Source organism: Ruegeria sp. C10, from assembly GCF_056537805.1.
Map to the genome: position 1 here is coordinate 1 of NZ_JBQFSC010000005.1, position 56,010 is coordinate 56,010.

Below are 56,010 nucleotides of genomic sequence, written 5' to 3' on the forward strand. Positions count from 1 at the left end.
AAAAACCTCAGATGCCCCCAGTCTCTCCCGAGCGTCTCCGCAGCTTCCACCGCGTCCCAGCACCTCAGCAGCGCCGGTGAAGGGCGTTCTAAGTATATCGCCCAAAAGCCGCAAGTGGAAAAATCAAAAAACCGCAAAAAAACGCAAAAGCAGAATTTTATATTACTAAAACAAATGGTTACGAAGAGCATCCAGCCATTCAACCCGGAAGTCGCGGACACAGACCATCGCAAATCAGCGCCATGGATATGTTATTCACACTGTTACCCACAGACTCGCCTGCGAGTCAGGCTGAATCGGCTTGCCTAAACCGGATCAGGAATGATGTTACCGGCAGGCGCAAGACCAGAAGGCCCAGAATAATCGCCAGGTAGACCAATGGCTCGATCTGAAACCCCTTCGCCAGCATCACATAATGAAGCGCGCCCAGAATTGCTGCCGGGTAGACCAGACGATGCAATTTGCGCCAACGAGGCCCCAAACGGCGAACCGCCCAGTTGTTGGACGTGATTGCAAGCGGCAGTAACAGTACAAAGGCAGCCATGCCCACCGTGATATAGGGCCGCTTGATAATGTCCGCCCAGATTTGGCTGGGAATCTGAACATCCAGAACCAGCCAGATCAACAGGTGCAATGCGACATAGGAAAATGTCAGTACACCTATCGCGCGGCGGAACTTCATCAGATTTAGGCCAGCGAAGCGACGCAAGGGCGAAATCGCGAGACCCAAAATCAGAAACTGCAGCGCCAGTTCGCCAAACTCGTGCTCGAGCGCCTCGATCGGCTCGACCCCGAGACCCCCGGTCATGCCCTGATAAAACAACCAGGGCGCAGGCAGCGCGCCCAGCAGATAAACAGCCCAATTGGGAAGCCGTCGCAAGAGGTCGTTGAGCCGCCGCATCATCTCAGTAGTTCTTCGCCAGATCCATGCCTTCGTAAAGGCTGGCGACCTCATCTTCATATCCGTTGAACATCAGCGTCGGGATTCGCTTGGCAAACAGACCTCCGCCGATTTGACGTTCCGAGGCCTGCGACCATCGGGGGTGATCCACATTGGGGTTCACATTGCTGTAGAACCCATATTCCCTAGGACCTGCCATGTTCCAACTTGTCGGAGGCTGGGTATCCGTCAAGGTAATCCGCACGATCGATTTGATCGATTTGAAGCCGTATTTCCACGGTACCACCAATCGCAAAGGCGCGCCGTTCTGGTTCGGGATGTCGCTGCCGTAGATCCCAGTAGCCATAATGGTCAGCGGATGCATCGCCTCATCCAAACGCAGCCCTTCGCGATATGGCCAGTCTAGTACCGGATACGCCACACCCGGCATCTCATCGGGACGATAGGCGGTCTCAAACGCCACGTATTTCGCGCCGTCCTGAACACCAGCCATGCCGAGTAGATCTGCCAGTTCAAACCCGTTCCAAGGTATCACCATCGACCAGGCCTCTACACAGCGGAACCGATAGATTCGCTCCTCAACAGTCATTTCAGACATGATGTCTTTGAAATCATATTCACCAGGGCGGTCGACCAGACCGTCGATGGTTACACTCCAGGGCTCGGTCACCAGTGTGTGTGCATATTTCGCCGGATCATCCTTGCGTGTCCCGAACTCATAATAATTGTTGTAGGAAGTAATCTCTTCCCAGGTATTCGGTTCAAGCGCCTCGGCCGCCGCTGGCCGCGCCAGACTCGCCAGCCCGACACCCGCAAAACCGGCCATGACCTGTCGCCGGTTCAGAAACGCCGCCCTTGGGGTGACGTCCGCATGCGTCAGTTTGTTGGTCCAGCGATGCGCCATTTGGTTCTCCGTTATCCATTAACCTCGAAACTGAGGTAAGGTCTGATAGCACAGAGCCAAGGAAACAGGCGTCACGATTGAGCGAACAGATTGTAACGAAAATTAGGTACGCTTGGGCGCGAGGATAACGGTCACCCGATGTTCAAGCCGACAACACGGTTTATTTCGCACCCAAGATTGACCGCCTGATAGGTCGGAAAGGGCAGCCGGGCCGAAGTTTCGATATCGCGCCGAACCCAGTCCTGCTCCTCTAATTGCTTGAGCGAGGATGACAATGCGCGATCAGTGATCACCTGAAGATCCGACCTGAGCCTTGAAAAGCGCCGCGGTTGGCGCGTCAGCGCCAGAATAGGAACCGTCCAGCTGCGGCGCAGTAGCTTCAATTCAGTATCATCCGGCACCAAGGCCATGATTTCTGCCGCTACTGCCGCCGCCTGAACCCCAGCTTTGGTCAAACGGAACTCAGGTCTTAAAGGGTGGCCGTGGCCCGGATTCCGTTCAAGCAAGCCAAGGCTTGCCAGATGCTCCAGACTTGCCGCAAACGCCGTCCGACTTGCCCCCGTCGCGGCGAGCAACGGGGCCTGCCTGCCCGGAACCCCCTGGTGTAGCTGCGCAAGAATGTTCAGCGACCAGGCCCGAGAGGTGAGCTTGACAAGTGCCTTAATGTCCATAAAGTATAGTTACTTTATTTTAGGACAAAAGGAAAGTTCCATGGCCCTCGTTTCCTTAGAAAACACCATCACTCTTGCCATTTCGGTCAAAGATCGCCACGCCAGTGCGCGCTGGTATAATGACAAGCTCGGGTTTGAGTTGATCCATCATATTGATGAGGCGGGTTGGAGCGAGATGCTCACCAAAACCGAAGGCGTGACCCTTGGTTTGGGCGAGCAGTCAGAACCAGCGCCCGGAAACTCCGTTCCGGTCTTTGGTGTTGCTGATATCGCAAGCGCACGCGATGCTTTGGAAGGGGCTGGAGTTCGGTTTGACGGCGAAACCGAGACGATTGAGGGGATGGTCAGCACTGCCACATTTTACGACCCGGACGGCAACGCAATGATGCTGGCGCAGGATCTGACCGGGCAGGCCTGAACGCTCTTAGTCGCAATACAAGCCACCAAAAAAAGACCCGCCTGGATGGCGGGTCTCTTCATTACCTGAGATTTAATGCACGACTGCATCATCCGGGCGCGGACGCTCGGACGTTCCCAGCCGGTCGCCGATGATCAAACCATCGGTTCCGGCGGTCACCGGAACGGTCTCACCATCCTTTATCTCACCGGCCAGCAGTGCTTCGGCCAACGGGTTCTGCAGGGCGCGTTGGATCACGCGTTTCAATGGGCGGGCACCGAAGACCGGATCATAGCCTTCATTGGCCAGCCATTCCTTCGCGCCATCGTCCAGTGCCAGCTCGATCTTGCGGGCAGCCAGACGTTTCTGCAGACGTGCCATCTGGATATCGACGATGCCTTCCATATCGGCCCGCTTGAGCCGGTCAAAGATGATGGTCTCATCCAAACGGTTCAGGAATTCAGGCCGGAAATGCGCCCGGACCGCATCCATCACGTCGCGCCGCGCCTGCGCGCTGTCCGCTCCTTCGGGCAACTGGCTGAGTGCCTGAGACCCAAGGTTCGACGTCAGGATGATCAGCGTCTGCTTGAAGTCGACGGTACGACCCTGACCATCGGTCAGGACGCCATCGTCTAGGACCTGCAGCAGCACGTTGAACACATCCGGGTGTGCCTTTTCGACCTCGTCAAACAGCACGACCTGATAGGGTCTGCGCCGCACGGCTTCGGTCAGCACACCGCCTTCATCATAGCCGACATAGCCTGGAGGGGCACCGATCAGGCGGGCGACCGCGTGTTTCTCCATGAACTCGGACATGTCGATACGCACCATCGCGTTGTCGTCGTCGAACAGGAAGTTCGCCACGGCCTTGGTCAGCTCGGTCTTACCCACACCGGTCGGCCCGAGGAACAGGAACGAGCCCAGCGGGCGCCCTTCGTCGTTCAGACCGGCACGCGCACGGCGCACGGCGTTGGCAACGGCAGTGACCGCCGCATCCTGACCGATCACGCGGGAATGCAGATCGTCTTCCATCCGCAGCAGTTTCTCACGCTCGCCTTCCAGCATTTTCGAGGTCGGGATACCGGTCCAGCGTTCGACCACCGACGCAATCTGTTCTGGGCGCACCGTTTCCTCGGCCATCATGGCGTTGCTTTCGGCGTTTTCAGCCTCGGTCAGCTTTTTCTCAAGGTCAGGGATGACACCGTAGGACAGCTCACCCGCTTTGGCGAGGTTCCCTTCGCGCTTCGCGATTTCCAGATCAGCGCGAGCTTTGTCGAGCTGTTCCTTAAGATCACGGGCACCCGCGAGCTTGTCACGTTCTGCCTGCCACTGAGCAGTCATCTCGGCGGATTGCTCCTGCAGGTCGGCCAAATCCTTTTGCAAGGTTTCCAGACGATCCTTGGAGGCCGCGTCATCTTCCAGCTTCAGCGCCTCTTCCTCGATCTGCATTTGCAGGATCTGACGATCCAGCTGATCGAGTTCCTCGGGCTTGGAATCCACCTCCATCCGCAAACGCGAAGCCGCTTCATCGACAAGGTCGATGGCTTTGTCAGGCAGGAAGCGGTCGGTGATGTAGCGATGCGACAGGGTCGCCGCCGACACGAGCGCCGAGTCCGAGATGCGCACACCGTGGTGCAGCTCGTACTTTTCCTTGATACCGCGAAGGATGCTGATCGTGTCCTCAACTGTCGGCTCAGTGACCATCACCGGCTGGAACCGCCGCGCAAGCGCCGCGTCTTTTTCGACGTATTTGCGGTACTCATCCAGCGTCGTCGCGCCGATACAATGCAGCTCACCCCGGGCAAGCGCAGGCTTGATCAGGTTGGCGGCATCCATCGCACCGTCGGATTTACCTGCACCTACCAGCGTGTGCATCTCGTCGATGAACAGGATGATCTCCCCGGCGGCTTCGGTCACCTCGGTCAGAACGGCCTTCAGTCGTTCTTCGAACTCACCGCGATATTTAGCACCGGCGATCAGCGCACCCATGTCGAGCGCGAGAAGCTTCTTGTCCTTCAATGATTCCGGCACATCACCATTGACTATGCGCAGGGCCATGCCCTCGGCAATCGCGGTCTTACCGACGCCGGGTTCACCAATCAGTACCGGATTGTTCTTGGTGCGGCGCGACAGAACCTGCATCGAACGGCGGATTTCCTCATCCCGCCCGATGATCGGGTCGATCTTGCCTTCGGCTGCAGCCTCGGTCAGGTCGCGCGCATATTTCTTAAGCGCGTCGTAGCCTTCTTCCGCCGATGCGGTGTCAGCAGTGCGGCCCTTGCGGATATCGTTGATCGCTTCGTTCAGTTTCTGGGCCGATACAGCACCGGCCTCCAAAGCCTCTTTGGCTTTAGATTTCACCATACACAGCGCCATCAGAACGCGTTCGACCGGCACAAAGCTGTCGCCCGCCTTGGTGGCGAGCTTCTCTGCCTCGTCCAAAACCTTGGCGGTCTGGCCGTCCATATAGATCTGGCTCGCGTCGCCGCTGACCTTCGGAATTTTGCCCATGGCCGCGTCCAACGCCTCAACCACGCGGTTCGGTGCGCCGCCAGCGCGTGTGATCAGGTTGCTGGCCAGCCCCTGATCGTCGTCCATCAATGCTTTGAGTATGTGTGTGGGCTCCAGCCTTTGGTGCCCCTCGCGCAGCGCAATGGTCTGCGCGGCTTGCACGAAACCCCGTGCCCGCTCGGTGAACTTGTTCAAGTCCATAGCATTCTCCTTTTCTTAAGCGCCCCGTATTGATGCGCCCGCTTGGCGGCACGCGTCGGTCTGGGCCTCACATTCAATTTGGGAAATGTCTTTTCCCATTCAAGGGGCTAGAGCATATAAATCGGCGTCATCCGCGCGGAATCGAGTAGACGGAATAACCGCCAGTTTCTCCCATCAATTCAGCGTTATACATTTCGACCAAAGACTGCTCGGCACTGCTGCCTGTGGGGCATGAAACCAGATCTGCTGTATGATCGAGGAAGTTGCCGGTATAGGCTGTTTCCCCGGTCAATTGACACCAGTCGTCTTCCGATCGGTACCCACGCACTAACAGAAGATTGTCATTGGTTGGAGCCGGCGCGACACCGGTTTCGGGCGGATCGCTTTGAGGCGCGTCTTCGCATGCGGCCAACATCAGTGCCGCGCCAAGTACAATTACCTTTTTCATCGTTTCTATCCCTGTTCTGAACGTCGGCACTTTAGCACATTGCGCAAAATAGTGAGTGAACTGCGTCACCTCGGGCTTCACACATGGACAGATCGCCCTGAACCCGTTAGGACGCAAACGTTTGCCAAAAAGGAGCGCCCCATGTCCGATGACCGCCTTATCGTAGCCCTCGACGTCCCAAACGCCCTGCAGGGTCTAGCCATGGCCGAGCGGCTGGGCGACTCGGTTTCGTTCTATAAGATCGGGCTGGGTATGTTGACTGGCGGCGGTCTGGCATTGGCCAACGAGTTGAAACAGGATCACGGAAAGCGCATTTTCTTGGACATGAAGCTGTTCGATATCGGCAACACTGTAGAAAATGCAGTGCGTGGGTTGGCTCAGTTCGATCTGGACTTCTTGACGGTGCATGGTGATCCGCATGTCGTACGCGCCGCAAAGGAGGGCGCTGCAGGCAAGGACATGAAAATTCTGGCGGTAACCGTCCTAACATCACTGAACAGGGACGATCTGGATGCAAGCCTTCTGAAAGCGGGTGACGTGCAGGACCTCGTTGTAGAACGCGCGGCCAAGGCTTTCGAGGCCGGAGCTGATGGCGTAATCGCCAGCCCTCAGGAAGCCGCGCTAATCCGCGCCCTGCCCCAATCCGAAAGTCGTTTGATTGTAACCCCTGGGGTACGCCCTGCTGGTGCAGCTTTGGGCGACCAAAAGCGGGTCGCAACCCCGGCCAGTGCAATCGGCGATGGGGCCGATCATATCGTCGTGGGCCGCCCGATTTATCAGGCGGATGACCCCAAAGCCGCCGCACAAGCAGTTTTGAGCGAGTTAAATTCATTGACTCACCATTAGGCGAAAAGCCAAAAATTGCGGAAGGAACAGTGCTCAAGCAATTGACGTTAGGTCAATTTTTTGCGCCGCCGCGCCAAATCGTCCCTGTGCCCGAAAACACACATGAAAAACATGAGTTTTATGGCGTTCGGCTTGTGGCTATCGAAAAACGCCATTTTCGGCGATTCTACACACAAGACACTCCCCAACGGGCCATCTCTTCCTGAGGCTCGTTACCTCCCCCCGCAGGCGCGGGGGGTTTTCTTTCGAAGTCCCGATCAAAGCTGCGCCGTTAAGTCCCGTTCAAAGCTGCGCCGTTTCCGACAAATAATCCCGAAGGCGATCTGCAAAATTTGGAATGGCCAACGGATTCGACAGATAATCCCGCGGACAAATCAGCCTCCACCCCTGCCCTTCGTCTCCAAAACGGATCAGGCCAACATCTTCCGGCGGGCGCAGGGCGACGTAGAACCAGCTTTGACCATATTGCCGTGACCAGACAAGATCGGTTGCGCACAGGCGCAGTCCAACCTCTTCATCTGTTTCACGCAACGCGCATTCGATCGGTGTTTCGCCTGGCTCTTTCCCGCCGCCTGGAAAATCGAGATGCCCTGGAAACGGAATATCTGATCGATCATCTCTTAGAATGACCAGCAGCTTGTGCCCCAGAAACAACGCTATTTTTGCCCGGGCGAAGTCCATCGGTCCTCTTTTTATCCTAATCCATTCGCGATACCTTTTAACCTATCGAATGTCTTGACCAATCCGCCGCTGGCCGGAAAGAAACTACATCATGCCCGCCATCTGTCGCGACTGCCTGAAGGAAACTAAGCAAGGGCCGCGCTGCCCAACTTGCAGCAGCCCGAGGGTCAAATCGCACCCAGAGCTGTTTGACCTGACGATCGCGCATATGGATTGCGATGCTTTTTATGCTTCGGTCGAAAAGCGCGACAATCCCGAACTTGTCGACAAGCCTGTGATCATTGGCGGCGGCAAGCGCGGGGTGGTTTCGACTGCCTGTTACGTGGCCCGCGTTCGCGGGGTACGTTCAGCGATGCCAATGTTCAAGGCGCTTCAACTATGCCCCGAAGCGGTGGTGATCAAACCGCGTATGTCGGTCTATGCCAGCGTCTCGCGCGAGATACGCACCATGATGGACGAGTTGACACCTGATGTTGAACCGCTGTCGCTGGATGAGGCGTTCATGGACCTATCCGGCACCGAGCGGCTGCATGGTGCACCGCCAGCGGTCATGCTTGCGCGTCTGGTCAAGAGGATGAAAGATGAGCTGGGCCTGACGGGATCGATTGGCTTGAGCCATAACAAGTTTCTGGCCAAGGTGGCCTCGGATCTCGACAAGCCTCGGGGTTTTTCAGTGATCGGCAAGGCCGAGACGGCTGATTTCCTGCATGACCGGCCGGTGCGATTAATCTGGGGAATTGGTCCGGCGGCGCAGGAATCTCTGGATCGCGCGGGGATTCGCACATTTGCTGATCTTCTGCGCTGGGATCAGGAGGCGCTGACCGCGCGGTTCGGATCAATGGGCTACCGTCTGTGGCATCTGGCGCGAGGGCAGGACAAACGGCGCGTATCGGCCCATGAGCCGATGAAGTCGATCAGCAATGAGACCACTTTTTTCGAGGATACCGCCAGTCTTGAAATTCTGGACGGGCATCTGTGGCGTATGTCTGAAAAGGTAGCCGACCGGGCCAAAGCCAAGGGATTGGCTGGGCGAGTGGTGACGCTGAAGCTGAAACAGGCCAACCACAAGATCATCACCCGGCGGATATCGCTACGCGATGCGACTCAGATAGCGGATCGGATTTATCGCACCGCTCGTGGGCTATTTGATCAGGTTGGCGATCAGGGTCCCTATCGCCTTTTGGGATGCGGCCTGTCTGACCTGTGCTCAGAGGATCAGGCCGATATCTCGGGCGACCTTCTGGATCCCGGTGCAGAACGCCGATCACAGGCCGAACGTGCGACGGACGAAATCCGGCGCCGTTTCGGCAGTGATGCAATCGTAAAAGGTCGTGCGCTGCGCTAGGTCTATTCGGCGGCAAGTGACATTGGATCGGACCCGATACTGGTGATCTGCGCGGTGACCTGCCGCAACACATCACGCAACGCCTCAAAGTTGCCGTTCGGCTCGATCGTTTCCTCGTTCATATAAAGTGAACGATCGATCTCGATTTGAACCGCATGCTGATGGCGGGCAGGTCGACCATAGGTCTGGGTGACGTAGGCCCCTGCAAAAGGCGTGTTGCGCGCCACATTCAGACCCGCGTCGGCAAAAGCGGCCTCGATCTGATCAACGATCACACCGGAAGCGGCCGCACCGAACCGATCGCCCAAAACGATTTCCGGTCGGGCCCGGCGCGAGCCGCCGGCCAGCGCCACCGCCTCGTGCGGCATCGAGTGGCAATCAATCAGAATGGCCTGCCCAAACATCTGATGCGATTCCGCCAGCAGAGATTTCAGGCGAGTATGGTATGGACGCCAATAGGTATCGATCCGCAGGCGCGCCTCATCCATCGTCAGCTTGCCGCTGTAGATCGCCCTGCCGTTGGCGACCACGCGTGGAATCACCCCGAGGCCCGAAGTAACCCGCGGATTATGTCCGTGACGACGCGCACCCTGTATCAAAGCGGGGTCCAATTCATCCGAATTGCGATTCAGGTCCAGATAGGCGCGCGGCATGGCCGCGGCGAGCAGCGGTGCACCGAATTCAGCGACTGAAGAAAAAAGCTGATCGACATACGCATCCTCGGAGGACCGAATCATATTGCGGTTCAAAACAGACCGCTTCAATAAAGACTCGGGATAGGTCCGACCGCTATGGGGCGAGGCAAATACCACGCAGGACGTACGCGTTGCGGGCATATCCAGAATATAGGCTGCATTGGTGGCGGCGTCGGGCATGGGCTCTCCGTTGTTCGCACTCAACATAGACCGTAAAATAGTTCTGCCAAACCCCTTGATCCCCCCAACGACTCCTTTTATAGACCCCGCTACCGGCGCGGGGTTCCGCGCCCCATTTCGTTATGGGGCAGGTCACGCAACGGTTTCATGGGCGGTTAGCTCAGCGGTAGAGCACTTCGTTGACATCGAAGGGGTCACAAGTTCGATCCTTGTACCGCCCACCATGAATTCATTGCTCTGGTCTTTCCGGGGCACCCGATTAACCCAGGCGCTGGCCACGTCTTTGATGAAGGCGCCGCAGATTGGAGACAGACCCATGAAGGTCAAGAACTCGCTCCGCTCGCTCAAAAACCGGCACCGTGATTGCCGGGTTGTGCGTCGCAAAGGCCGCGTCTACGTGATCAACAAGACGCAGCGCAAGTTCAAAGCTCGCCAGGGCTAAGGGCTGCACGAACCTAATTAAAAAACCGCGCTTTCGGGCGCGGTTTTTTTTATGCCCTGCTTCTAGCGCCCTTTCGTGTCGGCGGAAGTGCCGGAAATCGCTCCAAAAGTCCCGCTCTGAGATTTAGTATTGTTATGAGACGGTCTCGTGCTCCGCTTTCTCTGTTTTTTATGACGGGAGGTTGGGTTGGCCAACGATGATCTGGATACGATATTAGGAACAACCCTGACCGAGATGGTGGCCGATATAGGCCGAAGCGTGGCCCAAGCCGCCGAACAGCTTAGCCTGGATCAGTTGAACGCGCTGAAGAACTATCCTCAGGAACTGCGCGAGATGGGCATTCCGCCAGTCTTTTACCACATGCAGGATGTCGATGTAGAATTGAAGGTCGTCATGGAGATGACCAGCACCACAGAAGAAGGCAAACGCGGGATCATTGGCGCGTTTCTGTGTGGGCCAAAACTGACGCAAACAGATACGCTCGATGCCAGCAGCGCGTCGACCATGCGGATGCGGTTCGCGCCGGGATCGGTGGATGAAGGTGGTCCTGGTGGAGGGGTCGATGGCGACAAAAAAGGACAAGACCCCCAAAAAACAGCCTATAGATGTGCGCGTCACCGAACTGCTCGAGGCCTTCACCACACTGCTTCAGTCATTGGAAAACCGCCTGACCGCGCTGGAGGCGCGCGAGGTCGTGTTGCTGGAGACGATCCAGGACCTGCAAGACCAGATCGACGATCTGGAAGAAGGAGGCAGTGGCATGCTGATGGGCTCGGGTTCTCCGGTGGTGAACCCAATGGCCGGAGGCCAGAGCGGAATGGAGGTTGAAGACAAAGATACGCAGATCGTGGATGCGCAGGTTTTTTCGCAGGCCATGGGCGAACAGATCCTTGCAGGATCCGACGGCAGCGACGATTTCGCCATCGACAATGTCCAGGTCGAAGCCTTTGTTGGGCTTGGTCGGGATGGCGACAAAGCCCAGTTCGCTACAAACGCGAAGAAACAGGCGGTCAGCCAGAACGCAGCGAAGGTGTCGTTCTCGGTCAAAAGACGGTCCGCAACGAAGATTATTGATAGAGACTGAATTCACAAAGGAGATTGGAAATGAGTATCGGGCAGGAACTGCTAAACGTCCCTTTCGCGGAAATGGTTCAGAAACTGGCGATTTCCGTGGCAGAGTCGCAAACTGAATTGGATAGACATTCGACTGATATCGCCAAATACATGGCGGATCAGAAGATCCAGCTTCCCGACCTATCCAACCCCGATGGTCCCCCAAAGGAATTCAGCCTCGTGTCGATGGGTTTCCTGCCCGCGTTCTATGCGGTGCAAGAGGCCGAGATCGAGGTAAAGATGGCGATCTCGATGACCAAACAGACCGAGAAATCAGGCAGCGCATCGGTCAAAGGTGGCTGGGGACCCGTGGCGGCGCAGGTCAACGCAAGTTATTCCTCGCGCTATGCCTATAATCAGGAAGGCGCAAGCAGGCTGTCAATCAAACTGGCCCCAGCCGATCCGCCGGTCATGCTGCAGAAATACATGGAAGCGGTAACTCAGGCGATGCTGACAAAGAATCGGTGCTCAGCGACGATCCGGATCCCGAGCCGGCACCGTCCCCCGTCCCACCGCAACCCGAAAGAAAACAAAGTAGGCGGCGTCAATCCTGAAGGGGCCGTCCGGCAAGGTAAGTTCAGCGACGTTTTGACCAACTAATTTTGTCGGATTTCCTTGCATCCCACCGAGAATCGTTTAATTGACCAAATCAGTCGGGTTAATTCCCGTCACGATTTTCAATGTTGGGACAAATGATGCTGAAATCCTCTACCTGCTTTGCCGCCACCCTGACGGCCCTGATCGCCACCTCTGCCGCAGCCGAGGGCGAGCTGAACCTGTATTCCTCGCGCCACTACGACACCGACGAACGCCTGTATTCCGACTTCGAAGAGGCCACCGGCATCACCATCAACCGCATCGAAGGCAAGGCCGACGAACTGATCGCACGGATGAAAGCAGAAGGCGCGAATTCGCCCGCTGATGTCCTGCTGACGGTCGACAGCTCGCGCCTGGCCCGTGCCAAGAGCGAAGGCATCCTGCAGCCGGTCGAGAGCGCAATATTAGAGGAGCGTATTCCGGCAAACCTTCAGGACGAAGACAATCAGTGGTACGGCTTTTCTCAGCGCGCACGGATCATCTTCTTTGACAAGGCTGATGTCGCCAACCCACCCGCAACCTATCTGGATCTGGCAAAACCGGAGTATAAAGGGCAGATCTGCATTCGCTCGTCCGGCAATATCTATAACCAGACACTTTTGTCATCGATCATTGCAAATCACGGCGCGGAAGAAGCCAGGAAATGGGCTGAAGGTGTCGCCGCCAACATGGCACGCGAACCTCAGGGCGGTGACACAGACCAGCTGCGCGGCATCGTGTCAGGCGAGTGCGAGATTGCGGTTGCCAACACATACTATATGGCCCGCGCTATGCGCAAAGACGTCAAGGGTCTAAGCGCGGATATCGAGATGATCGGCGTGCAGTTCCCGGCACAGGACGCCGAAGGTGCACATATGAACCTGTCGGGTGCGGGTGTTGCAGCAAACGCGCCGAACAAAGAAAACGCGATTAAGTTCCTTGAGTATCTCGCAAGCGATCAGGCGCAGGTCTACTTCTCGAACGGAAACGATGAATACCCCGCTGTCGAAGGCGTTGCGCTGGCTGAGAACGTGGCCGCTCTGGGGGAGTTCAAAGCAGATGAGGTGAACCTCTCAGAGGCCGCCAAAAACATCCCCGAGGCACAGAAAATCTATAACGAAGTTGGCTGGAAGTAATCCAGTCCGATACCCGAGCAGCAAAAGGGCGCAGGTTTCTGCGCCCTTTTTCTATTGTGTTTGAAGTAAAGTATGGCAATAATCCCATATTCGTAACTGATTCCCATATGTGAGCCATGCTCGACACACTATCAAACCGCCTCGCTAAGCGTCTGAACGAGCTGCGCCAGGGTCATGGCTGGTCGCTTGAGCAGCTGGCAGACCAAAGTGGGATCAGCCGGGCGACACTGTCGCGAATGGAAAACGGTGATGTCAGCCCTACCGCTGAAACGCTTGGCCGTTTATGCGCGGCATACGGCCTGCCCATGTCACGCCTGCTGATGATGGTCGAAGACAGTTTCGATCCCAAAGTACCTTTCGAGAAGCAGCCTGAATGGCATGACCCCGAAAGCGGGTTTACCCGCCGTTCGGTTTCACCACCGGCGACTGGCCTCAGTGGGGAAGTAATGGAAGGTCATTTGCCCCCAGGTACTGTCATCACCTACGATACTCCGCCCAAGCCGGGACAGGAGCACCACCTGATCCTACTTGATGGAGGGCTAACGTTGACAGTGGACGGGATTGCCCATGCGCTCAGCGGCGGCGACTGCCTTCGCTATCACCTGTCGGGGCCAACGCAGTTCGAAACCGGACCCAAACGCGGTGCGCGCTATCTGTTGGTGCTGATATGATTACGCGATTGCCACAGGAATATTTCGACGAAGCGCTTGAAGATCTGACCGATATCCTGCACCGCTGTGTCCATACCGGTGCCAGTATCGGGTTCATCCTTCCTTTTTCGCGAGACGATGCCCGCGCCTATTGGCGGGACAGGGTGCAGCCCGAACTCCGCGCGGAGACACTCGATCTGTTTGTCGCATATGGTGACGGACGCATTCTGGGCACAGTGCAACTGATCCCCGCCGCAATGCCAAACCAGCCGCATCGCGCGGATGTGGCAAAACTGCTGGTTCATCCGCAGGCTCGCCGTCGTGGTTTGGGTCGGTCGCTGATGGAGGCACTGCATGAACGTGCTCAGGAATTGAAACGCACGATGCTGGTGCTGGACACCCGTAGCAGCGATCCTTCACGCTTGCTGTATCAGTCGATGGGTTTTCAGATTGCCGGAGAGATCCCGAACTATTGCCGAAACCCGTTTGAGGATCGGCTGGAGCCGACCACTTACATGTTCAAGGACGTCACCTAGCTGCCCGTCGCGCGCACATTCGCGACAGAGCATTCGGCGATCCCCAAAGGTCCCGACATAGGTCGGCATCAAAGGCCTACAGCCGCGCGCAATCGACAGCAAAGGGCGCTCGTTGACCAAAGAATTTGATACCTCAAGCGCATCGGGATCCATCTAGAATCGAAGGAAATCCAGAGCTTCTCCGGCTGGCAGCTTCTCAGTTTCTGCCGGAATAATTGCCAGACCATCGGCCTGTGCAAGAAGGGCAACGCGCCCGCTGTAAGACTCGGCCATCAGGCGCAATCGCGGTGCGCCATTCGGTGTACATCCGTCGATGCTTACCGGGCGGTACTCACGCCGCCCCGCGCGGCGTTGAATAGGTTCTGCCAAAACCGCCTGCTCGGGGGTGCGTTCGTTCCGATGCAGACCGGCACGGCGTTCCATCATCCGCGCACCAATGATCTGCCACGTCACAAAAGCCGAAACCGGATTTCCCGGCAGGCCCACATAAAGCGTATCACCCCGACAACCGAACATGATCGGCTTGCCGGGTTTCATCGCCACTTTCATCACCTCGGTTTCGCCACCGATTTCACTGAACAGGCGCGGCATGTGGTCTTCGTCCCCGACCGAAACACCGCCCGTGGTGATGATCAGGTCCGAGCTATTACAGGCATCCCTCAAGACCTGCTTCAGCAGCACCGGATCATCTTCGACCGGGCCTCGGTCGGCTAGTTCGATCCAGGGTTTATCCAGCAAAGCCAAAAGCATGTACCGGTTCGAGTTGTAGATCTGTCCGGGGCCAAGCGCTTCACCCGGCTGGCGCAGCTCGCTACCGGTCGAGAAGATCGTGACCTTGAGCTTGCGATAAACCTTCACCTCGCCATAACCAGCCGAGGCCAACGCGGCGGCCTCACGCGCAGTAATTTCACACCCGCGCCGCAGGATCGGGGCACCAGCTTTCAAATCCTCGCCCGCGCGACGGATATGCTGACCGGATTTTGGACGGCGGTTGAACCGGATGCGATCGGACTGTAACTCACAGTCTTCCTGCATTAATACCGCATCGAACTCGGACGGCACCGGCGCTCCTGTGAATATACGCAAGGCACTGCCATCCGGCGCATCGTGTGCGCCGCTATCACCGGCGGCTATGCGCCCGCCAACTAGCAGTTCGAACACAGGCCCCTCGCCCAGATCGGCGCTGCGAACGGCATAGCCGTCCATGGCCGAGTTATCGAAGGCGGGCATGTCTACATTGCTAGCGCAATCCTCGGCCAATATCCGGCCAATGGCCTGCACCAGCGGCAGTGTTTCGATATCCGTGATGGGGTTGGCCACGGACAAACCGCGCCTCAGGGCGTCATCTACGGTCAGGTACATATGAGCATGGTGGTCGCAGGCACATCCATCAGCCATTTTGGGCCTCCATATACGCAAAGAGCTCTTCGAAACCGACCCGCTCGGCCTCTCCAAGTTTAAGTAGATAGGCCTTGGCTTCTTCGAGATTCGAGCTTGGATCACCAACTACCAGCAGCATGACCATTCCGTGACGCCCATGAACGCGGCAACGGATGCCGTAGACTCCCTCTTTCTCGAAAGTCAGATCCAGTTCGGGTTTGCCCCGAATCTCGAAGACGCGCGCGCCCACGGGTATCATTCGAGGAATGGCAGTGACCGTGTGCCGCCCGGTCGAGCCTTTGAAACGCACAGTCGCCCCAGCTGGAACCTGCAGGAATTTGGGTTCGAACCGAAATGCATGCGCCGGAGTGTCGGCGTTCAGGTCGATGATCTGATGAACTACGGCAACCTCGGGGATCTCCTCGGCCAGTGCGACACTACCAAAAGCAATTGCCCCCGTTAAAATCGCCGCGCCTAGTTTCAGCGAAATCGCCATCTATCCCTCCGGTTTCAGACCGCCCGGTAGGGGTCTCCCAACAGGTCGGCCAAAGCGCTGATCAACACCGGCCACTGGGCGCGGCGGTTCTCGTCGCGCAATCCGGCCAACAATTCGCGCCCAATGGACACCAAGGCAGGGGCGCTGTCATTGACATAGGTCACGATCCGTTGCTCAGGATTGGCCAGAAGGAAGGGTACGATGGCCGCACCTGCCTGATCCGGGGCCGTTTCAGACAAAAGCCGCATCGCCGCCTGCCGTACCGGGGCCGAGACATCGTCCAGCAAGCTGCGCGCCACATCGGCCGTCCCGTCCCAGCGGGTCAGAATCTGCATGGCGTCGATACGAAAGGCAGTATCTCCGGTTTTCAGCATAGCCCGCAATTTGCCCCGCAGCGCATCCTGCGGTGGCAGGTCAGCCTGTTGCAGCAGGTTCAGCGCTTGCAGAGACAGATTGGCATCGGTATGCGAAAGCCCCTGTGTGATCAGCTCGATCAAATGCGACTGGTTCAGTTCGGACCCGTTGCGCGCGACCGACAAGCCCAGTGCCGCCAGCGCCTGCGCGGCGATCTCGGTCTCGGGGTCCTGCGCGATCTGGGCCAGCATGATCTGCATACCTGTGACGTCGCCCAGCAGGCGGATGGCCGAAATGCGGGTCTCACGCTCCAAGGCTTCGGCATTGTCATCCAACGCCACGCGGCGGCGTTTGGGATGGCGGGTGGCCTTGACCAACAATGCCTGCTCGCGTGGCGTCAGGGGGTGCAGGTCATCATCCTCGGCCTCTTTCTTCATCTCTGCCGCGATAGCGTCATGGCCAAGGATCGCGCCGAGGCTGGAGGTAGGGCCGTTTTCACCACCGTCGGATACATCCAGCCCTGCCTCTTCCAGCGCGGCGATGTCGGTTTGCGGGGCCTCTTCCTCGTGCGCGTCTTCGACCACGCTCATCGGGGCGAGCGCGAAGGACAGCAGCAATTCGCGGCCCTGCTGCTGGTTCACATGCGGGCGGTCGGTGTCAGTAACAATCATCGCCAGCGAGGCCACGGCCTTCAGCCGCACCGACCGGAAGGGCGCGCGGCAGGCGCGTTGCAGCCATTCTGCCGCCTCGCGCAGGGGCGAGGTCGCCAGCGCGTCGACGATGGCCCATTGGATACGCTCGGCCTTGAGGTCATCGGCATCGACCGAGAACAGCGCGTTCAGCCGATCTGCCACCAGTTGCGGGGCCAACGCCGCCAGCAGGCCCAGCGCCTGCGCCGAGACCTCAGGCTGTTGTCCGGTTGCGAGGAAATCCAGTACCTGCCAGCGCAGGTCGTCTTGATCAACGATAGGCTGGCTGCGGTCCAGCCGGTCGATCAGCGCCAGTTGCACCTTGGCGCCGGGGTCGCGCATCATGCGGTCCAGCAGTTCGGGTTCGGAAAGGCCGGACTGGTTCAGCGCTGCGATGCGGATATCCTCGACCGCATCTGTCAGGGCCTGTTCGACCAGCGCCGGGTCGTTCGGAATCAGCGCCTCATATGCGATCAGACGCACGGCCCCGTCCTTGTCGGTGGTGGCTTTGCGCAAGATGGCTTCGGCCTCGGCTCCACCGATCCCGGCCAGCGTGCGCAGAGCGCGGTGACGCAGACGGCGGTTCGAGGATTGGGCGAACACACCCAAGGTCGGCACGGACGGCGTACCGATCTGGCCCAACGCTTCGCAGGCCACATCCCCCAGTTCCTGCCCGTCTTCGTCCATCAGGGCCATGACAATGGGTTCAATCGCAGCCGCATCGCCCATGCGACCTAACGCTTTGATCGCCGCGATCTGAGTATCCAGCCAGTCGTCCCATTCATCCTGATGCAGCTCGTCCTCGTCCCACGTGATATCCTCGCCGCGTCCAGTGACGAGGGTGCGCAGGTACGGCGTGGCGTCCTTGGCGTTCAGCTGTGCCAAGGCGGTGACGCAGGCCAGTTTCACCTCACCGCAGGGATCGTGGATCAGGTTTTCCAGCAGTTGCGGCGCGGCCTCCGTTACACCCAGCGCGCCCAGCGCTTGGGCTGCGTCTTGACGGACGTCTTCGTCATCATCCAGCAGCGCCTCGATCAAGGCCGGGCTGTTGGCGGCCCCAATGGCCGCCAGGGCCTGAATGGCGCGCAGGCGGATCACGTCATATTCGGATTTGGCGTAGTCGGAAAGCAGGCCGGTGGCCTCATCGCGCAGGGCGGTATCGGAATGCATGTTCATATAAGGTCTGCCATGTTTGCGGTTGGGATGGGTTGGGTAAAGTGGAAGACAGGTTTCCCAACCGAAGCCTGCCTTCCAGGTGGTCCCTTCTGCAGTGGGACCGGACCCGAGGGGCGGCATGGCGTCCGCCCCCCGGAAAAGCGTCAGGCGATATCGCGCGGCGCGAAGGACATCGTGCGGAACGAGGTCTTGTAGGGGCTCGGCCCCAGCTTGCGGACCTTGGCGACGCCCATCTTGTAGTTGTAGTTGCCGCTGATCCAGTCGACGATCCGGCCCTCAAGCGCGTTTGCAGGCTGCTGCATGTGCAGGAAGTCCATGTAAACGACGCTTTTCTTTATGGCGGGCGTAACCATGGCCACGGCGGTGATCGCCGCTTTGGTCAGTTCGATATGCCCGTTCTCCATCAGTTTCGAGAACTGGAAGTCGTCGCCTTCCACACCGAGCAGCGTGTGCTTGTTACCCGGAACGCGCTCCGAATAAACCATCACATAGTCGCCGCTTTCGATGCCACGCTCAGCCGCATCGTCGGGGTGAATCTCGACCCAGTTTTCCGGCCAGCGCTGCACGATATAGGGGCGGCGGCGGTCGTCGAAACCGGACTGCCAGCGTTCGTTGATCCGACCGGATGTGGCCCACAACTCGCCTTCGTCCTTGTTGGGTTTCAGCCATTCCCAGTAATCCGAGAACAGGTCCCACGGCGATTTCTGGATGTTGCACTTGCCGGTCTGGCTGTTGAAGTGCGTCAGCTTCTTGTTGAACACATCCGCACCAGCCGCACCGGTATCAGGCAGCGTGCGGGTTGTGTCATGCAGACGCTTGGTTTCAATCAGAGTGACACCGTCGGCATCCAGCATGACCGGGCATTGCACGCCATCGGTGCCGAACTCACGGACCTTCTGGTGCAGACCTTTGCCCTCTTTCTTGGCCAGACGGTAGACCGCGTGGAAGTCCTTGCGCGACCCGCGCGTAAAGCGCACGGCCTCTTCGGCAACTTCGTTCGAGTTCTGCCAGTCGAACCCGTCAAAGCCCATCCGCTGTGCCAGTTGCGCAATGATCCACCAGTCGGGCTTGGCCGCACCGGGCGCATCATAGAACTTCTGATACAGGCGCAGGCGGCGTTCGCCGTTGGCGCGCAGAAAGTCCTCTTCGCCCCAGGTCGCTGCGGGGAACACGATGTCGGCATAGCGGTTGCCGATCGGATCCTGCAGATAGATGTCCTGGTCGATGACCACCATACCGCCGCTGTCGGCGCGGGCCTTCAGCGTGTCGATCATTTCTTGTTTGTCGAAGCTGGCGATCTGATGCGGGTTGCGGACGGTCAGTTCCTCGAACTTGTCAGCTAACTGTTGTGAACCACACATCGCCTGAATCCATGTGGTGCCGATCACATGGGCCATACGGGTATGACCTGCGATCAGATACCGGTCGGTATCCATGGCGCGGCGACGGCGACCCGGCAGTTTCTCGGGCGATTTGTTGCGCGGGTATTTCCCGCCCTTCACGCCGCCCCGCTGGTGACCACCGGCCCGGCCAATCACCTGACCCGGACGACCACCACAGCCGCAGATGATGCCCAGAGCCGAGATCGCCTGCGTGTTGCCGGTGTTGTTCGACCAGTAGAACCCTTTCTCGATCATGACCGAGGTCTTGGGCCGGGTGCCATCCGCCTTGGGCTTGGCAAGCCATTCGGCGGCAGTATAGATTTTCTGCACGTCGATCTCGGCCATGGCTGCAGCGGTTTCAGGCGCGAATTCGTCCTGCGACAGCAGCCATTCTTTCCAATCCTCAAAGCCTTTGGTCTGGAACTTGCCCCAGGTCGTGCGCCACTGCCATGGCGTGTTGCGCGTACCCTGACCGAAGCCGGACGAGCTTTCCCACTTGTTGTTGACCCATTTCTTGATCCAGTCGCTGTCTTCCCAGCCATTTTCCACGATGACGCGGGCGATGGCGTTGACGACCAGAAGGTCGGTGCCGGGCAGAACGTCGATATGCAGGCCACCCATCTTTTCAGCATGGGCCACACCGGCAGACCGGCGCGGAATCAGATAGATCTCTTTCTGACCGTTCTGCATCCCCTTCATCATCCACTGGGTATATAGGATAGTCTTGGTCTCATACGGGTCGGTGCCACAGACCAGAAGGGTTTCCGCGTCGCGCCAATCTTCGTACGACGGGCCGAAATTGTCGAAACCCGCATCCCGGAAACCGGGGGTCGAGGTCACGTCGGACGGCGTGTCGTGGAAGGTGAAGTTCGCGGTGTTGATATGACGCAGCGCGTATTTCGAGATCGCATAGGTGTTCTCGATATACTGATAGCTGAAGGTTTTTACGCCATAGGCATTGGTACCGTGCTTGGCGATCACGTGGTTGCCCACCTCAGCCGCAACATCCAGCGCCAGATCCCACGGAACCGGCATCAAGGTACCATAGATCCGCATCAGCGGCGTCTTAAGGCGGTCGCGTGTTGGCGTCTGCGGGTTATAGCATTTCTGCGCGATACATCCGCCCCGCAAGGAACTGTCGCCGTCGGTGTTGACGTATTGCGTGTCCTTGTCAGGGATGATCGCCACGTGGTGCGGCTGACCTTTGTGCAGTACGATATTGTGCTGGTTCGGCGCGACCCACGCACCCAGCGGTGCAACAGGGAAATCCTCGCCAAACGCGTTTTCGTCCGCGGTGGGGCCGCCGGGTTTGGCCGTCACAGGCCAGCGATAGACTTTGTAACCACAGGCCACGATGCAGTAGTCGCAGGCGGTCGAGATGACCTCGGCCCCTTTGGGCGGCAGCGGAACGTTGGTTTCGGGTACGTAATACGGGGTTGCCATGATTCCGCTTCCCTTATGCAATGAGGTTGTCGTAACGGCCGTAGATCAGGCCGAACATGCCAACGGCGTAGATATCGTCACCATCCAGTTCCAAAAGGACCTGTGGCAACGATTGGTAGGCCTGCCCCGAGACGAGGATGCCGTGCCGTGTCACGTCATAGGTGGACAGGTGCAACGGGCACGGGCCCAGCACCTTATGTTCAGGCTTGTAGCTGTCATACATCGACCCGCCCTGATGGGTGCAGGTGAGGTTGAAGGCCACAACATCCTTTTGCGGACCAATGCCGCCGCCGCTTTCCACGCCGGTTTTCACAAGGATCGAGTCCGAATAGTCGCCCTCGTCCGGGTAGTAGAACTCGACCGGCACATCCTGTTCCAGTTCGGACAGTTTGCCGATCAGCTTGCGCGGATAGGTCGATACCAAAGCGGGCACCTGTTCCGCCTGGCCATGGCGGGTGGGCATGGTCACCATCACGGCAAAGGTGGTGGCACCCGAGGCGAACAGGAACTGGCGGCGGTTCACGGTGCAGGCCTTTTTGGCGTCGCCCGAACAGCTGCATCCGGTTGCGTTATGATCTGTCATGACGCTTACTCCTCTGCTGCAACCGCAGGAAGCGGCTGGTAGTCCGGCAGTTCGGGTTCCTCGATCAGGATTTCCTCGCCGGACAGGGATTTCAGGAAGGCCACCAGATCCGCCTTTTCCTGATCATTCAGGCCAAGGGGTTGGATCAGCGGGGATTTGTTTTCAGCGAACTCATTCTCGCCGCCGCCCTGGTTGTAGTACTCGACCACATCCTCAAGCGTCTCCAACATGCCATTGTGCATGTAGGGTTCGGTATAGAGGGTGTAGCGCAGGCTGGGCGTGCGGAACTTGCCCTTGTCGGCCTTTTCCTTGGTGCGGAAATAGAAGCCGGGGTCGTCCTTGGTGTGGCGATACATCTCTTCGGTCGAGCCTTTGGCATATAGCTCATACCGGAAGGTGACCTGCGCCAGACCATCGTCCTGCCAACCATCATAGGCGGGTACGCCGGTGTTGTAGTATTTCTCATCCGACAGCAGCGCGCCGTTGTGGCATTCGGAACATTGCGCCTTGCCGGTAAACAGTTCCAGCCCGCGTTTCTGTTCGTCGGTTAGCGCCGCATCATCCCCGCGCAGATAGTTGTCGAAGGGCGTGTCGGTCTGAACGATGGTCCGTTCAAACGCTGCGATGGCGCGCCATGCGTTGCTGATGCGCGGCCATTGATCGCCGAAGACATCGTTAAAGCGTTCGACATATTCGGGGACAAAGGCCAGACGGGCCTCCATCATGTCGGCCTCGCCGTTGCCGGCGACCGCACCGCCTGCGGCGGATTTGGCCTGGCTCTCAAGGCTCTTGGACGAGCCCGCCCAGAACAGCTTGCCGTAATAAGCCGAGTTCACAACCGTCTGGCTGTTGCGCCAGTGGGTCGTGCCGGGATAGCCGAACGAGATTGGTGCTTCGACGTCCCAGCCCACATCCGGCATGTGACAGGCCGAACAGGGGGTCGACGGGTTGCCGCCCAGACGCGGATCGAAGAACAGCATCTTGCCCAGTTCGATCTTGGCCTCGGTCTGGGGGTTGTCCAGCGGTATGGGCGGCTCACCCAGTGCCACCAATGGCGCATCGGGGTCGGGGTCTGCCCCGCCGATACCGGCCTCAATCTCCATGCTGGTTTCTGCAAAGGCTTGCGAACCAAGGGCGGCAACCAGAGCAGCGGTGGCGATTGTACCTGAAAGGTAAGACTTAAGGTCTTTCATGGGTCCACTCCTCAGTTTGTCGCGTCTTGCCAGTTTTCGATCGGCGCATAGTCCGTATCGATGTCCTCGGCGACGAAGTCGGGGCCGGTTAGCGGCTCACCAGACAGCGCCTTAAGGAAGGCCACCAGCTGTGCTTGTTCGGTCTCGTTGAGGCCAAGTGGCTTGATGCGCGGATCCTTGTTTTCATCTTCGCCACCACCGGCGTTGTAGAAGGCCACCACATCCTCGAGCGTCGCAATCGAGCCGTTATGCATATATGGCGCGGTATAGGTCAGCTCACGCAGCGTGGGGGTCATGAACGTGCCGAATGTATCGGCGGTGTGAGTGCGGATATACGCACCGGGGTCGGCGCGCAGGTTCATGTAATTCTCGACGCCGAGGAACTTCATCATGGTCACAAAGGTGATGTGACGTTCCGGGGTCGCCCAGATATCGGGGTTGTCGCCCACGCCGATATTGTGCGGCAGATCATCCGTGAACCGCTCGCCCGAGTGGCAGGAATTGCAGCCGCTGGCATTGAACAGCTCATAGCCCGCCTTGGCGTCTTCCGACATCTCGCCGGTATCGAACGGCGCGCCGCGCGAAATCAACGTTTTCAGATATTCCGGGATGGCGTTACGGACCCCGCCGTTCGACGGCTCGCCAAATCCGGCGGCTTCGAACATCTCGACATAAACCGGATCTTGCTTGATGCGTTCTTGCATCAAACGCATATCCATGTTCATCGAGTATGTCTCGGTGATGCTTTCGCGGGTCGCGTCGTTGAGGTTGGTGCCAATGCGCCCGTCATGGAACCACGCGGCGCGCTTGGCGCTGTTAATCAACGTCGGCACGTTGCGGAAATGCAGGCTGCCGGCATAGGCATCCGATAGGGCCTGCCCGTCGGTAAAGCCGTTTTCCGGCTGGTGGCAGCTGGCGCAAGACAGTTCGGTGTCGCCAGACAGGCGCGGGTCAAAAAACAAACGTTTGCCAAGTGCCGCCTTGGCTTGGTCGAACTCAATGGCTTCTACCGGGCCCGGCTGTTCCGCCTGGGCATGGTGAACCGGGAACGCAACACCCACCGACAGCAATGAAACTGTCGACAGTGCCGAGAACCACGTTCTGGCTTTGGTCATCATTTAAAAAGCCCTCATTATCCGCAAATCTGATCGCTCCGGTTAACCGGAGATCGACGAGGCGAACATTAGAGGGTCATGTATCGCGATGCCTTGATCGAGATTAAATCCGCAGAGAATTGGCGACGTAATCGTCGCTTATCTGAACCAAGGCCGCGACTGTCAGATGTCGATATCCAGAGCAAGCGCATGGATACGGGGGACTATATCCCCCAATGCCGTATGTACTGCGCGATGGCGAGCAACGCGGGATTGCCCCTCGAAAGCCGCAGAACGAATAAGGACGTTGAAATGACTCTCACCGCCCTCCTGATATCCAGCGTGACCACGATGGCTCTCGCTGTCGTCAACCACCTCCAGCTCACGCGGGTTAAATGCTGCCTGCAATCGTTCACGGATTTCGTCGGTCACGCTCATTTTTATGCTCAACGGCAAATAAATTGCCGTCCCCCTCTTCTACTTTCGGCTGCTTAGATTAAACTGCTGCCTCCGAGTCGAAAAGATGCCTTCGTGAGGTTGTGCAGATGGTAAAGTCAGATCCCTTCGGATTCGATATGTCCGTGTCGAGCGCTAAGAAAAAGAAGCCGCGCGGCCGTCGGGGTATGTCAGGTGCGTCCGAAACTTCGGTGCGAATCTGTGATCATGAGGGCTGTGAAGAACCCGGTAAGTTTCGCGCGCCCAAAGCTCCGGACGTGCTGGATGATTTTTTCTGGTTCTGCCAGCAACATGTGCGCGAATATAACCAGAAGTGGAATTTCTTCGACGGCACCACCGAGGCCGAACTGAACGCGCAGCGTTCGAAGGACAAAGTGTGGGAGCGTGAGACCAAACCGATGGGCGATCCCGAGGCCCGTGCCTGGGCACGTCTGGGGATCGAGGACCCGCATCAGGTTCTAGGCGAAAACGCCACCAAAAATCCCGGCCGCGCCAATTCCGGCGGTCGACGCCTGCCGCCGACTGAGCGCCGCGCGATTGAGATCCTCGAAGCGCAAGATAGCTGGTCGAAGGCAGAGATTCGCAAAGCCTACAAGAAGCTGATCAAGGTGCTGCACCCGGATATGAACGGTGGTGACCGATCTCAGGAAGAGCAGTTGCAAGAGGTCGTCTGGGCCTGGGATCAGATCAAGGACAGCCGCAGCTTCAAGTAGTATCCAACGGATACGGGTCAGCAGCGTTCCGTCTCACGAATAGTGCTTGTTGCGGGACATCTTTCCGATTCCCGGGTTCATACTGTTCGTGGGATCGATCGACTTGTAGAAAGCTGCCAGATCGGGTTTGGCTGCATAGAGATGGCCAACATTATGTTCCGCCGGGTATTCAGCGCCGCGTTTGTCCAGCAACTTTAGCATTGCGGCCTTCAACGCGTTTGGGTCTGCGCCTTTCTTGACGATGTAATCCTGATGCAGAACATGACACATGAAGTGGCCATAGTAGAGTTTGCCGACCAGTTGATCCGCGATCTCAACTGGCAAGTCTTCGAACCAGTCGACATCATTGCGGCGCAGCGCGATATCTAGGGCGATGATATCTTCCACTTCGGCTGCATGAACCTTCATATAACGAATGGCTGCACCTGCGGCAGCAAAACGATGTAGCCCGGCGATCTTTGCCTCACGCAGGTCGCATTCAAAGAAATCCAGCTTGTCTTCGCCAGTCATGTCATTGAGTAGATCGCGCGCTTCATCGATACCGCCATCGCGCATTTTGAGTATGAGGTGATGCGGATACCGATCCCGATAGGCCCGCATTCGGCGCGGCAGGATATCGGGCCAAAGTCGCATCGCGAACTGCATGAAACGATCAGTAAAATTGCCGAGAACCGGAATGCCTTCCAAACGCGCGTCCACCGCGCCCTTCAGCGCAAAGAAAGTGGGCAAACGGTCGGTGCCCAACTTGTCAATCATCACCATGGTGTCTTTGCCATAGCGGTCAGAGATATCGAATACCTCCTCATGCATGTATTCAGCGCTGACCGGCAGGGTATTGAAGTCGGACAGGATGCGACGGCGCAATTCCGTGAATGCCTCGGTGTCGTGCGCCCCGACGTAGAAAGTACGTTCTGCTTCGTTCTTGGCATATGTATCCAGCCGAACCGCAAAAACCGCCAGTTTACCCGCGCAGCCCGCTGCTTCGTATAGACGCGACTTATCAGCGTTAAAGCGTGCTGGCGTTTCAGCATCTACATTACGCACCCGACGGGCGTAATCGGTGTCAGAGGCTTTGCGATTGTCGGTCTCGATATCAGTTGCTGAGAAATAACCGTTCTGCAGCCGGGTCAGGATTTCTTCGGGTGTATCACCCAACTGCATGCCCAGATGATTGACCAACTCAAGCTCGCCGTCCTGAGTGATCCGCGCGTACAGTGACAGCTCGGTATAGGAGGGGCCGCGCTCGACCAGCGAACCGCCCGAGTTGTTGCACACCCCGCCAACGACTGAGGCACCGATGCACGAAGATCCGATCACCGAATGCGGCTGGCGGCCAATCGGGTCCAGCAGCTTTTCCAGCGCAAACAGTGTGCTGCCCGGAAAGCTGATGACCTGCTTGCCATCATTGATCAGATGCAGATCGTCCATCCGCCGCGTGTTGATCAACACTACATCACGATCGTAGCTACCCTTGGGCGTAGACCCTTCGGTCAGGCCGGTATTGGCGGCTTGCATGATGACGATTTTGTCGGCGGCAACGCAGGCTTGAAGCACCTGCCATTGTTCCAGCAGCGTGGCGGGCTGAGCCACCGCGAGCGCGTCCCCTTCACCTGATCTGAACCCCCGGCGAAAGCGGCGGGTGCTGCGCGACGAAGTCAAAACGCGCCGCCGCCCACAAATGGCCTGAAGACTCTTGATCAGATCGGCATCGTTCATCCCGCTACCCTCCGTTAATACGCGACCGAGGGCAACCACGTGGCCAGTTGTGGCCACAAGAAGACAAAGAACAGGCCGGTCAGCTGCAGTATCACGAATGGGATAATCCCTTTGTAGATGTCAGTCAGCTTGATCTCGGGCGGGCAGACCCCTTTCAGATAGAAAAGCGCAAATCCAACCGGAGGTGTCAGGAAAGAGGTCTGCAACGTCACCGCCACAAGGATTACGAACCACACCAGCGCAGGTTCATCGATGACACCGAAGCCGTCGATATCCAGGCCCAGCCCGTTCACGATGGGGCGCATCAAGGGCAGAACGATGAGCGTGATCTCGATCCAGTCCAGCACGAAGCCCAGCAGGAAGACGATGAACAGGATCATGAAGACAGTGCCATTTGGGCCAAGCCCGGTACCGTGGATCATATCCTCGATCAGCGCGTCGCCGCCCAGTTCGCGCAAGACATAGGAGAACACCGTCGCACCAAGGAAGATCGCGAAGATATAGGCGGTGGTGTTGAACGTTGCTTTCAGCACATTCACCAGCTTGGCCAGCGTCAGCTTGCGATATCCCAGCGCCAGCAGAGTGGCTCCCAACGCGCCCACGCCCGAGGCTTCGGTCGGTGTGGTCAAACCCGCGAAGATCGAGCCCAGCACGGCGAGGATCAGGGCCAGCGTCGGCAAGACTGCAATCAGCACGTCCTTGACTGCGTTCCAGTCAGGACGGGTTGCGCCTTCGGGTACTGGGGCCACGTCGCGTTTGATCAGGGCGATGACAAAAATATAGGACAGGTAGAGCCCGCCAATGATCACGCCGGGGAACACTGCAGCCATAAATAGGTCGCCGACCGATAGCGCCATCTGGTCCGCCATGATGACAAGCATGATCGACGGCGGGATGAGGATGCCCAGCGTGCCTGAAGCGCTGACCACACCGGCGGCCAATGAGGGGCTGTATTTCTGCTCCATCATCGACGGTAGCGAAAGCACGCCCAACAGAACCACAGACGCCCCGATGATACCTGTCGAAGCAGCCAGAATGATGCCGATCATCGTTACCGTGATCGCCAGCCCGCCGCGCACCGTGCCGAACAGGCGCTGCATCGAGGACATCAAACGCTCGGCCACACCGGATTCGTCCAACATCAGGCCCATGAAGATGAACATTGGCAGCGCCACCAGAACCGCATTTGACATGGTGGCATAGACCCGGTTCACCACCGCGCCCAGCGTCAGATAGTCCAGACCGGTCAGCGTTTCCTCAAGCCCGGTCCAGTTCATCATGCCATTGTCGAACAGATAGGCCAGACCGCAATAGGCAACGCCAACCCCGGCCAGCGTCCACGCCACCGGGAATCCGGTGAACAGCAACGCGATGAAGGTCAGGAACATGGCGATGACCAGTTTTTCCTCGGTTGTTTCAACCAGGAAGGTCAGCGCTGTTGCGACCACAGCAAAGCCCAGAAGGGCCCAGATGATCAGGCGCAGGCCCTTGCCCTGACGCTCTTCATCCAAATTCATGAATAGCGCGTGCACGTCGTGAATCAGCCGCGCCGCTGCAGCCAATGCTAGCAATACAAAACTGGCCGGGATCACACCTTTCAAGGCCCAACGCGCGGGCAGGCCGGTGGGGCTGTCCGAGGATTCGTTGACCCTCCAGCTTTCGTAGAAATAGTCATAGCCCTGATCGATCATCAGATAGATGAACGGCACGAGCAGGGTGAAAATTCCGATGATCTCGATAATCCGCCGCGCACGCTGGCTGAGTTGCATATGCAGCAAGTCCACTCGCACATGGCTGTCGGTGACCAGCGCATACGAGATGCCGACCATCGTCACCAACCCGTAGAAATGCCACTGGATCTCGTCTAGTTTGGGATAGTTCTGGTTCAGTAGATAGCGCATCGCCACCTGTGAAACGATGGCCCCAACCAGCAACAGGTTGGCCCACATGACCACATGACCTACCGCTTTGACGCCGTTGTCGATCGCTACTGCCAGCTTTTGACGGTCGGGCTCACCATGCTCAAGGATACTTTCATAGACTTCAATCGGGTCGTCCTGATGACGCTGTGTCTCGGCCATGGTCTCCTCCTCAAGAGTTTGGCAGTGGGGACGTGAATGCGCCCGGGTCGTTGGGGAAAATAAAGAAAATCAGAAGGGTCCGAGGGCGGCGGAAGGAAGCCGCCCCCGGACAATCGCAAGTGGCAAATTTACTTGCGGGGGAGGAATGCGTTCTCTTTCCAGACCGCATAACCGTCACGGAATTCGTTCATGTCGGCCAGAACCTTGGCAAAGAATTCGTCGTTGGCGGCCTGTTCTGCGGCAACCTCTTCCCAGGTCGCGCGGAAGGTCGACAGCATCTCGTCGTTCCACTGCTTGATCTGAACACCATTGTTTTCAACGTTGTCCAGCAGCGCAGCGTGTTGGATCGCCTCACCTTCGGCAAAGCTGTCAGCCATCGAAGCCTTACAGGCATTTTCGATGATCGCTTTGTGCTGATCGCTGGCTTCGTTCCAGACGTCCTTGTTGATCATCAGTTCAAACACCGTCGCTTGCTGGTGCCAGCCGGGGAAATAGTTGTACTTGACCAACTTGTGGAAGCCGAGGCGTGCGTCGATGGCAGGCATCGAGAATTCGGTCGCGTCGATCGCGCCTTTTTCCAGCGCCGGGAAGATTTCACCTCCGGGCAGGAGCGAGGTGGCCACACCCAGCTTCTGCATCACTTCGCCACCCAGACCGAAAAAGCGCATTTTCAAGCCGTTCAGGTCTTCGGGGCTGTTGATCTCATTCGCGAACCAGCCCGAGGTTTCGGGGGCGATGATTGCGCAGGGAATGACATGGACGTTGAAGCCTGCCTGATCATACATCTCCTGATACAGGTTCATGCCGTTGCCATAGTACAGCCACGCCATGTATTCGCCCGCCTCAGGGCCAAACGGAACGGCCGAAAACAGCGGTGCAGCCGGGATCTTACCCGCCCAGTAGCCGGCGGTGGTATAGCCCGAATTGATCTTGCCTGAAGACACCGCATCCAGAATTTCAAACGGCGGGACCAGCTTGCCCGGTTCGTAAACCTTCATCTTCAGCGTGCCGCCGGACATCAGGTCCAGCTGTTCGGCCACGCGCGGGATCGGCGAGCCGAGGCCCGGTAGAGCGGTTGAAAACGCGATTGGGGTTTTCAGCAGCATCTTATCCGCCGCGTGGGCAACCGGGGCTGCCAGCAGCGAGGCCGCAACGGCAAGCGATGTCAGGGTGGTCTTCATGGGTTCTCCTCCAAGGTAAAGATCAGCCGGTGGTCTGGCTGTCACTCTCGCCGCGAGCACGGCTTAAGTGGTAAATATTATTTACCTTGTCATTCAGTCAACAATTTAATTTACCAATTTGGCTACGCCGTGGTGATGTGGCTCATAACCAAGATTGACCTTTCATAACCCGGAATTTTCGAATAATTTTGTGACACTCAATAAAAACATACGCTTATACGCGCAGCGAGTATCCGTATTTTTGGGTAGTTTTTCTTGCAATGTCGAAAGCTAGTGGTAAATATTATAAACAACTTCGACGATCTCTAATCTAACTACCGGACAGGAATTATGAGCACGAACAGCCTCTTTGATCCCGTTGGTCACGAATCAATTGCCGATGCGGTCGTCGCACAAATCGAGACAATGATTGTTGATGGAATCCTGAAAGAGGGTCGCAAAATCCCGTCTGAACGGGAGCTTGCGGAAGCCCTAGGCGTTTCACGCCCCAAGCTGCGCGAAGCACTCCAAATCCTCGAAAATCGCGGCTTGGTGACCGTGCGACATGGCGAGGGCACCTTTATCGCCCCACTGACCGGTCGTGCCATGTCGCCCGCCCTTCTGTCTCTCTATGCCCGGCACGGCAGTGCTTTCTACGATTATCTTGAATACCGGCGCGAGCAAGAGGCCTTTGCCAGCCGCCTCGCCGCACAGCGCGCCACACAGTCCGACAAGGAACGGATTGCAGAAATCATCGATGAAATGCAGCGAGCCTGGGAAAATGACGATCAGGATGCCAGTGAAGAGGCTGATTTTCGACTGCACGCCGCCGTTGTCGATGCGAGCCAAAACACGACCCTTATCCACATGATGGCATCCATCTATGACCTCACGCGCCAAGGCGTGTTCTACAACCGCCGCTTCCTGCGCTCGATGGACGGCACGGGTGAAGCACTGCTTGATCAGCACAAGGCAATCGCGCAGGCCATCATCGATGGCGACCCGGGCCGTGCAGAAACCGCCGCACGCACGCATATGGATTTCGTCGAGGATTCATTTCGCGTTGGACAAGAACAACAAGCTCGCGAGATCCGCGCGGCAAAACGGCGGCAGTTTTCGGATTGAGGTCAAAAACAGAGGCGTACTTTTTTTCTACGGAAAAGTCCACCGCACGACGTACAGAGCCTTGGCTTAACCTTTCTCGACCGGTTCTCGCCTCAGGCACTTTTTCAAGTCTACTTCCAATGCACTGAGGTTTATGTCTCCAGCTCGCAGAGCGTCCACGTCATTGGCTCCTTGCCTCGTCAAACCAAGGTTTTTGAGCAACGTGTTCCAGTCCGGTACGTCCCGCTTCAATCCCGCGCGCAGCAAAACCTCAATTTTTCGAATGTACCAAAGGGTCAGAGAAGACACACGAATGTCAGGTGGAGTGTCCACAGGCACATGGGCGGCAATCGCAGTACTTGCACATGCCATTGACTCGGATGCCACGTAGAAAGCCTGCGCCGCGCTGTTAGGGTTTACGTATTTAACGCCTTCATTGATCAAAGCTCCACCGGCCAAGACCAAGGCCAGGTCTTTCCCTGAGATCGAGGCCGCACTTCCAAGCGCGGCACCGCCTGCTACAGTGATCAGTGCCGCCGCTGTCAGGTCCCGATTGCGCGCTGCTTCGTCGCCCAGCCTTTTGTAGGCATCTGAAAGTTGCAGCGCGTAATACGACGTACGAATAGGACCGCGTTCAAGCAACAGGCTGGTGGACTGAAATGTTTTTGGTGCCGTTTCAAACGCACCCCCGATCCCTACAGCGTGCTGGATAACGTCTCCCGATGTATTCGACAGCACGGTTTGCTCGGCATTAAAGGCCCTGTTCTCGTAGGCACAACCGGTGATCAAAGTCAGCGGCACCAAGGCCGGAATCAGGCGATTGAAAACGGACTTCATCAAATTTCCCCATGAAAACGCGCAATTGAATAGGTAAAACTATACAATCATAGGATGTTTCAGGCAAATTCGGCCGCACATGTCATCGCCAACTCACAATGCCACAACCCGTTTCAAACACCCGGCGCGACGCGCATGGATGGCTTATAAATCCCGAATCCAGAATTGAAGCGGCTTTTGGGTTTCGCAATCGTCGCCTCGATCCTTCCACGAGAATAGCGCCACGACGCCAGGAAGCGGCGCATATCCCCGCGCGCGCCAGAAGGCATCCAACGGGCGGTAATGATCTGGTCGCATGGGGTGGTCGTCAGGGCGTACTACACTGCAGAAGGCGCTTTTGGTGAATCCCATCGCATGGGCGTGGGCTTCGCGCAGATCAAAGAACGTATGGCCTGCTCCCTGCCCGCGATACTCCGGCAGCAGAACCGATTCTGCGCAATAGAAGATATCGCCCAGCGATAGGCCCGAGCCTTCGAACGCGGCCGCGAAATCGTCGGCGTGATCCGTCAAAGGTGCACCCGTCGAAGCACCCACCAAAGTATCACCGTCGAACGCTCCGACAACGATGGCCATGGCGCTATCGACGTAGGACTGCAGGTATTTCCGCTCATACTTCAGATCGCCATCATAGAGATATGGCCAAGCGTGAAATACGTCGATCCGCAGGCGCGCGACTTCATCCAACGCGTCGACCAATGTCGATCCGGTCATTGCGCGGACCTGCGAAATCTCAGCCATTCGAGACCTGTTTGGTCCAGTCCGCAAGGTTGTAAAACGTGGTCACGCGGGTGATCTTGCCGTCGTTAAGGTCAAAAAACGAACCCGCAGGCAAGCGGTAAGTCTGCCCATACGCTTCTGGCAGACCTTCATCAGTTTCCAGATAGGTTCCGTTGACGATGAACTCAGCCGCAGCACGGGTACCGCCTTCAGCTTCAAAGATCACGATATCCGTCAGGTTCTCGCGGTAGCAGCGGTTCATATGCGCGCAGAAGGCGGCAAATTTCTCTTTGCCGACGCGAATCTGACCTTCGTTGACATGATGGGCCACGTCATCCGACAGGCAGGCCAACATGCCATCCACGTCACCGGCATTGAAGGCATCAAAGTAAGTTTTCACGGTCGGGTTCATGGTCACTCCGTCGGTTCACCCCAGCGGTCTTTCAGATGCGCGATGATCTGATCTCGGGTTTGTCGATAATGACGTAGCTTGTCCTCGCGGGTTTCACCTAGTCCGGTAGGGTCCATAATTGGCCAATAATCGACATCGAGGTGAAAAAAACGCGTCAGTTCCAGCGCTTTTCGCTGGCTGGCGGGTGACAGGGCCACGATCAGATCAAATGAACTGAGGTCATCGCCCCATTGCTCCATTTCGTCAAAAGAACGCGAGCGGTGACGGGACAGCTCAACGCCAATCTCCTGACAGGCTGCGATGCAGAACCCATCGATCTCAAGATCGTTATGCACGCCGGCGGATTGCACATAGGTGCCGGTGCCGTAAAACTTCTTCATGATGCCTTCGGCCATGGGTGACCGAACCGAATTGTGGTCGCAACAGAACAGAATGGACTGCGGCAGAGGCGTCACCCGTTAGCCTCCAAAATGAAGGACGCAGATGAGCGTAAAAAGGCGGCGGGCAGTATCAGTATCAACCTCAGCTTTGCCTTCCAGCCTTTCCTGTAACACGCGGCTGCCTTCGTTGTGGATGCCGCGCCGAGCCATATCAATCGTTTCGATCTGGCTGGGCGGCAGTGTTTTCACCGCATCGAAATAGCTCTCGCAGATCTGAAAATAGTCTTTTACGACCTGCCGGAATGGACCAAGCGACAGATGAAACTCAGCCGCCTTCTCGCTGGCTTCGGTGGCGATATCGAAAACCAGTCGTTTATCACGGATTGATAGCTGCACATGGTAGGGCCCGTCGGGGATCATCCGATCGTCGCGCGCTGGCAGCGTGAACGAGTTATCTTCAAGCAAATCATATATGGCGACCTTCCGCTCCTGCTCGATCTCCGGTGTCGGCGGGGGCAGATTTCGGTCGTCCAGTTCGATATGCGAAATACGGGTCATCTTAACGGTCACAATCCTTGCGTCTGCACAGACCTATAACAACGATTTTCATTGAGCAACGTACAGAAGCGCCATGCGTGCCAAGTCTTTGCGTCACTTTAGCCATTCAGCCGGTTAAGGCGCGCCGAAACGGACAGGCCATGCGCTTCGAGGCTTTCGGATTGCGCGAGCGTTTCAGCCGCCGGGCCGATGGCGCGCAAAGCTTCGGGTGTCATCTGGCTGAGCGTTGTGCGTTTGAGAAAATCCATCACGCTAAGGCCAGACGAAAAGCGCGCCGAACGCGCTGTGGGCAGCACGTGATTGGGGCCGCCGACATAATCGCCAATGGCTTCGGGCGTGTACTGGCCAAGGAAAATGGCACCGGCATGGATCGTTTGCTGGCTTAACGCCACCGGGTCGGCCACGCAGAGTTCCAGATGTTCAGGCGCGATGCGGTTGGACAGCGCGGCAGCCTCGTCCAGGTCGCGCACAGTGATTACGGCACCAAAGTCGCGCCAGCTGGCCCGGGCGATGGCGCGGCGTTGCAGGGTCTCAAGACGTTTTTCCACCGCTTGCGTCACGGCTTGACCAAATTCTGCGTCATCCGTGATCAAAATGGATTGGGCGCTTTCGTCATGCTCGGCCTGGCTGAGCAGGTCCAGCGCGATCCAGTCGGGGTCGTTGTCCTTGTCTGCAATGACCAGAATTTCCGAGGGGCCCGCGATCATGTCGATGCCGACCTTGCCGAATACACGGCGTTTCGCGGCGGCCACGAAGGCGTTGCCCGGTCCGGTGATCTTATCGACCGGCGCAATGGTTTCGGTGCCATAAGCCAGCGCGGCCACAGCTTGCGCGCCGCCGATGCGATAAATCTCATCCACGCCCGACAGTTGTGCCGCCAGCAGGACCAGCGGGTTTGCCTGACCCTCAGGTGTGGGGACGACAATGGCCAACCGGTCTACGCCCGCCACCTTCGCAGGTATTGCGTTCATCAAAACCGACGACGGGTATGAAGCCAATCCGCCCGGCACATAAAGCCCCGCAGCCGACACCGCCGACCAGCGCCAGCCGAGTGTTGCGCCTGCCTCATCGGTCCACTGATGATCCTCGGGCATCTGCTTTTCGTGATATGCACGAATGCGTTCTGCTGCCAGTTCCAACGCGGCGCGGTCCTGGGGCGTGACCTGCGCGACGGCCTCGGCGATCTCATTGGATGAAAAGGCCATGGTCTCGGGCGTCAGCTCCAGCCGGTCGAATTTCGCGGTAAGTTCGATCACCGAAGCATCACCACGGGTCCGCACATCATCGATGATCTGCGCCACAACCGCATCCACATCGGGGCTGTCCTCGCGCTTGGCGGACAACAGCGTCTGAAATGCAGTTTCGAAATCGGCGGAGGTCGTATCGAGGAAAGCGGGCATGTGAGAGACTCCGGAAGCGTTTCAACGGGTCTTATCGCCCGGGCCGGGTGGCCTCAACCCTTATGCCGCTGGGTGCAGCGATTTGCGCATCGGGAATTGGGGGATGCCGTGCCATTCCGTCGGGTCGCCGACATCATGCCAGCCGTGCGCCAGATAGAACGAATGTGCCGTTTTGGTCGCGTGCAGATGCGCCTCAGAGGCGCCACGTGTCTGCAGTTCCTCTTCCAACCGATGCAGCAGCGCTGTTCCGAGCCCGCGCCCTGCGTGATCGGGATCGACATAGAGCAGAGATATCTCACCCTCGCCACTTAAACCGCCCACTGCAGTAACCACTCCCACTTGCGTAGCGACCCAAAGGATTGCTCCACTATCGATCCAGTTTCGGACCGAAGCCGGATCCTTATTGGCAGACCAGCGGGAAAGGTTTTCGGGATTATCCAGATGATCCGCCCGACAGAGGTCACGGATCGATCGGATCAGAACACGGCTGATGTCGAATACATCAAACACGGTTGCCCGCCGCACCGCGATGCCGCGTGGCGGATTCGGGAAGGCCTGAGCGATGCCACGTTTATTCTTCACTCGGGGTGATGGGGCGCTTGTCCAGAAGGCGCCTTGTAGGGACGCGTCACATCCTTGAGCGTTGCATCGATGGCCTCAACCGACAGGCGGATCGCGCCGTCGCCTGCCAAGGTCAACAGGATTTGTCCCGCACCATCCTCGCTTGACTCGAATTCGACCGAGAGCAGAGACAGGATCATGTCCTTGTCGCTGCGGTCGATGCCCTGACTGGCTACCGACAGAACCGAGCCGAACATCAAAACGGCCTGCACCCGCTCGTAGGCGCGACCGCGCCGGGCAGCGGCATCCTTGTCTTCCCAGCGAAAGCGATTGAGCAACAGCGCAAAGCGGCGCTGGCCGGGTTGCCATGTCATCTCGGTCACCGGGAAAACCGCATCCTGCGTCAGGGTCGCAATCACCTGGAGGTCATCGGCATCTTCGGCTCCAAGGTTCAGCGGTGCCTCGCGGCCGTCTTTGAAACTCGCGTCTGTCATTGACCTTTAATCCGTTCGATCTTTGCGCCCACGCCTTCCAGCTTGCGCACCACATGTTCATATCCGCGGTCCAAATGATAGACCCGACTGACAACCGTCTCACCTTCCGCCGCCATTCCGGCAAGGATCAGCGAGACCGAGGCCCTCAGGTCTGTCGCCATCACCGGAGCACCTTTCAATCGTTCGACCCCGGTTACGGTGGCCGTGCCGCCATGTACCTCGATATTCGCGCCCATGCGCACCAGTTCGGGCGCATGCATAAAGCGATTCTCGAAAATACGCTCTTCAAGCACGGACACACCCTCGGCAGTGCACATCAGCGCCATCATCTGCGCCTGCAGATCGGTCGGGAAACCTGGAAAGGGTTCGGTGACCACATCGACCGAGGTCACACGCCCGTTCTTACGAGAAACTTTCAGCCCCTTGTCGGTTTCAGAAACACTGATCCCCGCCGCATCCAGCTTGGCAGCGAAGGATTCGACCAGCGACATGCGCCCGCCCAGCAGCTCAACCTCGCCCCCGCAGATCGCCGGGGCCAGCATATAGGTGCCAAGTTCAATCCGGTCGGTCACCACCTGATGGGTCGCGCCGTGCAGACGATCGACACCCTGAATTTCGATGGTCGAGGTCCCCTCACCCGAAATCTGAGCGCCCATCTTGCGCAAGCATTCGACCAGATCGACAATCTCGGGCTCGCGCGCGGCGTTTTTCAGCACCGTGGTGCCCTTGGCCAGCGTGGCGGCCATGACGATGTTCTCGGTCGCGCCAACCGAGGCAAAGCGCATCTCATGCACAGCACCTTTCAGCCCGCCCGACGCCTTCGCGTGCAGATAGCCATCTTTAAGCTCGATCTCGGCGCCCAGCGCCTCAAGCCCTTCGACATGCAAATCCATCGGGCGCGCGCCAATTGCACATCCACCAGGTAGCGACACCACGGCCTGCCCCAGCCGCGCCAGCATCGGCCCCAACACCAGGTTCGAAGCGCGCATTTTTCGCACGATGTCATAATCCGCCGTGTGGCTGTTCAGGTCATGGCTGGACATCGCAATGACCTGACCATCCTGCAGCGAAGACACCTCGGCACCCAGCGACCGCAGCAGCGCCGTCATGGTCTTGATGTCACTCAAACGCGGCGCATTGGTCAACGTCAGCGGTTCTTCGCTGAGCAAGGTCGCGGGCATCAGCGTCAGACACGCATTCTTGGCCCCCGCAATGGGAATCTGCCCGTTCAGCGGGCCATTGCCCGTTACCAGAATCGAATCCATTTGCTCTTATCCCTCGTCCTTGCCGGCTTTGTCCCCGGAGGTGGCTCGCGCCTTGGCCTGAGCCTTGCGTCGCGCCATATTCGCTTTTAGCGCCGCCTTTAGACGGTCTTCGCGCGTTTCCCCGGACTTGCCGTGTTTTTTAGGTGAATTTTTGTCTGCCATTGCCTTTCTCTACAGGAGTAGAAAAAAACCGTCCAGACACCCTTGCGCCGCGTTTCGTTTGAGTCTAATCACCCGCCCACAGCGCTGCTGTAGCTCAGAGGTAGAGCACTCCCTTGGTAAGGGAGAGGTCGAGAGTTCAATTCTCTCCAGCAGCACCATGATTTCCTTATCTACATCAGAAACTTACGATAAAACAGCGGCTTGCGCTTGCAGTCTCCTACATAGGAGTTCTACACAGTGACGCTTATCATGCCTACACCAGACAAAGACAAAAACAGCGGAATATACTACATCAGGGTGCGAGTTCCGGCGGACCTTAAGGGAATCGTCGACCGTGCCGAGGTGTCAAAGTCACTCCGCACCAGAGACCCTGCAGAGGCCAAAGAGAGATTTGCGGCTGAATACGCCAAAATCCAAAAGCAGTGGGCGTGCCTGCGGGCAAAGCCTGAAACCCTCCCTTTGAAAAAGATCGTTGCTCTTTCTGGTCGCGTGTATTTCCGCCTGATGGAAATGCTAGATAGTGAACCGGGTGAACCTGAGATATGGAACCGTGTACTGCACCTGAGCCAACAAGCGGAAGCTACCGAAGGCGGCACTAAAATGGTACGGAGATGTCGCTGACGAGATCCTGGCGGAAGAAGGTATTGCTGTAGACGAACCGACGCGTGCGCGATTACTACGTGAAGTCCACAGGTCTTGGATGCAGGCGGCTAGCCAGCAGTTGAAGAGAACGGAAGGCGATTTCACCCCGGACCCTCAGGTCATGCGTTTCCCCGAATGGGAACCCGAAGGCGTATCAAAAAGAGGCGGCAGAAGGCCCAGCACTCACCCATCTCACGGAGCGGTGACAGAAAGATCACCTGAGCAACGGGAATGTATGCAACGATTGAGACTTCGCTCATAAGAAAGACACGTTGGCTGCCTATCCGGAGCACGAGGATATCTCTCGAGTAAGGCCTAAGGACATTGCAGATTAGTGTGACTACCTTCGAGACGAAAAAGGATTGAAGCTACCGATGGACGATCAATAAGCGCTCTTTAGGTACCGACGAGGTGCAGTTCTGTCTTTGCACTAATGCATGCCGCTGCCGCCTCATGGAACTAAAGCGGTACGTCCACATGGGTGATGACGTGGTGGACGATTATGACGACTTTGAACCAGCTGCGGAATGGCCAGGGCCTGGGCTGAGATCTCCCGTCAAGGTGCCAGACCGGTCTATTTCAATGTGATCCCTACGGGACCTTTTGGTCACCATCGAGACGGGTGGCTCTGACGTGCAATGCTCCTCACGTTAGGCAAAGTGGTACCTCTTTCCCTGCCAGAACTTCAATCTGTCGCAATTTCGTGACTGCCTCCCCGGGCTTCGATCGCCTGTCTGCCATGTGCCTCCTCCGGTTTCCTAAACATAGTGGAGGACCAGTCCAACGGAAGAAAACCAAATCACTAGAGCCCGCGAGCCAGTTCCAATCAGATTGCATCGAAGACCGATCTGCAAAACACGTTAAAAATCTCTCGGAACTGTCTCTAGCTACTTTTCAAAAGCCCTAGTGTGTAGTACCGGTCCCTCTCGAGCTCTCAACCAGCCTTAACCACCCGCAATTGAAGAAAATGGTACTTTTCTCTAAACACTCGTCTGAAGACCGAAAGCTGATTTCTCTGCAATGAATAATCGCAAAAGACTCCTGGGTATTTTCTTAAGCGCATTCATATTAGTTGTAGCGCTATCGATTTTTACGCTGGATACAGTTTTCAGCGCTAGAAATGAATTTCGCCCCGTTGAGTTGGACTACATCAGAACAGCCTTTCTGGCCTGTTCTTCCGCCCTTATTGCAATGGTTGTCGTTGCAAATTTGTTGCCTTCAAAGCTTGCAATAGCGGCCCGAGCTCTGACGGGTGTGCTTTTCGCTGCCGCTGTTTTTTCGATTAATTGGTCGATGGTCGAAGCATTCGTATTGCTTCCGATGATAGCAATGGCTGGCCTTTGCCTCCTTGCGATCTATTTGACTTACATCGTTCTGAGCTTGGGTGTTCGGGGCCGGGCAATAGTTGCTGTAATCGTGGCTGTGATTTTCATCCTTGTCCCTGGGCGGGACATGCTGGATGCGAATGAAGAGGCTGAAAACACAGAGTTTCCAGGCATCGAAGATATCACGTTTGATACAAAACCAAATGTCTATCTTATCTCGTTTGACTCAATTCACCCCAAAAGCCTGACATCTCGCTACATGGGCATTGAAGAGACAGCTTTCCACGAACCGGTTTATACCAGAATGGACAGGTTCGAGAATCTGTTTTCGGTCCGTGTCCCCACAAAATATGCGATGAATCTGATGCTACGGATGGAGGTTGATGAATTTGATCGCGGCAAACGTAAAAGTTTTGAACTCTATACAGGTAAGTACGACGGTCGACTAAACGCAATTTTCCGCAACAATGGTTACGAAATCAACACGGCCTATGCCGGAAAATACTTTGGGACCGAACAGGGCAGCTATGTGGATCGGTATCATATTCCGTCGCGAACAGCGGGCGCGTGCGAATTCAATGATAGCAAGTTTCGACAGGTGTCGTTGTTTGGTCTCTGCCGATTCATCGACAAAAACAAGTCCGATACAAAGGTCGACAAAGCAGCACATGTACTTGATTTCGTGTCTTATCTGTCACGTCAAAAGGAGCCGCAATTCTTGCTCGCTTCGATCTACTCCCCCGGCCACACCGGCAAAGACTTTTTGATCGAAGACGAAGAAGCCGATGCCGCTTACAATGACTTCTACCTGGAGCGTTCTTTGGAAGCACAGCAAACGTTGAACCAGCTTCTGGACCAGCTTGAGCGGGAAGATCCCACGGCGATTCTTTATATCTTCGGTGATCACGGCCCTTGGCGGAGCCGGGGAACTTGGGAGACCCGTTTTGCGAAAGATCCAGAGTTCTTTGTACATGACCGTTTTGGGATATTAGGGGGCGTTTTTCCGAAGGGGCGTTGTAAAACCTATGTGGACCTGAGAAATGAGCAGACGTATACGACGAGCGTTCAAGGTGCGGAAGCAATCTTAAAGTGCCTGACCGAGGGTCGCTATCAGGAACTGGATCAAGTCTATAGAATCAACCAAAGCGTTGACGGCGTAAGTGATAAATTCGAGGACTATGTATATGAATAGCCGCAAGAAATTGGCATTGCTCATCATTGCCGCTGCCATTGTGCACCCATCCGTTGCTCTGGCATACGTGGATCCAGGTTCGGGGAGCGTCATTGTAACCACAATTCTCGGGTTCTTCGCAGCGATTGCTTACACGTTCCGCAAGTACTTCTATAAGCTGAAGCGAAAGATATTTGGCACAAAAAGCGATGAAGAAGACAGTCGAGCGCTCGATGACTAAGGCAAACAGTGGCTCCTTTCGTGACCCCAGCAGCCGTGTATATACAATTGACTTACCCGAAAATGGCAGTTCTGCGATTTTTCGAGGCGTCGACAATAAAACGCTTGAGAACTTCAAAAAGCTCCAGACTGAGCCCTTCTACCAACAACTTGAGATCGAAAAGCGCGTTGTAAAAACCAAGCTTTGCGCGCCTGACGATCCTGTTGCAAAGGAAATCCTAGAAGCCGGATGGGCAGGTGTGATGCAGCATGAGCCTGTCTCGATCGTTTCTTACTCTTACGAATGGTCGTTCGCCATGCTAAGACGAGCGGCTCTATTGCATCTGCGTATCTTGACCGACGCGCTGGAAGCTGGGTGGACCATTAAGGACTCAACACCTTTTAACATCCAGTTTGAAGGTACGGCACCAGTCTTTATTGACATCCCATCGTTTGTGCCTTGGCAGGAAGGCGAACCCTGGTTGGCATACCGACAGTTTTGTTGCTGTTTTCTGACGCCGTTGATGATGCGTAGTCATCTGGGCATCAATCACCTTCCATTATTACGGTCCTACTTGGACGGTATACCTCCGGTTGAGGCTGCGAACTTTTTCAGAGGTTTCTCCCGTTTCAAGCGCGGTGTCGCTAGCCACATCATGCTACCTGCTCGCGTAGAAAAGCGGATTGAGGCGCGTGAACGCGATGCCGTTCCCGCTCAGGACCGAAGTCAGCGCAAAGTCAGTCGAAAATACGTACTGGCACTTGTTGAAAGTGTAACGCGACTGGTCAAGTCGCTCTCTGTGAACATCGAGCACACGGACTGGTCGGAATACGACAAAACCCACACTTACGATGACGAGGAACTCCAAGCGAAAAAAGGTTTCGTACAAAAGTTCGTACAAGAAAAGAAACCTTATTGCCTAATGGATATCGGCTGCAACACAGGCACTTTTTCAAAAATTGCTGCGGAACATGCAGACTTGGTCATTGCAGCTGATGGCGACCACGATGCGGTCCAGAAACTGTTTATGCATGAATCCAGTCACTCGGTGCACAACAACATCTTGCCGTTAGTGCTGGATTTGTCCAACGTCTCCCCCAATCAGGGATGGGCAGGCAAGGAACGCTCTTCATTCGACAGTCGCGCCAATCCAGATGCAATTCTGGTTCTGGCCCTTGTCCACCACATTCGGATTTCTGCCAATATCCCGATGGCATTGTTCCTAGACTGGTTGCGGTCTTTCAATTGCGACATCGTTATTGAGTTCGTTGATCGGCACGACGAGATGGTCGTCAAATTGCTGCAGAACAAAACGGAACAGTATCTGGATTACGACCGCGTGGCCTTCGAGCACGAGCTAAAAGAGCGCTTTAAAGTGCGTACTTCCAAAGACCTCAAAGGCGGTAAGCGCGTGATTTACCATATTGAGCCACAGTGATAGGGGATGTTGTTTATACGGTCCTGTTGCCGGTTATATATCCGATGGACTTGCTGTTCGATTTGATGTGGACAGCAACGAATTCTGCTGGGCTATCGATAATTCTGCTTGCAATGGTGATCTCGATTTTGACCATCCCGCTTAAGAAGTGGGCGAAAAAGTCCGAGGATAAATTTCTTGCGGTCAAGCAGTTGGTCGACATCGATATCGCAAAGCAAGCTGCTGGACTAAAAGGCGAAAAACGATTCGAAGTAGTTGAAAAAGTTTATGAAAAACACGGCTATCATCCAATCAAATCGATCGTCGCCGGAACATCGTTCGTTGTTATGCTTCCATTTCTGATTTCGGCGATCTTTATTTTTGGAGGCTCGGATGAATTGAAAGGCGTTAGCTTTTTGTTAATTAGTGATCTTTCGGAACAAGATCATCTGTTTTTTGGATTAAATTTACTCCCTATCTTAATGTTGCTCCTTGGAATTAGCGAGGCCCTATTGCGCTGGCATAACCAAAAGGATCAATTGATCCGTTACTTAATCGTGTCGGTTGTTCTATTTGCGTTGGTCTATTCACTTGCATCTGCACTAATACTCTACTGGATTAGCATGAACATTTGTGCCGGGATCATCTTTTTTGCGGCGAGAAGCCAGAATCCTCGTTAGAGGTGAACTTTCGGTTGGCGACAACCTGTGTCTCGCGCCAGATTGCCTCTCCCGTTTTAGGAGACAGCTCCAGTGTCGTCCGGCAGTGAATTCACGGTTACAGGAGGCAGCTTTTATTTAGCTGACCAATAAAGTTCACTGTAGAAACGGTGGCGAAATGATGTTTGGTGCGTATCTGAGAATCTGCAAAGTTTGTAGAGTGACTTTGCTTTGAGCTGAAGGCTGCGCGGTGCATTCACGATATCCTGACTAAATGCGAGGACGCGTAGGTAGAAGTGTTCGGCTATCGTGAAGCTTGCGAAGGATATTCCTTCAACAATTGCCGAAGTTACATTGTAGCTTATGTTAGTCATGATATTGGCCAATACGCCTCCGCAGGACCGCCACACATAGCTGCTCTACGTATGGTTTTATATCATTAAATCAATGTATTGGCACTCCCTCATCCAAATTCAATTCCCTCCGGGCACACCATCTTCATGTCCGACATAATGCTTCGAATGGTGCACGATCACGTGGCGTCTCAGCCACTGGCATTTTCATTGAATTGAGTTGAAGTTGACGCGCGCGCAAGCGCCTGATGACAGCGGGCGGTTGCATCACAACCGCCCGTGCCTAGGTTTATTCCGCAGGTGCTGTGGTCTGCTTTTGCCTCAGACCATCGCGATAAAGCGCCTTGGCGAGCGCTATGCACATCAGGCCCATGACCATCGTAAAGGGTAGCGCACCGATGATCATCGCATTTCGCAAGGCGTCCATCGGATTGTTTTCACCCGCAGCCAGGATCAGAGCGCCAATCACCGCTGTCAGGATAAGGCCCCAGACGATCTTGTGCTTGTTGCCGATGTTCTGATCTCCGCCAGACATGATGGTGTTCATCACCAGAATGCCCGAGTCCGCCGACGTGACCAGGAAGGTCATGATCAGGACGACGCACATCACGGTGATGCCAGACAACAGCCCACCGGTGATCATCTCTTGCAAGGTGACAAACAGCTTGGCGGTGTTCGACGCCCCGATGATGGCGCCTTCGGCGGTGCCATTCAGTTCGAGATCGATCGCGGTGCCACCCAGAATGGTCATCCACGCAAAGCAGACCAGCGCAGGGGCAAAGACACAACCGATGATGAACTCACGCACCGAGCGTCCCTTGGAAATGCGCGCCAGGAACAGGCCGACGAAAGGCGAAAACGCGATCCACCAGGCCCAGTAGAACGTGGTCCAGCCCGCTTGCCAGCCAAACTGCCGACCCGGATCACCTGCGGCGTAGACCGAAGCCAGAACAGAGTCCGGCAGCGCGGCGGCGTCGCCTTCCAGGCCAGATTTGAACCCGTCAAACGATCCCCAAGGATTGGTCGCACCGGCATAAAGCGCATCGGCAAACGGCGCTGCTTCACTCGGCAGGGCAGCATCAAACGCCGCCGCCGATTGCGGATTGAAAGCACCAAAGCTGAGCGAAATGAAGTGCTGGATGTAATCGACAAATGCAGTTGCGTAAGTCGTCATCGCGAACAGGAACGACCCAAAGACAACAAAGACCAGCAACAGGATCAGCGACAACACCAGGTTCAGGTTAGACAGGTACTTGACGCCACGACCAACACCAGAGACAGCCGAGATGATCGAGAGGCCCATGATCACAATGAGGCCAGCCAGCAGACCAACAGTACTGGGGGCTGGTGCGTCACCGGTCAGATCCATCATCCATTCCATACCCGAAATGGCGTATAGGCCGTCGATGAACTGCGAAACCCCGTACCCGATGGTAACTGAAACACCCAAAATGGTTGCCACCACGCCCAGCACATCCACGACGTGGCCCAGGAAGCCGTTCATCAGCTTGCCGAACAGAGGTGTCAGCGCGGTGCGAATAGTCAGGGGCATGTTGCGCGTGTAGGCGTAATAGGCCAGCGACAGGCCGGTCACCACATAGATCGCCCAGGCGTGAAACCCGTAATGCAGGAAAGTGTAGCGATATCCCGACTGCAATGCGTCTTCGCTATTGCCGACGACATCGCCCGCGATGACAACCGGGTTCGATCCCCACAGCCCTAAAGGCTCAGCGGTAGCGAACACCATGAGACCGACGCCCAAGCCCGCGCCAAACATCATCGAAAACCATGAGAAATCCGAGAATTCTGGTTTTTCGCCCTCTGGGCCCATAAGCCGCTTACCGGTTTGCGGCAGCGCCGCCACGACAAACAGGAAAAAGACAAAAAAGCCGACAATAATGATATAGAAGGCGTTGAAATCTTCCAGCAGACGCGAGTTCAGGCTTCCAAGAACTCCGTTTGCATTTGCGGGCCAGACAAGCGCCCAGATAACCAGCGCGACCATGATTGACTTGCTCAGCAAGGCAATCTCAACACTGTGCCCTTCATAAAACCCGCCCGAAGATCGCTTGATCTCCAGATCGGTAAAAGGTTCCTTCATAGACATGTGTTTCCTCCCTATTCGCACGTGTCCTGATTTCCAGAAAGATCTTCATGAGCGTCCCGGAGCTTCGCCATCGAGCCCTACGTCAGCAGAGCTTCTATTTTGTCGAGGGTCGCTACACTGACAGCCACACCATCGTTCTTGGCCACCAAACGCTTTGCCTGGCGGCCGTCACCGGGCAAATGTGCGCCGTTCTGAGATCGGATCGCTTCGACAAGATCGACAATTCTGGAAGAAAATGCGTCATCCGCAGTCGCAGAAGCGTCAATTGCAATAAAGAACTGGCCTGTTTTCGGAGGCCCACCGGCGGTTCCCGAAAAAGGTGAGGCGTGTATCCCAAGCGTGGCACCAGTCAGCGCTGCAGCCAAAACCTCGGTCATCAGGGCAACGCCAACCCCCTTGTACCCACCCGATGGGGCCATGGAACCCTTAAGCCCAACATTCGGGTCGGTCGTAGGGTTGCCATCTGCGTCCAACGCCCAGCCAACCGGGATTGGTTTGCCTTCGCGCGCGTGTTTCATGACCTCGCTTTTGGCGATGGTGCTGGCGCTTTGATCGATCAGTAATGCGGGTTGGCCGTCGTTTCCAGGGACCGCGATTGAAAATGGGTTGGTTCCGACCACCGGTTTGGCACCCCCGGACGGCGCGATGGAGGCGGGCGCGTTGGTGAACCCAAGTCCCACAAAACCAGCCTGTGCCAGCCGGTAGGTGTGATACCCCAGCACGCCGCAGTTATAGCTGTTGCGGATCGCCAGCACCGCAACGCCCTGCGTGCGCGCCGCAGCGATCAATGCATCGAACCCCGCGTCGATCGCCGTGTGGGCGAACCCGGTCGCGGCGTCGACCGTCACTACGCCGGGGCGCGGCTGGGACAGCTGAGGGGTGGCCTGCCCATCTACCTTGCCGCACTGAACATGTTCGCAATAGATCGGGATATAGGCCAGACCATGGCTCGCTACCCCGTCCGCCTCGGTTGCGGCGGTTGCAATTGCCAATGGGCGCGCGTTTTCTTCGCTGGTGCCCGCGGACACCAACGCACGGAAAGAAAGATCCTCGATTTCAGCTAGGCTAAGGGTACGGGTTTCGATCATGTCGCTCTCTCATTCAGTCATTGTCGGACAGGCCAGCGCCGGCACCCAACAGTCGGGATTCATCGGTAGCAGGCGCGTAGGTGCGATGGGCAAATCGGTTGAGGGTGTCCCAGCAAACCGGGTCCGGGGTTGCGCGGGTCACGTGCGGTCGAGGGGTGGTAAGTTGGCCGCCCAGCGTGATCTGGGTGTGATCAGAAAACGATGGCCAATCCTGCCCCGCCTCCAGACGACCGCCATCCGTTGCGGCCCTGAACAGATCGCACGTATGCGTGATCACGTTATTCTGGGCGCGCGCTGCCGAGGCTACGAAGGGCAGCAAAAAGACAGGTACTGCGAGCTTCTGGATACGTATGGGACCTGCGTGCAGCAGGTCAGACCGATCAGAAAGCAACGCGCCCGTAATGATCGGACAAAGCACGCCTTGCCCCGCCCAAGCCGACTGCATCTCAACCGGGCGGTGATTCTTGAGTGAGGCCGCCAGACCTTGCTCCAACAATTGCGCAAGGGATTTCGTGCCATCAATCCCGTGTGCGCACAACCAACGTGTGGCTTTGCCCGCCTCTTCCGCCAGACCCCATGGATATCCGGCTCCGCGCGCGGCGCGTTTGGCCGTGGCTTCGACCTCATTCAGCGATACGTTCACGATCCTAGCTCCGGATAGACCCACAGATCGGCAGTCTTGCTGCTTAACTCTTCGGGATAAGGCGCGCCAGCATACATGCAGATACGTACCCAGCGGTCTGAACGAGGATCGAAATGCGTGGCACCAAAGAACGAGAGTTTGGCACGCAGCATGTCGATCGGCAGAACATCCGCGCTGATCGTGTTGTCGCGAATTTCGCCGTAAGGCGCGACGCGGCTCATTTGCGCGCGACGGATCGTGTGGCGGTGTTCAGGGTGTTCAAGTAGGAACTCGGCGATGGGTGCACCATCCGCCCATTCCGAAAGCGCGCTTTCGGCCAGAGCCGCGTCGCGCGCCGGGGCTAGCGGCTGTTCGTAGTCTGCAATCGGTTCGTCAAACCGCTCACCCAGCCGGGGCTCGAGCTTTTCCTCGGACACATACCAAGCGCGCGCGCAGTGTTCGGGCGCGTTCCAGTCCAGACCCATTGCCCAGCCAAAGCTGGCGCGGATCAGGTCGCGCACCGCGCCAACGGTCATCGTGCCATCAATCACATGCGCCGCACTGTTGCTGTCTGCCATACAGCTGGTCAGCCCATCGACCAGTTCTCCGTAGGGTTCAAGGATCAGCGAGGCCAGCAACTCCTGCCCTTCTTCGCTGAGCGCAGCCTGAGACCACAATATCAAGCGGTCCCACGGCTGATTGCCCGTCAGATCGGTCTTGTCGAGATAGTCCGATATTGCGCACAAGTCAGCATTCAGCGCCGCAAGCTTTTCGATCTGGATTGGATGTTCGGACTTCCACCACGAGATCGACAATTTGCTACGGGCGAAGATGTTGCGAAAATTGGCCGCTTCTGCCTCTGTTGCGGTCTCAATGGACCGAACCCGCGAGATCGCCTCTTCCCGGACCATGATCCAGTTGTTGAACAGGATCGGGTGATTGACGATGAAAGGTGCCATACCTAGCCCGGTCGAATTGCCTATACCCAGCCAACGCGCGATTTCCGGGTTCAACTCTGCGGTCTGGTCGCCACCCTTGGCGCGGGCCATATGTTGCACCAGATCGCGCACGAAGGTCCGCGTCAGGTAGACCGAAAGCATCTCGGCCTGAAATGGCGCGCTGACTTCGTCTCGGTCTGCAATCCTCTCACGATCTGCCGCGCCGAACTTGCCCGAGCCATACACGGCGGTTGTCCGCATCAGGTAACCGACCTTGTAAATCTGTTCGAGGTCGGGCTGCTGACCGGTGGCAAGACGATCCACGACATGTGCCCACAGACGCACCGAGCGGTTGGCCCGTGACAAGGACAGCTCGCTTTCGCTTACACGCCCGGCCTCTTGCAGAGGTACGTTTTGCGAAAGCCGCTCAATGTCTTCCGGGTCAGGAATTCCGTCAAACAACGCAAAGGTCGCGTCCCATGCCTCGGCGATCACCCGATCCGAGCGTTGCTCGGGTGGCAGATCATGGGCAAACGCCACCAACGAATAAGCGCGTTCCGGACCTTGTGCAGTGTAGACCGCGTGACCGACGCCCTTTTCATCAATCTGGAAGACTGGGCGGGTGAACGTCCAGTTTTCGGCAGCCATCCGACGGGTCAATTGCCGCATGAAACTTAGACGGCATTGATGCAACGATCCTAGACGGGACAGGCGCATCACAGTGGCCGGGTCGCGGCGTACGATATGCGGGTTTTGGTCCATCATGTGCCTTGTGGCCCAAAATTATCGGCAAAGAAGCGGTACCAGTTGCCGCCCATGATCCCCGCGACCTCGTCGGAGTTCATGCCAGTGGCGCGCAAGCCGGACTCGATGTTGCCGAAGTCGCGATTGTCCCGAAACCAGCCCGGCATTGGCGGGAAACCGGGGGCCGAGGCCGAACCCTCGCCATAGTCGATCTGTTTTGTCCAGCGCCCCACGCGCATCCATTCAACCACACTGTCGGGCTGATCTTGACACAGGTCGGTGCCAATCCCCAGATGCTGGACGCCATATGTATCTGCCGTGCGGGCGATCATCTCGCAGAAACTCTCCAACGTGCAGTCGGACTTGTCCTTCAGGTGATGAGGATAGACCGAAAAGCCCAGCATCCCACCATTTTCCGTCACCGCCCGGATCACCGCATCGCGCTTGTTGCGCAAAGCAGGTGACCATTCGTGCGGATTGGCATGGGTGATGGCAATGGGGCGCTCGGACAATTCCGCCGCTTCGATGGTCGACCGATCCGCCGAATGGCTCATGTCGACAACAAGGCCCACGCGGTTCATCTCTTTGATCACCTGCTTGCCCATGCGGGTGATGCCGGTGTCTTCGGCCTCGTAACAGCCGGTCGCCAGCAGCGACTGGTTGTTATAGGTCAGCTGCATGAAGCGAGCGCCCAGATCATGTAGAACCTCAACCAGACCGATATCGTCTTCGATCGGGGATGGGTTCTGAAACCCGAAGAACACAGCCGTCCGCCCCGTTTCGCGCGCGATGTCGATGTCGCAGGCCCAACGGCCTTTCATGATCAGGTCCGGGTATTGCTCGAACCAGCGATTCCACTTCTCAAAGTTCAGAACGGTTTCACGGAAATTCTCATGATAAGCGATGGTGACGTGGATCGCATCCACGCCGCCTTCGCGCAGTTGGCGGAAAATCTTCTCCGACCAGTTGGCATATTGCAGCCCGTCGATACGCATCAGACGGGGCCCGCGCTGATATAGGCGGTCTTGACGGTGGTATAGAACTCTGCCGCTGCTTTGCCTTGTTCGCGCGGCCCGTAAGAGCTGTCGCCGCGACCGCCAAAGGGTACGTGATAATCGGTGCCTGCCGTAGGCAGGTTCACGGTCACCACGCCGGTGCGCGCGTTGCGGCGGAAATGGGTGGCGCGGGCCAGAGATTTGGTCACGATGCCCGAGGTCAAGCCGAAATTGGTGTCGTTCACCACACTCAGCGCCTCGTCATAGCTGCCAACCTTGATGACGCTGGTCAGCGGCGCGAACATTTCCTCGCGGTTTATGCGCATGTCGTTGGTGGTGTTCAGGAACACGCCCGGCGACATGTAGAAGCCCTCATGCGGCATCTCTAGGCGCTGTCCACCGCAGGCCAGTTCGGCCCCTTCAGATTTACCCAGATCGACATAGGCGAGGTTCTCGCCTAGTTGCTGCTGGCTTACGACGGGGCCCATCTGAACACCTTCTTCCAGCGCGTGGCCAACTTTCATCGCCTGCGCGCCTGCGACGAGTTTCTCGACAAAAGCATCATGGATGCCTGCATGCACCACCAGCCGCGACGAGGCGGTGCATTTCTGACCGGTGCCGCCGAATGCACCACCCAGCGCCAGCTTCACCGCCAGATCCAGATCGGCGTCGTCCATCACGGCCAGCGCGTTTTTCGACCCCATCTCCATCTGTACCTTGGTCAGGTTCTGGATCGCCGCCGCCGCGATGCCCTTGCCGACCGGAACCGAACCGGTGAAGGAAATCGCGTTGACCTTGGGGCTTTCGACCAGACGTTGGCCAATCGAACGGCCCGAGCCCATCACCAGGCTGAACAGACCCTTGGGAATGTCCTGCCGTTCGATGATTTCGGTCAGTGCCACGGCCGAGGCCGGGGTGATGTTCGCCGGTTTCCACACCACAGCGTTGCCATAGCACAGCGCGGGCGCAATCTTCCACGAAGCGGTCGCGGTGGGAAAGTTCCACGGGCTGATAATGGCGACAACACCCACCGCTTCGCGGCGCACGTCAATCTCGATGTCGGGGCGAACGGAGTCGGCGTTTTCCCCAATCTGACGAAGACATTCAGCGGCGTAGTAGGTAAAGAACTGACCCGCTCGATAGACCTCGCCCTTACCTTCGGCCAGCGGCTTGCCCTCTTCCCGGCTGAGCAACGTGCCCAGTTCCTCGGCGCGGGTCATCAGCTCGTTACCGATGGCGTTCAGAACGGCCTGCTTACGTTCCAGCCCATAGGCAGCCCATTCAGCTTGCGCGATACGCGCCTGATCAAGCGTCGCTTCAAGTTGGTCGCTGCTGGCTTGCGCGAACATACCAACCAGGTCAGTCAAATCAGAAGGGTTGCGGTTTTCGATTTCGCTTTCGCCTGCCAGCCATTCGCCAGCGATCAGGTTCAGTTTGGTCACAATGCGCCCCAGAGTCAGAATTCGTTTGTCACAGGATGGATTTTCCGATGCACATCAGTCAAACTCAAATAACTTAAACAAACTTCAAGGAACCTGAAGTTGGTAATCAAGATTGAGATGCTGCGTTGCTTTTGCACGGTGGCCCAGACCGGGAACCTGTCCGAGGCCGCCGACCGCCTTGGTCGAACGCAATCAGCCGTCTCGATGACATTGAAGCAGCTCGAAGACCATCTGGGCAAAAAGCTGTTCGAAGGCGAGCGCAAGAACCAGCTTTCCCCGCTGGGTGAGCAGGTACTCGATCTGGGCTTGCGGCAAGTGCGCCAATTCGATCAGACCGTCCAGAATATCGAGGCCGCCGCGCTGGCCGAACAGGGTTTGATCCGGATCGTATCCGTCCCGTCGGTTGGCGCGTTGATCTTTCCACCACTATTGCACCACATGAGCAGCGAATCCCCCGGGGTGAAGATCGAGCTGCGCGACACCGACACGCAGCAGGTGTTGGATGCCATCGCTCAGGATCAGGCAGATATCGGAATCGCATCCGGGTATCACGCCCTGAACGGCATCCAAACCATTCCGCTATTTCAGGACTCCTTTGGATTGGTCGCGGCCTCGGATCATCCTCTGATCACACGCGCAGAACCGCTGAATATCCCCGACATCGCCAGCGCGCCCTTTGTCCGAAACACGTTGTGCGATCTGATTCAAACGCCGGCTTTCCATACGGCAATCAAAAACGCCGAGATCACAATTCACAACACGCATTCATTGATCACGCTGGTGCGATCGGGCGAGTGGATCACAGTGCTTCCTCAAACCGTTGCCGAATTCTTGCCGGAGGCGGTGTCTTACCGCCCGATCACGGACCTTCACGACAAAAGGCAAGTGTATCTCTATGTCCGCGAGCGTTCGCGCTTCCAATATCTGACCGAGCAGTGTTGCGCGTTCATCCTGTCCCGTGATTTCGCGTGAGGGACGGGGTCGATTAGACCTTTCGCCTTCAACCGCCCCTGAGACGCTGCATCAGATAAACCTCGGCACCTTCCGGAATCGGCTCGGACAGTCCGGTCGCGATGATGCGCCCGTCCAACGCCACCGAGACCCCCGCATCGATCGGTGCCTGCAGCCGGGGATGTATACGCACCAGTTCCTGCAGCAATTCGCCCGTGGTGGCGGCCTCAACCTCGACCACCTCGAGACCCCCGGTCAAAGACCGGAGGCTAGACCAGAGGTGGACCTCAACCATTGTCCTTGAGCGCGGCAAGAATGCGCGGCGGGGACATTGGCAGTTGCTTCAGGCGTACACCGGTCGCGTTGGAGACCGCGTTGGCGATGGCGGCCAAGGGCGGCACGATGCCGGTCTCTCCCACGCCGCGTACACCGAACGGGTGGCCGGGGTTGGGCACTTCGACGATCACCGTGTCGATCATCGGCAGGTCGCTGGCGACCGGGATGCGGTAGTCGAGGAAGATCGAATTCTGCAGACGACCGTCGTCGCCATAGATGTATTCCTCGTTCAGCGCCCAGCCAATGCCCTGCGCGGCACCGCCCTGAAACTGGCCTTCTACATAGGTCGGGTGGATCGCCTTGCCCGCGTCCTGGATGACCGTGTAGCGGGTGATGCTGGTCTTGCCGGTTTCCGGATCAACCTCAGCATCGACGATATGGGTGCCGAACGACACGCCCGCACCTTCCGGTGTAGCCTCGAAATGGCCCGAGATCGGGCCGCCGGTCGCGCCCATATGGGCGGTGATATCGGCCAGTGGGCGCGGATCGAAGTCACCGGCGTTGGGGCCCGAAGGCACGGCACAGCCATTCTCCCACTTCACCGCATCAACCGGAATGCCCCAGCTGGCTGCGGCGCGGGCGCATAGTTGCTCGACCGCGTGGCGCGCCGCCTTGATGGTTGCAAGACCCGAGGCATAGGTCACGCGACTGCCGTGGCTTACATCATTATAACCCAGCGTTGCGGTATCGGCGACGGTGACGCGGATGTTCTCGTAGGGAATACCCAGAACCTCGGCCGCCATCAGCGCCATTGACGCGCGTGATCCGCCGATATCCGGCGTACCGACCATGACTTGGGCCGAGCCGTCCTCGGACAGGGCCAGCGACACGGATGTCTCGCCGCCATGGTTGAACCAGAACCCGCAGGAGATCCCACGCCCCTGCCCCGGTTTCAGCGGCGCCGCGTAATGCGGGTGCGCTTTCGCAGCTTCCAGCGTTTCGACCAGACCGATGCGCTCATAGGTCGGGCCATAGCTGGCCTTGGTGCCTTCATGCGCCGCGTTTTTCAGACGCACATCCACCGGGTCGAGGCCCAGTTTGTTGCACAGCTCATCCAGAACGGATTCGACCGCAAACGCGCCCATCGGAGCGCCCGGTGCACGATAGGCGGCCTGTTTCGGGCGGTTGGCCATCACGTCATAGCCGACCTGACGCACATTGGTCAGGTTGTAGGGTGCAAAGGCGCACATGGCGGTCATGTCGCCGGGCGCACCCGGGAAGGCTCCACCTTGCAGGCGGAAAATGCCCTGAGCCGCCGTGATGGTGCCGTCTTTCTTCATACCGATCTTGATATCCATCGACGCCGATGAGGTCGGGCCGGTCGCACGGAACACCTCGGACCGGGTCATCACGATCTTTACGGGGCGGTTGGCCTTGCGGCTGAGCGCCAACGCAACCGGTTCGATGAACACAGTGGTCTTACCACCAAAGCCGCCGCCGATCTCAGACGCGGTCACACGCAGTTGTGAGGTTTCGATGCCCAGCAACGCCGCGCAGGTTTTCTGTGCGATCCAATGGCCCTGGGTGGTGCACCAAAGCTCACCTTTGCCGTCAGTACCCAGAGACCCCATGCAGGCATGAGGTTCAATGTAACCCTGATGGGTTGCTTCGGTAACGAAGCTGTCCTCAATTACCAGATCCGCCTCGGCAAATCCGGCTTCGACATCTCCGTGGCCGCTTTCGTGATAGCGCACTACGTTGGGGTGCATCCCCTCGGGCACCGAGTAGTCCGCCGCGCCTTCGCGGATGACGGGCGCGTCGGGGGCCATCGCCTTGTCCACATCTGTGACATGGGGCAAAACTTCATATTCAACCTCGATCAGCTTCAGCGCATCGCGTGCCGCCAAGGCTGATGTCGCTGCAACTGCTGCTACCGCGTGGCCGTCATACAGAGCCTTTTCGCCCGCCATGACATTTTCCAGCACGTTCCAGAATTCGCCTTCCAGCCCCGGCTTGAACGGAACATCGGCGAAATCGGCGCGGGTCACGACGGCTTTGACGTCTTTGTGGGCCTCGGCCTTTGAAGCATCAATCTTGACGATCCGCGCATGGGCATGGGGTGAACGCAGGATGGCGCCATGCAACATGCCGGGGGCTGAGATATCCGCACCGAACTTGGCGCGGCCCGTCACCTTGTCCAGACCGTCAGGGCGATCGGGTCGGGTGCCAACAAACGTGAAGTCAGATTTGCGATCGTCCAGTGCCATTACGAAGCCTCCCGCATCTCAGCCGCCGTATCCATCACGGCGCGAATGATTTTGTCATAGCCGGTGCAGCGGCAGAGATTGCCTGCCAGCCAGTACCGGGTTTCCTCTTCGGTGGGATTGGGGTTCTTTTCCAGCAGCGACTTGGCCGCCACCAGAATGCCCGGGGTACAGATGCCGCATTGCAGGGCGGCATACTCGATCATCTTCTTTTGCAGCGGATGCAGGACGTCGCCGTCCGCGATCCCTTCGACCGTTTCGATCTGCTTGCCTTCAGCCTCGACGCCCAACATCAGGCATGAACACACAAGACGGCCATCGACGCTGACCGAACAAGCACCGCAATCGCCGGTGCCGCAGCCCTCTTTCGCGCCGGTCAGGTTCAGCTTGTCGCGCAGACAGTCCAGCAGGGTTTCGCGTGGGTCGCAGAGGTATTCAACCGCGTCCCCATTTACGGTGGTGGATACGTGGAACTTACTCATACGTCTTCTCCCTTTGCGCGGGCATAGGCGATTTTTGCGGCGCGCTTGGCCAGAACGCCAGCAACTTCGGTGCGGAATGCAATAGTGCCGCGTTTGTCATCAATGGGGTTGCAGGCAGCCGAGGCCGCTGCAGCGAGCGCGTCCAGCGCCGCGTCATCCAACGTGCTGCCGATAATCGCTTTCGCACAGTCTTCGACCAGCAGTACGGTCGGCGCGACAGCGCCCAGCGAGACACGCGCTTCGGTGATGGTATCACCATCCAGCCGCAAGCTTAC

General features: G+C 57.3%; 56 protein-coding genes and 2 tRNA genes (1 of these 58 only partly in view). 19 read left to right on the top strand and 39 right to left on the bottom strand.

Annotation, left to right across the window (positions count from 1 at the left end; genetic code table 11):
* Positions 1–286 precede the first annotated feature (286 nt).
* The 3 genes from msrQ to ACR0DE_RS18355 all read right to left on the bottom strand — a co-directional run bounded on the left by msrQ (position 287) and on the right by ACR0DE_RS18355 (position 2,476).
* Positions 287–901, bottom strand: a complete 615-nt coding sequence (gene msrQ, locus ACR0DE_RS18345) for a protein-methionine-sulfoxide reductase heme-binding subunit MsrQ (protein ID WP_480754880.1) — start codon at positions 899–901, stop codon at positions 287–289.
* A gap of 4 nt (positions 902–905) precedes the next feature.
* Positions 906–1,805: a protein-methionine-sulfoxide reductase catalytic subunit MsrP gene (gene msrP / locus ACR0DE_RS18350; RefSeq protein ID WP_170514656.1), complete on the bottom strand. Its 900-nt coding sequence runs from the start codon at positions 1,803–1,805 to the stop codon at positions 906–908.
* Positions 1,806–1,936: 131 nt separating this feature from the next.
* Positions 1,937–2,476, bottom strand: coding sequence for a winged helix-turn-helix transcriptional regulator (locus ACR0DE_RS18355; protein WP_480754663.1), 540 nt, complete (start codon positions 2,474–2,476; stop codon positions 1,937–1,939).
* A gap of 40 nt (positions 2,477–2,516) precedes the next feature.
* Here ACR0DE_RS18355 and ACR0DE_RS18360 point away from each other — a divergent pair, with 40 nt between their 5' ends.
* Positions 2,517–2,894, top strand: coding sequence for a VOC family protein (locus ACR0DE_RS18360; RefSeq protein ID WP_480754665.1), 378 nt, complete (start codon positions 2,517–2,519; stop codon positions 2,892–2,894).
* Between the two features lie 72 nt (positions 2,895–2,966).
* Here the strand turns inward: ACR0DE_RS18360 and clpB are convergent, their stop codons facing one another.
* Positions 2,967–5,585, bottom strand: a complete 2,619-nt coding sequence (gene clpB / locus ACR0DE_RS18365; RefSeq protein WP_480754667.1) for an ATP-dependent chaperone ClpB — start codon at positions 5,583–5,585, stop codon at positions 2,967–2,969.
* Positions 5,586–5,712: 127 nt separating this feature from the next.
* Entirely contained in the window at positions 5,713–6,033 is a 321-nt protein-coding gene (locus ACR0DE_RS18370) for a hypothetical protein (protein WP_170398514.1), read from the bottom strand.
* A gap of 141 nt (positions 6,034–6,174) precedes the next feature.
* Here ACR0DE_RS18370 and pyrF point away from each other — a divergent pair, with 141 nt between their 5' ends.
* Positions 6,175–6,879, top strand: a complete 705-nt coding sequence (gene pyrF / locus ACR0DE_RS18375; protein WP_170636919.1) for an orotidine-5'-phosphate decarboxylase — start codon at positions 6,175–6,177, stop codon at positions 6,877–6,879.
* 282 nt (positions 6,880–7,161) lie between these two features.
* On the opposite strand, the gene ACR0DE_RS18380 is transcribed toward pyrF, so the two are convergent.
* The gene (locus ACR0DE_RS18380; RefSeq protein WP_480737645.1) at positions 7,162–7,560 is read right to left on the bottom strand and encodes an NUDIX domain-containing protein; all 399 of its coding nucleotides are present in this window, start codon (positions 7,558–7,560) and stop codon (positions 7,162–7,164) included.
* 91 nt (positions 7,561–7,651) lie between these two features.
* On the opposite strand from ACR0DE_RS18380, the gene ACR0DE_RS18385 reads away from it, so the two are divergent.
* Complete coding sequence (locus ACR0DE_RS18385; protein WP_170819142.1) at positions 7,652–8,905, top strand: DNA polymerase IV; 1,254 nt, start codon at positions 7,652–7,654, stop codon at positions 8,903–8,905.
* Between the two features lie 2 nt (positions 8,906–8,907).
* On the opposite strand, the gene ACR0DE_RS18390 is transcribed toward ACR0DE_RS18385, so the two are convergent.
* Positions 8,908–9,780 carry an N-formylglutamate amidohydrolase gene (locus tag ACR0DE_RS18390; protein ID WP_480754670.1) on the bottom strand — a complete coding sequence of 291 codons (873 nt, stop codon included), beginning with the start codon at positions 9,778–9,780 and terminating at the stop codon, positions 8,908–8,910.
* 149 nt (positions 9,781–9,929) lie between these two features.
* On the opposite strand from ACR0DE_RS18390, the gene ACR0DE_RS18395 reads away from it, so the two are divergent.
* Positions 9,930–10,004, top strand: a tRNA-Val gene (locus ACR0DE_RS18395).
* 92 nt (positions 10,005–10,096) lie between these two features.
* The gene (ykgO, locus tag ACR0DE_RS18400) at positions 10,097–10,222 is read left to right on the top strand and encodes a type B 50S ribosomal protein L36 (RefSeq protein WP_005648635.1); all 126 of its coding nucleotides are present in this window, start codon (positions 10,097–10,099) and stop codon (positions 10,220–10,222) included.
* 213 nt (positions 10,223–10,435) lie between these two features.
* Here ykgO and ACR0DE_RS18405 read toward each other — a convergent pair whose 3' ends face one another.
* The gene (locus ACR0DE_RS18405) at positions 10,436–10,804 is read right to left on the bottom strand and encodes a hypothetical protein (protein ID WP_480754673.1); all 369 of its coding nucleotides are present in this window, start codon (positions 10,802–10,804) and stop codon (positions 10,436–10,438) included.
* On the opposite strand from ACR0DE_RS18405, the gene ACR0DE_RS18410 reads away from it, so the two are divergent.
* From ACR0DE_RS18410 to ACR0DE_RS18430, 5 genes are all read left to right on the top strand, one after another.
* Complete coding sequence (locus tag ACR0DE_RS18410) at positions 10,785–11,306, top strand: hypothetical protein (RefSeq protein ID WP_480754676.1); 522 nt, start codon at positions 10,785–10,787, stop codon at positions 11,304–11,306. The genes ACR0DE_RS18405 and ACR0DE_RS18410 overlap by 20 nt on opposite strands.
* A gap of 20 nt (positions 11,307–11,326) precedes the next feature.
* Entirely contained in the window at positions 11,327–11,935 is a 609-nt protein-coding gene (locus ACR0DE_RS18415) for a hypothetical protein (RefSeq protein ID WP_480754677.1), read from the top strand.
* 95 nt (positions 11,936–12,030) lie between these two features.
* On the top strand, positions 12,031–13,047 hold the full coding sequence (locus tag ACR0DE_RS18420; RefSeq protein WP_170398498.1) for a Fe(3+) ABC transporter substrate-binding protein: 1,017 nt from the start codon (positions 12,031–12,033) through the stop codon (positions 13,045–13,047).
* A gap of 116 nt (positions 13,048–13,163) precedes the next feature.
* The gene (locus ACR0DE_RS18425; RefSeq protein ID WP_170513838.1) at positions 13,164–13,718 is read left to right on the top strand and encodes a helix-turn-helix domain-containing protein; all 555 of its coding nucleotides are present in this window, start codon (positions 13,164–13,166) and stop codon (positions 13,716–13,718) included.
* Positions 13,715–14,233 carry a GNAT family N-acetyltransferase gene (locus ACR0DE_RS18430; RefSeq protein ID WP_170398494.1) on the top strand — a complete coding sequence of 173 codons (519 nt, stop codon included), beginning with the start codon at positions 13,715–13,717 and terminating at the stop codon, positions 14,231–14,233. The genes ACR0DE_RS18425 and ACR0DE_RS18430 overlap by 4 nt, the downstream gene beginning before the upstream one ends.
* 153 nt (positions 14,234–14,386) lie before the next feature.
* Here ACR0DE_RS18430 and ACR0DE_RS18435 read toward each other — a convergent pair whose 3' ends face one another.
* The 8 genes from ACR0DE_RS18435 to ACR0DE_RS18470 form a co-directional block, all read right to left on the bottom strand.
* Positions 14,387–15,631: a molybdopterin molybdotransferase MoeA gene (locus tag ACR0DE_RS18435; protein WP_480754679.1), complete on the bottom strand. Its 1,245-nt coding sequence runs from the start codon at positions 15,629–15,631 to the stop codon at positions 14,387–14,389.
* A complete protein-coding gene (locus ACR0DE_RS18440) occupies positions 15,624–16,109 on the bottom strand; it encodes a plastocyanin/azurin family copper-binding protein (RefSeq protein ID WP_480754681.1) in 486 nt (161 codons plus the stop codon). Before ACR0DE_RS18440 ends, ACR0DE_RS18435 begins: the two co-directional genes overlap by 8 nt.
* 14 nt (positions 16,110–16,123) lie before the next feature.
* Positions 16,124–18,328, bottom strand: coding sequence for a HEAT repeat domain-containing protein (locus ACR0DE_RS18445; RefSeq protein ID WP_480754683.1), 2,205 nt, complete (start codon positions 18,326–18,328; stop codon positions 16,124–16,126).
* 143 nt (positions 18,329–18,471) lie between these two features.
* Positions 18,472–21,153, bottom strand: a complete 2,682-nt coding sequence (locus ACR0DE_RS18450; RefSeq protein WP_480754686.1) for an arsenate reductase (azurin) large subunit — start codon at positions 21,151–21,153, stop codon at positions 18,472–18,474.
* Positions 21,154–21,166: 13 nt separating this feature from the next.
* Positions 21,167–21,736, bottom strand: a complete 570-nt coding sequence (locus ACR0DE_RS18455; RefSeq protein ID WP_170513820.1) for an arsenate reductase (azurin) small subunit — start codon at positions 21,734–21,736, stop codon at positions 21,167–21,169.
* A gap of 5 nt (positions 21,737–21,741) precedes the next feature.
* Positions 21,742–22,929 (bottom strand): cytochrome-c peroxidase, encoded by a 1,188-nt coding sequence (locus tag ACR0DE_RS18460; protein ID WP_255611992.1) that lies wholly within the window; start codon positions 22,927–22,929, stop codon positions 21,742–21,744.
* A gap of 11 nt (positions 22,930–22,940) precedes the next feature.
* Positions 22,941–24,047, bottom strand: a complete 1,107-nt coding sequence (locus ACR0DE_RS18465; RefSeq protein ID WP_480437648.1) for a cytochrome-c peroxidase — start codon at positions 24,045–24,047, stop codon at positions 22,941–22,943.
* A gap of 159 nt (positions 24,048–24,206) precedes the next feature.
* Complete coding sequence (locus ACR0DE_RS18470; protein ID WP_170425697.1) at positions 24,207–24,461, bottom strand: BolA family protein; 255 nt, start codon at positions 24,459–24,461, stop codon at positions 24,207–24,209.
* Between the two features lie 107 nt (positions 24,462–24,568).
* Between ACR0DE_RS18470 and ACR0DE_RS18475 the strand changes: the two genes are divergently transcribed.
* Complete coding sequence (locus ACR0DE_RS18475; RefSeq protein WP_170398478.1) at positions 24,569–25,192, top strand: DnaJ domain-containing protein; 624 nt, start codon at positions 24,569–24,571, stop codon at positions 25,190–25,192.
* Positions 25,193–25,225: 33 nt separating this feature from the next.
* Here the strand turns inward: ACR0DE_RS18475 and dld are convergent, their stop codons facing one another.
* From dld to ACR0DE_RS18490, 3 genes are all read right to left on the bottom strand, one after another.
* Positions 25,226–26,908, bottom strand: coding sequence for a D-lactate dehydrogenase (gene dld / locus ACR0DE_RS18480; protein WP_480754689.1), 1,683 nt, complete (start codon positions 26,906–26,908; stop codon positions 25,226–25,228).
* Between the two features lie 14 nt (positions 26,909–26,922).
* Positions 26,923–28,989 carry a TRAP transporter large permease subunit gene (locus tag ACR0DE_RS18485; protein ID WP_170733865.1) on the bottom strand — a complete coding sequence of 689 codons (2,067 nt, stop codon included), beginning with the start codon at positions 28,987–28,989 and terminating at the stop codon, positions 26,923–26,925.
* 128 nt (positions 28,990–29,117) lie between these two features.
* Positions 29,118–30,170 (bottom strand): TRAP transporter substrate-binding protein, encoded by a 1,053-nt coding sequence (locus ACR0DE_RS18490; RefSeq protein ID WP_170513809.1) that lies wholly within the window; start codon positions 30,168–30,170, stop codon positions 29,118–29,120.
* 330 nt (positions 30,171–30,500) lie between these two features.
* On the opposite strand from ACR0DE_RS18490, the gene ACR0DE_RS18495 reads away from it, so the two are divergent.
* Positions 30,501–31,274 (top strand): FadR/GntR family transcriptional regulator, encoded by a 774-nt coding sequence (locus ACR0DE_RS18495; protein ID WP_480754691.1) that lies wholly within the window; start codon positions 30,501–30,503, stop codon positions 31,272–31,274.
* A 66-nt stretch (positions 31,275–31,340) separates the two neighbouring features.
* Here ACR0DE_RS18495 and ACR0DE_RS18500 read toward each other — a convergent pair whose 3' ends face one another.
* From ACR0DE_RS18500 to ACR0DE_RS18545, 10 genes are all read right to left on the bottom strand, one after another.
* Positions 31,341–32,090 carry a hypothetical protein gene (locus ACR0DE_RS18500; RefSeq protein ID WP_170425690.1) on the bottom strand — a complete coding sequence of 250 codons (750 nt, stop codon included), beginning with the start codon at positions 32,088–32,090 and terminating at the stop codon, positions 31,341–31,343.
* Between the two features lie 144 nt (positions 32,091–32,234).
* Entirely contained in the window at positions 32,235–32,828 is a 594-nt protein-coding gene (locus ACR0DE_RS18505; RefSeq protein ID WP_480754693.1) for a GNAT family N-acetyltransferase, read from the bottom strand.
* The gene (locus ACR0DE_RS18510; protein WP_170398462.1) at positions 32,821–33,219 is read right to left on the bottom strand and encodes a ketosteroid isomerase-related protein; all 399 of its coding nucleotides are present in this window, start codon (positions 33,217–33,219) and stop codon (positions 32,821–32,823) included. The genes ACR0DE_RS18505 and ACR0DE_RS18510 overlap by 8 nt, the downstream gene beginning before the upstream one ends.
* Positions 33,220–33,221: 2 nt before the next feature.
* Positions 33,222–33,674: an arsenate-mycothiol transferase ArsC gene (locus ACR0DE_RS18515; protein WP_170398460.1), complete on the bottom strand. Its 453-nt coding sequence runs from the start codon at positions 33,672–33,674 to the stop codon at positions 33,222–33,224.
* A 3-nt stretch (positions 33,675–33,677) separates the two neighbouring features.
* Complete coding sequence (locus ACR0DE_RS18520) at positions 33,678–34,157, bottom strand: UPF0262 family protein (protein WP_170398457.1); 480 nt, start codon at positions 34,155–34,157, stop codon at positions 33,678–33,680.
* Positions 34,158–34,255: 98 nt separating this feature from the next.
* On the bottom strand, positions 34,256–35,557 hold the full coding sequence (hisD, locus tag ACR0DE_RS18525; protein WP_480615920.1) for a histidinol dehydrogenase: 1,302 nt from the start codon (positions 35,555–35,557) through the stop codon (positions 34,256–34,258).
* A gap of 60 nt (positions 35,558–35,617) precedes the next feature.
* Positions 35,618–36,139: a GNAT family N-acetyltransferase gene (locus tag ACR0DE_RS18530; protein ID WP_480754695.1), complete on the bottom strand. Its 522-nt coding sequence runs from the start codon at positions 36,137–36,139 to the stop codon at positions 35,618–35,620.
* Complete coding sequence (locus ACR0DE_RS18535; protein ID WP_170425681.1) at positions 36,136–36,612, bottom strand: DUF2948 family protein; 477 nt, start codon at positions 36,610–36,612, stop codon at positions 36,136–36,138. Before ACR0DE_RS18535 ends, ACR0DE_RS18530 begins: the two co-directional genes overlap by 4 nt.
* On the bottom strand, positions 36,609–37,877 hold the full coding sequence (gene murA, locus ACR0DE_RS18540) for a UDP-N-acetylglucosamine 1-carboxyvinyltransferase (protein WP_170398447.1): 1,269 nt from the start codon (positions 37,875–37,877) through the stop codon (positions 36,609–36,611). The genes ACR0DE_RS18535 and murA overlap by 4 nt, the downstream gene beginning before the upstream one ends.
* Before the next feature lie 6 nt (positions 37,878–37,883).
* The gene (locus tag ACR0DE_RS18545) at positions 37,884–38,039 is read right to left on the bottom strand and encodes a hypothetical protein (RefSeq protein ID WP_170425679.1); all 156 of its coding nucleotides are present in this window, start codon (positions 38,037–38,039) and stop codon (positions 37,884–37,886) included.
* Between the two features lie 83 nt (positions 38,040–38,122).
* Between ACR0DE_RS18545 and ACR0DE_RS18550 the strand changes: the two genes are divergently transcribed.
* The 6 genes from ACR0DE_RS18550 (at position 38,123) to ACR0DE_RS18575 (ending at position 43,494) form a co-directional block, all read left to right on the top strand.
* Positions 38,123–38,197: transfer RNA gene (locus tag ACR0DE_RS18550), tRNA-Thr, on the top strand.
* A gap of 79 nt (positions 38,198–38,276) precedes the next feature.
* The gene (locus ACR0DE_RS18555) at positions 38,277–38,660 is read left to right on the top strand and encodes a DUF6538 domain-containing protein (protein WP_480754697.1); all 384 of its coding nucleotides are present in this window, start codon (positions 38,277–38,279) and stop codon (positions 38,658–38,660) included.
* Positions 38,661–39,701: 1,041 nt separating this feature from the next.
* Complete coding sequence (locus ACR0DE_RS18560) at positions 39,702–41,198, top strand: alkaline phosphatase family protein (RefSeq protein ID WP_170398441.1); 1,497 nt, start codon at positions 39,702–39,704, stop codon at positions 41,196–41,198.
* A complete protein-coding gene (locus tag ACR0DE_RS18565; RefSeq protein WP_170398438.1) occupies positions 41,191–41,418 on the top strand; it encodes a hypothetical protein in 228 nt (75 codons plus the stop codon). The genes ACR0DE_RS18560 and ACR0DE_RS18565 overlap by 8 nt, the downstream gene beginning before the upstream one ends.
* Entirely contained in the window at positions 41,387–42,835 is a 1,449-nt protein-coding gene (locus tag ACR0DE_RS18570; RefSeq protein ID WP_170566762.1) for a hypothetical protein, read from the top strand. Before ACR0DE_RS18565 ends, ACR0DE_RS18570 begins: the two co-directional genes overlap by 32 nt.
* A 44-nt stretch (positions 42,836–42,879) precedes the next feature.
* The gene (locus ACR0DE_RS18575) at positions 42,880–43,494 is read left to right on the top strand and encodes a YidC/Oxa1 family membrane protein insertase (protein WP_170398434.1); all 615 of its coding nucleotides are present in this window, start codon (positions 42,880–42,882) and stop codon (positions 43,492–43,494) included.
* 621 nt (positions 43,495–44,115) lie between these two features.
* On the opposite strand, the gene ACR0DE_RS18580 is transcribed toward ACR0DE_RS18575, so the two are convergent.
* The 6 genes from ACR0DE_RS18580 to ACR0DE_RS18605 all read right to left on the bottom strand — a co-directional run bounded on the left by ACR0DE_RS18580 (position 44,116) and on the right by ACR0DE_RS18605 (position 51,762).
* Positions 44,116–45,933 carry a BCCT family transporter gene (locus ACR0DE_RS18580; protein ID WP_170625441.1) on the bottom strand — a complete coding sequence of 606 codons (1,818 nt, stop codon included), beginning with the start codon at positions 45,931–45,933 and terminating at the stop codon, positions 44,116–44,118.
* 77 nt (positions 45,934–46,010) lie between these two features.
* On the bottom strand, positions 46,011–47,021 hold the full coding sequence (locus ACR0DE_RS18585; protein ID WP_480754699.1) for an Ldh family oxidoreductase: 1,011 nt from the start codon (positions 47,019–47,021) through the stop codon (positions 46,011–46,013).
* Between the two features lie 13 nt (positions 47,022–47,034).
* Positions 47,035–47,664: a DUF3726 domain-containing protein gene (locus tag ACR0DE_RS18590; protein WP_480754701.1), complete on the bottom strand. Its 630-nt coding sequence runs from the start codon at positions 47,662–47,664 to the stop codon at positions 47,035–47,037.
* On the bottom strand, positions 47,661–49,343 hold the full coding sequence (locus ACR0DE_RS18595) for a hypothetical protein (protein WP_480754881.1): 1,683 nt from the start codon (positions 49,341–49,343) through the stop codon (positions 47,661–47,663). Before ACR0DE_RS18595 ends, ACR0DE_RS18590 begins: the two co-directional genes overlap by 4 nt.
* The gene (locus ACR0DE_RS18600; RefSeq protein ID WP_480754703.1) at positions 49,343–50,320 is read right to left on the bottom strand and encodes a membrane dipeptidase; all 978 of its coding nucleotides are present in this window, start codon (positions 50,318–50,320) and stop codon (positions 49,343–49,345) included. The genes ACR0DE_RS18595 and ACR0DE_RS18600 overlap by 1 nt, the downstream gene beginning before the upstream one ends.
* Positions 50,320–51,762 carry an aldehyde dehydrogenase family protein gene (locus ACR0DE_RS18605; RefSeq protein WP_480754705.1) on the bottom strand — a complete coding sequence of 481 codons (1,443 nt, stop codon included), beginning with the start codon at positions 51,760–51,762 and terminating at the stop codon, positions 50,320–50,322. The genes ACR0DE_RS18600 and ACR0DE_RS18605 overlap by 1 nt, the downstream gene beginning before the upstream one ends.
* 99 nt (positions 51,763–51,861) lie before the next feature.
* On the opposite strand from ACR0DE_RS18605, the gene ACR0DE_RS18610 reads away from it, so the two are divergent.
* On the top strand, positions 51,862–52,734 hold the full coding sequence (locus ACR0DE_RS18610; protein WP_480754708.1) for a LysR family transcriptional regulator: 873 nt from the start codon (positions 51,862–51,864) through the stop codon (positions 52,732–52,734).
* Between the two features lie 28 nt (positions 52,735–52,762).
* Here the strand turns inward: ACR0DE_RS18610 and ACR0DE_RS18615 are convergent, their stop codons facing one another.
* The 4 genes in view from ACR0DE_RS18615 to ACR0DE_RS18630 are tightly spaced (each overlapping or abutting the next) and all read right to left on the bottom strand, a layout consistent with a single transcriptional unit that may run on beyond the window.
* Positions 52,763–53,008 (bottom strand): MoaD/ThiS family protein, encoded by a 246-nt coding sequence (locus ACR0DE_RS18615; RefSeq protein WP_480754709.1) that lies wholly within the window; start codon positions 53,006–53,008, stop codon positions 52,763–52,765.
* Positions 53,001–55,256 (bottom strand): xanthine dehydrogenase family protein molybdopterin-binding subunit, encoded by a 2,256-nt coding sequence (locus tag ACR0DE_RS18620; protein WP_480754711.1) that lies wholly within the window; start codon positions 55,254–55,256, stop codon positions 53,001–53,003. The genes ACR0DE_RS18615 and ACR0DE_RS18620 overlap by 8 nt, the downstream gene beginning before the upstream one ends.
* On the bottom strand, positions 55,256–55,735 hold the full coding sequence (locus ACR0DE_RS18625; RefSeq protein ID WP_170408211.1) for a (2Fe-2S)-binding protein: 480 nt from the start codon (positions 55,733–55,735) through the stop codon (positions 55,256–55,258). The genes ACR0DE_RS18620 and ACR0DE_RS18625 overlap by 1 nt, the downstream gene beginning before the upstream one ends.
* Positions 55,732–56,010: the 3' end of an FAD binding domain-containing protein gene (locus ACR0DE_RS18630; protein ID WP_480754714.1), read on the bottom strand. Its footprint extends 588 nt past the window's final position; only the last 279 of its 867 coding nucleotides appear in the window; the start codon falls outside the window, past its right edge; it ends in the stop codon at positions 55,732–55,734. The genes ACR0DE_RS18625 and ACR0DE_RS18630 overlap by 4 nt, the downstream gene beginning before the upstream one ends.

Bases quoted from the DNA above. Each gene is read 5' to 3' on its own strand.
- ACR0DE_RS18390 (WP_480754670.1), bottom strand. From the start codon at position 9,780: ATGCCCGACGCCGCCACCAATGCAGCCTATATTCTGGATATGCCCGCA.
- hisD (WP_480615920.1), bottom strand. From the start codon at position 35,557: ATGCCCGCTTTCCTCGATACGACCTCCGCCGATTTCGAAACTGCATTT.
- ACR0DE_RS18420 (WP_170398498.1), top strand. From the start codon at position 12,031: ATGCTGAAATCCTCTACCTGCTTTGCCGCCACCCTGACGGCCCTGATC.
- ACR0DE_RS18595 (WP_480754881.1), bottom strand. From the start codon at position 49,343: ATGGACCAAAACCCGCATATCGTACGCCGCGACCCGGCCACTGTGATG.
- ACR0DE_RS18600 (WP_480754703.1), bottom strand. From the start codon at position 50,320: ATGCGTATCGACGGGCTGCAATATGCCAACTGGTCGGAGAAGATTTTC.
- ACR0DE_RS18425 (WP_170513838.1), top strand. From the start codon at position 13,164: ATGCTCGACACACTATCAAACCGCCTCGCTAAGCGTCTGAACGAGCTG.
- ACR0DE_RS18410 (WP_480754676.1), top strand. From the start codon at position 10,785: ATGGCGACAAAAAAGGACAAGACCCCCAAAAAACAGCCTATAGATGTG.
- ACR0DE_RS18575 (WP_170398434.1), top strand. From the start codon at position 42,880: ATGGACTTGCTGTTCGATTTGATGTGGACAGCAACGAATTCTGCTGGG.
- ACR0DE_RS18370 (WP_170398514.1), bottom strand. From the start codon at position 6,033: ATGAAAAAGGTAATTGTACTTGGCGCGGCACTGATGTTGGCCGCATGC.
- ACR0DE_RS18430 (WP_170398494.1), top strand. From the start codon at position 13,715: ATGATTACGCGATTGCCACAGGAATATTTCGACGAAGCGCTTGAAGAT.
- ACR0DE_RS18465 (WP_480437648.1), bottom strand. From the start codon at position 24,047: ATGATGACCAAAGCCAGAACGTGGTTCTCGGCACTGTCGACAGTTTCA.
- ACR0DE_RS18505 (WP_480754693.1), bottom strand. From the start codon at position 32,828: ATGGCTGAGATTTCGCAGGTCCGCGCAATGACCGGATCGACATTGGTC.
- ACR0DE_RS18620 (WP_480754711.1), bottom strand. From the start codon at position 55,256: ATGGCACTGGACGATCGCAAATCTGACTTCACGTTTGTTGGCACCCGA.
- ACR0DE_RS18450 (WP_480754686.1), bottom strand. From the start codon at position 21,153: ATGGCAACCCCGTATTACGTACCCGAAACCAACGTTCCGCTGCCGCCC.
- ACR0DE_RS18535 (WP_170425681.1), bottom strand. From the start codon at position 36,612: ATGACAGACGCGAGTTTCAAAGACGGCCGCGAGGCACCGCTGAACCTT.
- ACR0DE_RS18360 (WP_480754665.1), top strand. From the start codon at position 2,517: ATGGCCCTCGTTTCCTTAGAAAACACCATCACTCTTGCCATTTCGGTC.
- ACR0DE_RS18545 (WP_170425679.1), bottom strand. From the start codon at position 38,039: ATGGCAGACAAAAATTCACCTAAAAAACACGGCAAGTCCGGGGAAACG.
- ACR0DE_RS18460 (WP_255611992.1), bottom strand. From the start codon at position 22,929: ATGAAAGACCTTAAGTCTTACCTTTCAGGTACAATCGCCACCGCTGCT.
- ACR0DE_RS18470 (WP_170425697.1), bottom strand. From the start codon at position 24,461: ATGAGCGTGACCGACGAAATCCGTGAACGATTGCAGGCAGCATTTAAC.
- ACR0DE_RS18490 (WP_170513809.1), bottom strand. From the start codon at position 30,170: ATGAAGACCACCCTGACATCGCTTGCCGTTGCGGCCTCGCTGCTGGCA.
- ACR0DE_RS18625 (WP_170408211.1), bottom strand. From the start codon at position 55,735: ATGAGTAAGTTCCACGTATCCACCACCGTAAATGGGGACGCGGTTGAA.
- ACR0DE_RS18415 (WP_480754677.1), top strand. From the start codon at position 11,327: ATGAGTATCGGGCAGGAACTGCTAAACGTCCCTTTCGCGGAAATGGTT.
- dld (WP_480754689.1), bottom strand. From the start codon at position 26,908: ATGAACGATGCCGATCTGATCAAGAGTCTTCAGGCCATTTGTGGGCGG.
- ACR0DE_RS18510 (WP_170398462.1), bottom strand. From the start codon at position 33,219: ATGAACCCGACCGTGAAAACTTACTTTGATGCCTTCAATGCCGGTGAC.
- ACR0DE_RS18475 (WP_170398478.1), top strand. From the start codon at position 24,569: ATGGTAAAGTCAGATCCCTTCGGATTCGATATGTCCGTGTCGAGCGCT.
- ACR0DE_RS18440 (WP_480754681.1), bottom strand. From the start codon at position 16,109: ATGGCGATTTCGCTGAAACTAGGCGCGGCGATTTTAACGGGGGCAATT.
- ykgO (WP_005648635.1), top strand. From the start codon at position 10,097: ATGAAGGTCAAGAACTCGCTCCGCTCGCTCAAAAACCGGCACCGTGAT.
- ACR0DE_RS18385 (WP_170819142.1), top strand. From the start codon at position 7,652: ATGCCCGCCATCTGTCGCGACTGCCTGAAGGAAACTAAGCAAGGGCCG.
- msrQ (WP_480754880.1), bottom strand. From the start codon at position 901: ATGCGGCGGCTCAACGACCTCTTGCGACGGCTTCCCAATTGGGCTGTT.
- ACR0DE_RS18355 (WP_480754663.1), bottom strand. From the start codon at position 2,476: ATGGACATTAAGGCACTTGTCAAGCTCACCTCTCGGGCCTGGTCGCTG.
- ACR0DE_RS18580 (WP_170625441.1), bottom strand. From the start codon at position 45,933: ATGTCTATGAAGGAACCTTTTACCGATCTGGAGATCAAGCGATCTTCG.
- ACR0DE_RS18560 (WP_170398441.1), top strand. From the start codon at position 39,702: ATGAATAATCGCAAAAGACTCCTGGGTATTTTCTTAAGCGCATTCATA.
- ACR0DE_RS18565 (WP_170398438.1), top strand. From the start codon at position 41,191: ATGAATAGCCGCAAGAAATTGGCATTGCTCATCATTGCCGCTGCCATT.
- ACR0DE_RS18570 (WP_170566762.1), top strand. From the start codon at position 41,387: ATGAAGAAGACAGTCGAGCGCTCGATGACTAAGGCAAACAGTGGCTCC.
- ACR0DE_RS18615 (WP_480754709.1), bottom strand. From the start codon at position 53,008: ATGGTTGAGGTCCACCTCTGGTCTAGCCTCCGGTCTTTGACCGGGGGT.
- msrP (WP_170514656.1), bottom strand. From the start codon at position 1,805: ATGGCGCATCGCTGGACCAACAAACTGACGCATGCGGACGTCACCCCA.
- ACR0DE_RS18495 (WP_480754691.1), top strand. From the start codon at position 30,501: ATGAGCACGAACAGCCTCTTTGATCCCGTTGGTCACGAATCAATTGCC.
- ACR0DE_RS18445 (WP_480754683.1), bottom strand. From the start codon at position 18,328: ATGAACATGCATTCCGATACCGCCCTGCGCGATGAGGCCACCGGCCTG.
- ACR0DE_RS18500 (WP_170425690.1), bottom strand. From the start codon at position 32,090: ATGAAGTCCGTTTTCAATCGCCTGATTCCGGCCTTGGTGCCGCTGACT.
- ACR0DE_RS18585 (WP_480754699.1), bottom strand. From the start codon at position 47,021: ATGATCGAAACCCGTACCCTTAGCCTAGCTGAAATCGAGGATCTTTCT.
- pyrF (WP_170636919.1), top strand. From the start codon at position 6,175: ATGTCCGATGACCGCCTTATCGTAGCCCTCGACGTCCCAAACGCCCTG.
- ACR0DE_RS18455 (WP_170513820.1), bottom strand. From the start codon at position 21,736: ATGACAGATCATAACGCAACCGGATGCAGCTGTTCGGGCGACGCCAAA.
- murA (WP_170398447.1), bottom strand. From the start codon at position 37,877: ATGGATTCGATTCTGGTAACGGGCAATGGCCCGCTGAACGGGCAGATT.
- ACR0DE_RS18380 (WP_480737645.1), bottom strand. From the start codon at position 7,560: ATGGACTTCGCCCGGGCAAAAATAGCGTTGTTTCTGGGGCACAAGCTG.
- ACR0DE_RS18520 (WP_170398457.1), bottom strand. From the start codon at position 34,157: ATGACCCGTATTTCGCATATCGAACTGGACGACCGAAATCTGCCCCCG.
- ACR0DE_RS18485 (WP_170733865.1), bottom strand. From the start codon at position 28,989: ATGGCCGAGACACAGCGTCATCAGGACGACCCGATTGAAGTCTATGAA.
- ACR0DE_RS18435 (WP_480754679.1), bottom strand. From the start codon at position 15,631: ATGGCTGATGGATGTGCCTGCGACCACCATGCTCATATGTACCTGACC.
- clpB (WP_480754667.1), bottom strand. From the start codon at position 5,585: ATGGACTTGAACAAGTTCACCGAGCGGGCACGGGGTTTCGTGCAAGCC.